The following is a 57,671-nucleotide window of genomic DNA, read 5'->3' on the forward strand; positions in this document are numbered from 1 at the left end:
TTAAATGAAAATGATTATAAAAATTTCTTTTCTAAAGGTGCTTCTTTTTCTCCTGTGTTTAAACCAAATGGTGGTAATGTAGTAAACATGGGGACTATTAATGCTAAAAACATTACTTTACAAGGTAATAAAGTAATGTTAAGTGCTGATACTAGTTGGGATGATAAAAATAATAAAATAAAACTCAATCAAATCACAGCATATAATATAGATTTAAAAGGCAATGAAGTTTATGTTGATATTTCTACTATAAATTCTAACAACCTAACTACAGAAGCAAAAAATAAAGGAATTGCTTATTTAAGTGCTACGGGTTATTATTATAATCCTACAAGAAAATACAATGATAGTATATTTACTAACAAAGGTGTAATGGATAAAACATATAATCAATATATTAGCATAGGATCTGATTTAGATTGGTGGCACTTTGCTAAAGGATGGAATGAAAATGAAGATTTTAGAAACACAGCTAGTGGGTATAGACTGATTAACAATATAGATTTTAAAGCAAGTAATGGTCAAAACTATGCTAATTATTGGGTAGATTTAAATGGTGATGGTAAAAAAGATGCTAATGAATTTACTAATATGATAGTAGGATATAAATATGATAGTGTTTTTACTAAAACATTTGATGGTCAAGGATTTACTTTAAAGAATATTAATATAGATACGACAATATTAGATAATAAGCCAATATCTGTAGGTATTTTTGGTTCTGCAGAAAATGCAACTTTTAAAAATATCAATGTAGATTATATGGGTGGTGGCTTAAAATTATCCAATGCAGTGCATTCTGGTGGATTTGTTGCATATTCTCGAGATTCCTTATTTTCAAATATATCTTTAAATAATATAAATCATATTAACCATGAAAATAATGCACATACTATGATAGGAGGATTTGTTGGTATAACTTATGATTCCTCATTTTCAAATATATCTTTAAATAATATAGGAAATATTAATAATATTGGTATTGATGGAGTTGCTATTGGAGGTTTTGTCGGAGTAGGGATATCTTCCTCATTTTCAAATATATCTTTAAGTAATATAGAAAGTATTAAAAATATCAATGGCGATGGTGTTAACATTGGTGGTTTTGTTGGAATAGGACAATCATCTTTGTTTTCAAATATATCTTTAAGTAATATAGGAGATATTAGTGGTATTGGAGATTTTGTTAGTGTAGGTGGATTTGCTGGGCATGGTACTTTCGGTGGAAAATATTCTAAAATTTATATAAGTGATATTAAAAATATATCTTCAGAGGGTGCTGATAATAGTATATTTGCTGGTGGATTTATCGGATCCTTGAATTCTTTTAACATTGAACAAATAAAATTCTCAGATATCACAGTTAAAAACATAGGAAATATTGTAAGTGCTAATAATTTTGAGGATGCTTATGCTTATTCTGGTGGATTTGCAGGAATTTTACAGGAAGGATACTTTGAAAGAATTTCACTTGAGAATATTAATAATATCAGTAGTATAGCAAGCTCAAATAATAGTGATAGCAGAGCTTACTCCGGTGGGTTTGTTGGAAGTAATAATGGAGTTAATAAATCTACTTTTAATATAAACAATATTTCCTTAAAAGGAATAAAAAATATTACAAGTGAGGCTAAAAATGCTTATGCAGGAGGATTTGCAGGGCAATTAACTAATAATTATAGCGGAGATAGTTCTAGCATCAATTTTCTTAAAAATATTTCTATTGAAGGAATTGATCGTATAGAAGCAGATGGTAGAGTGGATGCTCAAGCAGGTGGATTTGCAGGGAGTTTAGATTATGTAGATATAGATAATGTAGAGTTAAATAATATTAAAGAAATTAATGCAGAAGCATTTGACAAAAAAGCTTTTTCGACATTTGCTGGCGGCTTTGTAGGGATTGCTAATAGATATTTAAATTTTGAAAATATTGTTTTAAATAATTTTGGAAGCATTAGTGCTAATGGTTCCTATCCGGCTAACAATGATGCAGGTGGATTTGTTGGATTTGCATTTAGTTCAGATCCAGAAATTCCAATCATATTTAATAATATTTCTTTAAATAATTTTAAAAGTATTGTAGCTAAAAACTCTGCAGGTGGATTTTCTGGATCTGATTTTAGAGTAAAAATGAGTAATATTTCTTTAAATGATATTAATTACATCCAAGGATCTTCTGCTGGTGGATTTGCTGGTAACGCTGGTAGTAGTTATGAGAACATAGTTTTAAATAATATTAAACATATCAAAGGAACTTATGCTGGAGGTTTTACAGGATTTGGTACAGGAGGAAAAAATATCTATATATATTTTGATAAAGGAGTTATTATAGAAGGCTCAGAAAGTAGCGGTAAATTTTTTGGCCATTTAAATGAGCATTTTATTCCAGATACTGAAAACACTTATATTTATTACCATAAAGATGACTTAACTAATGCTAATACAGATCAAAAATACTGGGAGCTTTATAAATGGATTGAACTACATCCTTATGATGATAATAGCCAAGGTTATATAGATTTTAAAACAGCAGCTTTGGCGGCTTTAAATGGCTTAAAGGAAATAGATTGTGGTGCTGGTAAGAAATGTTTAGTTTTTACAAAAGATTTTGAGATTGAAAAACCATCTAATCCAAATATATCCAAGCCAAACTATCCAAATAATGTTATAGTATCCAAACCATCACAAAATACAGATTATATCCCTAGCACAGAAGACATCATCAATGAAACAGCCACTTTAGATGAAAATGATCTTTATAAAGATATTATCATCAATGAAATCATATCCGATTTGAAAAATAAATATTACACCATTGATATAGCTGATTTGAAAGATATTTTAGAAGCTTATAAAAATTTAGATAAAAATAGTGCCGAAGCTAGAACTAAGTTTATTATGGATTATTTCTTTGATAAAAATAATAAAGATAATCCATCAATAGAAATAGCTCAAAAAGAAATTTTTCAAAGCTTAGATTTTTTACTAGCTTATCAAGACAATGGCTTAAGTAAGGCTAGTGATGATAAATTTGCAGATAATGAAGCTATACAGGCTAAAGATAATATTTTAGCTGAAGTTTCAAATGCTCTTGAGAATAAAACAATTGCAAGTAATTTAGAAAATCTAAGTAATTTAAATGATAAAATCAACTCAGCCAACAATGACTTCAAAGAAGAAAACTATTACAAACAACTCAACGATTTAGCTTCAGCTTATAATAAGTATGTAGAATTAATTAATAAAGGCTTAGCAAGTAAAGATGATCAAGCTTTTAAAGATATTAGCAATGAGTTATTTGATTTAATAGCAAAAGTAGGAGATGAAACTGAAGCTATAGAGCGTTTGATTAAAGACTTTGAAGATTTAAAAATATCAGTAAGTGATGAATCTAGCGGACACTTTGTTGTTAAAGGAGAATTATCAACCATTAAAATACCTTATCCTATTTTAGCTTCTATTAAAGATGATAATGGTGGTGGTGAAATAGAAATACCTGATAAACCTATTGACCCAGTAGAACCACCAATTGATAATAAACCTGATGATTCTTTAGCATTTGAACAAAGTTCTACTTTTAATTCTATAGGTAATGAAACTTTAAATGAAGAAGAAGAAACTGAAGAAATAGATGAAACTTCTTTAATTCAAAAAAGTAAAACTTGCATAGTCAGTGATAATTATAAAACTATGAATCCTTGTATAGTTGGGGGATTATAATCTACAGCTTTGATACATAAGAAATTAAACACTAAACACTAGGATTTATCCTAGTGTATATAATGAGTATATTAATGAATATACTCATATTAAAAATATTTTAATTAATCAATATAAATATTGAAAAACAAAAACTTAAAATTAAAATACATCATTAAAAGGAAAAAATAAGTATGAAAAAACTTTTACTTAGCACTATAGCAATTAGCTCTTTAGTCTATGCTAATAATGGAAGTATTATCATAGCTAAAAATGATATAGAAAAGGTTATAGAACTATCCCCTGATAGAAATCTCCCTCAAAACAAAGCTATCAAAGAAAATCTAAAAACCAAAGATGATTATAAAAAAACTCAAGAAGCTAAAAAAGACTTTGAAGAAAAAAAGAAAGCCTTAAAAGAAAAATTTAATCAAGAAGATAAAACTAATGAGGAAACTAACAATCAAACTAATAATAACACTACCAACCTAAATAACCAAATTAACACTAACACAAACAATGACAAAGCTAACACTAACTCTAGTATAAATAATCAAACAAACAATAATTCTAATTCAACTAATAATAGCTTTAATACCAATAATGCTTCAAACAATCATAGTTTTAATAACAACACTACCAAATTAAACAATCAAACCAATACCAACAATAATACAAGTAACCCAAATAATCAAACAAACAATAGTTCTAATAATAACTCTACTAACTCAAGTAATCAAACTAATACTACCACTACTAAAGAAGTAATAACCAAATACAAATTTATTATCACTAATGAAAACACTAGCTTTGAAAAGCTAGGTATTAAAGAAGAAGATTTACAAATACTCATTAGTGAGTTTAGCACTAGAAAATTTAGCTTGCAAGATTTACAAGATATATCTAATATTATTGCTTATTATTTCCAAGTTAATGGCTATCCTGCTGCAACAGCTTATGTGCCCCAACAAGAATTTGAAGATAGTGTGCAAATAAACATAGCCTTAGGAACATTAGGTAAGTATATAATAAAGAATAAAACTACTATAAAAGATTATTTCATAGAAAGTAAGCTTAATGAAAGAATCAAAGGTAAAATCATCTCTACTAAATTAATAGAAGATAGTGTATATAAAGTCAATGAAATGTATGGCATTCAAACCCTAGCAGGTTTACAAGCAGGAGAGAATGTAGGTGAAACTGATATAGTTATAGAAGTAGTTCCTGATACTAAGGCTAATGTATTATTATATGCTGATAATTATGGTATTAAAAGTGCAGGGGATATTAGAGCTGGTATTAGTATGGGATTTAATTCTATATTTAATATGGGAGATTATTATAATTTTTACTTACAATCAAGCAATGAAAAACAAATTAACTATGGGGCTAGTTATACTTTCTTTTTAGGAAATTTAAAAATTACTCCAAGTGTATCAAAAGGAAATTATTCTTTAGGTGGAGATTATCAAGAAGTTGGCTTTAGTGGAATTTCAAAAAGTATAGGTATAGACTTTTCTTATCCTGTATGGATTAATACTAATTCATCTTTATACTTTACTTCAAGTATTTATCATAAAACTTTAAATGATAAAGCTTTCGCTTATACACCATTTTCATATATAGCAAATAAAAATTCTAATGTAGGTAGTATAGGTTTAGAAGGTTTATTTAGAGGATTTGAGAATAATACCTTAAGTTATAGTGCTAAGATAAGCATAGGTAAGGTTAATGATGATGGACTTTTTATAGAAGATAATTATTTTAAAAATGAAAGCAAAGGCTTTGGTTGGTTTAGAAAACTCAATGCTAGTTTGAATAATTATTATAGTATTAATGAGTATATTACTCATACTTTAAATATAAACTATCAAAAGGTATTAGGGAATTTTGAATTAGATTCTTCTGAAAGTTCATCTTTAGGTGGAGCTTATGGGGTAAGAGCTTATGATAATGGAGAAGGTGATGGAGATAATACCATAGTAGCTAACTTTGGTATAAGAATAAATATACCAAATACTAATTTTTATTTTACTCCTTTTTATGATGTAGGTTATGCTTGGTATGAAAAAGCTTCAGGGGATAGATTAACAGATGAGCATTTTTTAGATGCTGTAGGCTTACAAATACTTTATAATAAAGCTAATGAGTATTATATAAAACTTGATGCAGCTAGAGCATTACATCAATATAAATACGATGATGAACATAGAATGAAATTATATTTAAGTGGTGGGGTGTATTTTTGAGATTGCAAGCTGTTTTAGCTTGCAATTGAAATTAAACATTGAATCTAAAATGTATTACATCGCCATCTTGTACGATATAATCTTTCCCTTCAAGGCGTAGTTTTCCTGCTTCTTTAGCACCACTTTCGCCTTTGCAAGCGATATAATCCTCATAAGAAATTACTTCAGCTTTGATAAAACCTTTTTCAAAGTCATTATGGATCACGCTTGCCGCTTTTGGTGCTTTCCAACCTCTTTGTATAGTCCATGATCTAACTTCTACTTGACCTGCTGTAAAATAGCTAATCAAGTTTAGCTTTGAAAATGCTGTGCGTATAACTACTTCAAGCCCGCTACTTTCTATACCTAAAGATTTTAAAAATTCATAATTTTCTTCATCGCTTAAAGCTATCATTTCTTCTTCTATTTTAGAGCAAAGTTTGATTACTTCATGGCCTGATTTTGCTGCAAATTCTTTAAGATCTTTTACAAATTCATTATCTTCTAAAAGTGAATTCTCATCTACATTTGCTCCATATATCACTTCTTTAGCTGAAAGCAATCTTAGTTCTTTTATAAGAGCATGATAGACTTCATTTTTATTAGCAAAAGAACTTGCGCTATTATTTTGATTTAAATGCTCTAAAAGTTCATTAGCTAATGCCAAGGTTTCTTTTGCACCTTTTTCATTGGCCTTTGCACCCTTGGTGAGTTTTTCTATTTTTTTGCTAAGTTGTTCTATATCTGCTAGTATAAGTTCTGTTTCTATGATTTGTACATCACGCACGGGATCAACACTGCCCGCAACATGGGTGATATTTTCATCATCAAAACAACGCACAATATGTAAAATCATCTCTGTTTCGCGTATATTAGATAAAAATTTATTACCCAAACCCTCACCTTTGCTAGCTCCTGCTACTAAGCCTGCTATATCAACAAATTCTATATTTGAGCGTATAATTTTTTGTGGATTAACAATTTTTGCTAGTTCTTTTAAGCGATGATCAGGCACAGGTACCACTGCTTTGTTTGGTTCTATGGTGCAAAATGGATAGTTTGCACTTTCAGCATTTTGTGCTCTTGTTAGAGCGTTAAAAGTAGTAGATTTTCCAACATTTGGAAGTCCTACTATACCAACTGATAAACTCATTTTTGTTTCCTTGAAAGATAAAGTAAATATGAAAGGCACATTCTAACACCTGCTCCGGTTGCACCAAAATTATGATAACCCCAAGTCTTTTCTAAATAAGCTGGTCCTGCAATGTCTAAATGTAGCCATTTGTCTTTGTATTCTTCTCTAATGAAAGAATTTAAAAATAATCCCGCAGTAATGGCTCCACCATAACGACTTGAAGAGGTATTACTAACATCTGCTATGTTTGATTTTATAAGCTCTTTTAAGTGCGGATTAAAATGTAAAATAGTAGCTAAATCTCCACTTTTTTTACTTATTTTATAAAATTCATTTTGCAAATCTTCATTATTTCCCATGATGGCACTTGTGTATTCTCCAAGTCCTACTACGCAAGCTCCAGTTAAAGTAGCAAGATCTATTAATAAATCAGGTTTTAGATCTTGAGCAAGCGAAAGACAATCTGCTAAAACTAATCTTCCTTCTGCGTCGGTATTTCTAACCTCTATACTCACACCTTCTCTTGAAATAAGCACATCATCAGGCTTGTAAGCATTTCCACCTATCATGTTTTCAGTTGCGCCGATGATAGAATGAACTTCTATATCAAGGTTTAACTCGCTTGCACCTTTAATAATAGCCATTGCAGCCGCACCACCGCTTTTATCTGATTTCATCGTTAGCATGTAATCAGCAGGTTTTAAACTAAGTCCACCACTATCATAAGTTAGCCCTTTACCTACAAACACTACTTTCATTTTTGGATTTTGTGGTTTATAAGAAAGATGAATGAGTTTTGGGGGATGAATTGAAGCACGATTTACTGCTAAAAATGCTTGCATTTTTTCTTGCTCTAAGAAATCGCTTTCATAAATTTTACATGAAATATTAGAATTATTTTGGCTCAGTTCAAGCGCATCTTCGGCCATTTTGGCAGGAGTGTAAATTTGTGGGATTTCATTAACGATATTTTTTGCAAAATCACAAGCATTTGAAAAAATTTGACCATAGTTTATACCTATGCAAGCTTCTTCTAGGTTGTATGTTTTGTCATTGATTTCATCTTTTGAGATGAAAATATTCTCTAACTTGCTTGGTGCTTTTTCTTTTTTGTATTTATTAAATTCATAAGCACCAAAAGTAAATCCTTGAATCATAGCATTAAAGCTATTTACTACACATTTTCCTATGACACTTTTTGTTTTTACGCTTTGAATTTCAAGTTTTTTTAAAGCTTTGTATGCATTTGCAAAAGCAAGCCTTATATCTTCATATTCTAAGCTTTTAAGTTCACTATAAAGAATTTTATTTTGCATATCTATGCAAATTCCTTCACCTTTATAGCTTGAAAGCTTGAAAAGTTCTTGACTTTGAGTGTATTGTTCTATTTTTTTATCTTGTATTAAAATGATTTCAAAATCAGCATTTACAGAGCCGATATTTTCTTCTATAAAATTAAAAGTCATTTGCGAGTCCTTCTTGTAAGTATTGATTTTTCTATTTGTTTCATTCCTAAAAATAAAGCTAATAAAAAGCCAGCAATAATTGGCACTGCAAAATACCAATGATTTCCAGCCCATTCTACTGCAAGCCAAATTTCTTTTCCAAAAAACCATGCAAGTAAAATAGTTATAGCAGCCCAAGCCCACGCACTAATAAGATTAATAAACGCAAATTTTTTAGCACTATAGCGAGTTAATCCTATACTCATAGGTATAATAGTTCTAAAACCATACATATATCTTTGTATGAAGATAATAGGCCAACCAAAACGCTGTAAAAGTAAATGTGCTATGGCAAATTTACGCCTTTGGGTGCGAAGTTTTTTCTGAATGTATTTTTTGTTATATCTTCCTATATAAAAGTATATTTGATCGCCTACAAAGCCACCTAAGCCTGCTATAAAGATAATAAGTCCTAAATTTACATGGCCTTCATGTGCAAAAATACCTGCTAAAATAAGTGCAAGTTCTCCTTCAAGTATGCACCATAAAAACACAATAATATAAGCCCAATTTTTATAATCATACAAAAGTTGTTTTAAAAATTCTTCCATTTTATACCTCTAAAACACTATAAATAGAAGTTAATTTAGCTAATTCTTTAGCACCATCTAGATCTTTTAACTCTAGTAAAAAACAAGCTTCAACACATTTTGCATTGAGTTTTTCTATAAGTTTCACAGCAGCGATAGCTGTGCCACCTGTAGCGATAAGATCATCTATAAGTAAAACATTTGCTTTTTGATTATTAAAAGCATCGATATGAATTTCTATAGTATCACTGCCATATTCTAAACTATAAGATTCTTGTAAGCATTTTGAAGGTAGCTTTCCAGGTTTTCTTATGGGTACAAAAGGAAGTCTTAATCTAGCGCTCAAGGCAGCTCCAAAAATAAAACCTCTACTTTCTATACCAACGATATAATCAAGCTTTGCGTTTTGATATTTTTCAACTAAATGATCCATTAAAAACGCAAATGCTTCTTTGTTGTTTAATAAAGTAGTAATATCTCTAAAAACAATCCCTTCTTTTGGAAAGTCCTTAATAGCTCTAATGCTATCTAGTAAATATTTTTTATCTTGCTCTTTTATCATAATAATGCCTCTATTTTTGCTTCTAATTCTTTGATTCTTTGTCTTAGTTTTTCATTTTCAATACGATATTGTGAATTTCTTGTTCTAAGAGAGGTTAAGTCTGCTTTACTTTTGTTTAATTCTTCAGTTAAAATATCAATATTACCCAAACTTCTTTGAAGTTGTACTTGTAGTTTTCTAATAACAATTTCAGTATCATCAAGGTTGTTTTTTATAAATTCTTTTGCTACTTTTTCTTTATGAAGCAGGGTTTTATAATAAAGTAGCATAATAGTCATATAAATACTAATACAAATTAATACAGTTAATACAAGCCAACTTAAGATCATAATCTTTCCTCTATTTTGCTAATTCTTGCGCAATGTCTTCCGCCGCTAAAAGAAGTGTTGATAAAATTTGAGATAATTTCAAAAGCCATATCAACCCCTATTAATCTAGCTCCTAGTGCTAAAACATTTGCATCATTATGTTCTCTTGAAAGTTTAGCGCTTAAAGATTCATTACACAAAGCACAGCGTATATTTTTATGACGATTTGCTGCTATACTCATACCAATTCCTGATCCGCACACTAAAATTCCAAAACTTTTTTCGTTTATTTTAGAGCTTAATAAATGTGCATAATCAGGATAATCACAACGATCCTCACTAAAAGGACCTAAGTCTTCAAAAGTAATATTTTTTTCTTGTAAAAATTTAGTAATTTCTTGCTTTAAAATAAAACCAGCATGATCACTTGCAATATAAATTTTTTCTCTTAACATTTAACATTCACTTTATCATTTTTGAAATTTAAAGTATTAATTTTATCATATTTAATTAAAATTTTTCTTTCTTATATATAATTATTTTTTTTATGTTTTCAAATATTTATTTGATATAATAACAATAATTATTTAAGGTAAAAAATGAAGCTTATACTAATTGGTTCTTCAACAGGTGGCCCAAGCCAACTAAAGTTTTTACTAAATGATGTAGAATTGAAAGATTGTGCAGTAGTGATTGCTCAGCATATGAATCCTGCGTTTATTCCTTCTTTTGTAAATCAATTTAACAAAGAAGCATTAAGCGAGGTGATTATACCAAGTGATAAGGAAGTTTTGAAAAATAAAATTTATATTTGTCAAAGAAATATGATTTTAAGTGGCAACAATACCTTAACATTAAATACTACAGACGAAACTAGTAGTTTTAATCCAGGGATTGATGTGTTATTTAATTCTGCTGTTAATCTTTGCAAATATCATAAAATTTTAGCTTTGATTATGACAGGAATGGGCGATGATGGTGCTAAGTCTTTGTTTGAACTTTATAAAGCAGGAGTAAGGTGTTTGTGCGAAAATGAGGCTGATTCTATAGTATATGGTATGCCAAAAAAAGCTAGAGATACTAATCCAAATTTAAAACCTATGAGTTTAATAGAACTCAAAAAAGAAATAACAAATTTCATCAAATCGTAGGACAAAAAAAGATGATAAAGATTACAGAAAATGAAATGAATGATTTTGTAAAAATCGTAGAGCAAATAAGTGGAAATAACTTAAATGCGAAAAAGGATATATTATCTATTAAACTTCCTAAATTTTTACAAGAATTAGGCTTGAGCAGTCTTAGTGAATTAAATGAAAAAGTGCAGTTTCAAAGAAATTTAAAACAAGAAACTATGGATTTTATTACAGTTTGTGAGACTTATTTTTTTAGAGAATTAGAGCAATTAAAAGATGTGATTTTTTATATAAAATCTCTTGATCGCCCTGTAAATGTGCTTTGTGCTCCATGTTCAAGCGGCGAAGAAGTGTATTCTTTAGCTATTTTAGCAAGTGAGAATTTTGTTAAAGGTATGAATATAGTTGGTATAGATATTAATAAAAAAATGATAGATAAATGCAATGAAATGATTTATTCAGAGCGTTCAGTATCTAGATTAAACACTATGCAAAAAACGCGTTATTTTGATGTAAAAGATAGAATGTATCATCTTAAAAAAGAAACCCTAGCTTGCAGATGCCGTTTTGATCTTTGTAATGTCTTTGATGATTCTTTATTTAAATTTGGAAAATTTGATGTGATTTTTTCAAGAAATATGATGATATATTTTGATCAAGATTTTAAAATAAGACTTATGGAGCGTTTTTATAGGATATTGAATAAAGAAGGTAGAATTTACCCAGGAAAGTCAGATCTTGTGCCTGAAACAGCTTATTTTGAAAAAAACTTTTCAGCAGGTGGAGTTTATTATTCTAAGGTGGATTAATTATATTTTTTATTAAACCACCACCAATAAATTGCTGCAAAGATAAAACATACTCCCAAGCCAAAAGTAAAATGATTTAGTTTTATTCCATAAAATTCAAATAAATATCCTGTTGAAAAAGCAATGATTGCACTAAAGGTTAAATATACCATATCATTATAGGCAATCACTCTGCCATAGTATCTTTTGTCGCAATCATTTTGCAAAAGTGTATAGGTATAGCTCCATAAAGACGAAGTGCAAAAACCAGCCATTACCAAGCCTACAAAAGCAAGATAAAAGTTAAATTGCAAGCAAGCCCAAAGCATTATACCCACACCTTGCGCTAAGTATAAATATACCAAAGTGTTTTTATTAATATAAGGACTAAGCACATAAGGGCCTATAAGTAAAGATATGGCTCTTATAGCATTAGAAAGCCCTATGGCTAGAGGTATAGAAATAACTTTTGCGTATTCATATTCTGCTAAAAGAGTGATTAAAACATCATAAGCAGTTATCCCTACAACCCCATGAAGTAAAATCAAATGAATGATTTTTTTATTATTAAATACATAAACTAAGCCTTCTTTGATTAATATAAAAAGATTATTTTGTGTGGTATTTTTTTCATTAGGTAAAATCAAAGTTTTGAGTATAAGCATAGCACAAAATAGCATTAAAGTATCAGCTATAAAGGCTGGCTTTACTCCAAAAAGATCTATAAAAAGCCCTGCTGCACCCATACCCAAAGCATATGATACAGCCCATATGATACTATGAAGCTCATTGCCTAGTTTTAATTCTTGTGGGGTTAAAATTTTAGGTAAAACTGACATTTCTGTTTGAAAATACATACTTGCAACCGCCATACGAACAAAGGTTAAAAAGTATAACAACCAAAGCATGGCTAAAGAATTTACAAAAATTAACATAAAAATAGAAATCATTTCAATACTAATCATTGTGAGTAATAAATTCTTAGGTTTAAATCTATCTACTATAACCCCATTTATAGGTGCAAGTATAATAGAAGGTAAAAAAACAAAAATAGCTGAAAAACCTATGATATTAGCAGGTGCACCGAGTTCTTTAGTTAAAAGGGTAAAAACACCTACTTGAGAAAACCACGCACCAAAATAACTTATAAATTGTACTATTGCTAAAAGGCGAAAAGTTTTATTATTTTTAAGTAAAGACCTATAAGTCATGAGTATCCTATGAATATATGAAATTAAAGGGCTTGATTATATCGTCTTTAAGATTATTTTACATTTAAATGTTATAATAATCCTTTTTTATAAAAAGGTTTAAGAATGAGTAGATTAAGTAAAAAAGAAGCATTAAATTTGCTCCAAAATGCACCTTTATATGAACTAGGTGCAATGGCTTATGAGAGAAAATTAGAGCTTCATCCTGAAAAAATAACTACTTTTGTGGTAGATAGAAATATAAATTATACAAATATTTGCTGTATTGATTGTGATTTTTGTGCTTTTTGTAGAAAAGAAAAAGATGATGATTCCTATATTTTAAGATATGAAGAAATAGGGCAAAAAATAGAAGAATTACAAGCCATAGGTGGAACGCAAATTTTATTTCAAGGCGGGGTACATCCAAAACTTAAAATAGAATGGTATGAAGATTTGCTTTCTTATATAAAAACTAATTATCCAACGATTACCGTACATGGTTTTTCAGCAGTAGAGATAGCTTATATAGCAAGAGTTTCTAAAATTTCTATAGAAGAGGTTTTAAAAAGATTACAAGTCAAAGGACTTTTTTCTATACCTGGAGCGGGTGCTGAAGTATTAAGCGATAGGGTAAGAGATATTATAGCACCACACAAATGTGACACAGCTACTTGGCTTAGGGTGCATGAGAGTGCGCATAATATAGGTATGAAAAGTACTGCTACAATGATGTTTGGTACGGTTGAAAATGATGAGGAAATCATCGAACATTTTGATCATTTAAGAAATTTACAAGATAAAACAAATGGCTTTAGAGCTTTTATTTTATGGTCGTTTCAAAGTGAAAATACTCCTTTGATCAAAAAACACCCTGAAATCATCAAGCAAAGCTCTAATAGATATTTAAGATTGCTAGCTTTGGCAAGATTATATTTGGATAATTTTAAAAATTTACAAAGTTCATGGGTAACGCAAGGCTCTTTAATAGGCCAACTTGCTTTAAAATTTGGTGCAAATGATTTAGGTTCAACTATGATGGAAGAAAATGTTGTAGCTGCAGCTGGTGCAAAATATAGAATGAATCAAGAACAAATGATAGAACTTATTAAAGATATAGGGGAATTACCTGCCAAACGCGATACAGCTTATAATATTTTAGAAAGGTTTTAATGCTAAATTTAGACTTTAATGAAACTAAAATAGACATAATATATGAGTATGAAAATGAGCTTCCTGTAGTATTTTTTAAGCTCATCTTTAAAAATAGTGGAAAAATAGCAGAAAAACACAATAGAGGTTGTGCAAGTATGCTTGCTAGGCTTTTAAATGAAGGAAGTAATGATGAGTTTTTTAAAAGCTTAGAATACCGTGCTATAGAGCTTTATGCTAAGGCTAGTTTTGAACATTTTCAAATTAGTATTAAATGCTTGAAAGAACATTTTGATTTTGCTTTAGAAAAATTACAAGAATTATTTTTAAATGTGCGTTTTGATGAAAAAATCTTACAAAGATTAAAAACTTTAGCTTTGGGTGAACTTGCAAGTTTAAATACTGATTATGATTATCAAGCAAAAAGACTTTTGAATAAGAATGTTTTTAAAGATGAAATTTTTGCTAGTGGTCTTGATGGGACTAAAGAAAGCATAGAAAAGATTAGTTTAAAAGAATTACAAGATTTTATGAGTGAAAATTTAGTACTTGATAATGCTTTATTTGTTTTTGGTGGAGATATTAAAGAAGATGAAGTAAAGATTAAAGTAGAAAAAATTTGCCAAATTCTAAAAAGAAATGCCCCAAATCAAAACAAAAGCTACAAGCTCGTTGATGAGAGTATAGAAGTAAGTGAGCAAAAAAGCACTGAGCAAGCTTATATATACTTTTGCTCTCCATTTAATATACAAATTAATGATGAGAAAATGTATTTAGCTAAACTTGCTTTGTTTATTTTAGGTCAAGGAGGTTTTGGTTCGCGTTTGATGGAAGAAGTGCGTGTAAAAAGAGGCTTGGCGTATTCAGCATATGCTATGCTTGATGTAAATTTAAATTATAGTAGAGTTTTTGGGTATTTGCAAACTAAAAATGAAAGTTCTAATGAGGCTAAAGCTTTAGTTAAGGAAGTTTTTGAAAACTTTGTCCAAAATGGAGTCAATGAAAAAGAATTTCAACTAGCTAAACAATTTTTAGTAGGATCTATGCCTTTAAGGTATGAAAACTTGGCTAAAAGACTAGATATAATGCTAAATGAATATTTGCATGGTTTAAAACTTGGAAATTTAAAAGAAGAAATGCAAAAGATTAAAAACACTAATCTAGATGAATTAAATGACTTCATCAAAGCACATAGTGAAATTACCAAAGTGAGTTTTGCAAGCATAGAAAATGAAAGTTGAAGAAAAGGACTTAAAACTACTTCATGCTTTAGGGGTTAAAAATTGTATCGATTTGGCTTTGATTTTACCTAAAAAATTTGATGATTTTAGAATTTCAAAGTTTCCAAAAGATACATTTTGCACTCAAAATGTAAAAATTATTAGCACACAAAATCATCACTCCCAGCTTTTTATACTTTGTGAATGTTTAGAATGGGGTATAAAAGCAAATATAGTAATTTTTCATCCTAATAGATGGCATTTTAAAATTTTTAAACATAATGCTTTGGTTTGTATCCATGCAAAGATGAATTTTTTTAATGGAATTTGGCAGTTTATAAACCCAAAAATAGTAAAAAACATAGGTCAAATAATCCCTAAATACCAAATTAGCTCTATTAAAGATGAAAGCATCAAAAAGCTTATTTTAAAATATGTCAATGAAGCTAACTTAAAAGCGCTAAATTTAGAACAAAAATATATCAATTTACTTTTGAATTTACACAATTATGATGATTTAATTCTTTATGAAAATTTTAATGCCATAGTTAAAGATTTAAAATATATAGAAATTTTTAATCATTTAAGGCGTTTAAAGGGTAAAAAAATATCACAAAATGCTTATGAAATAGAACTTTTTGATATAAGCTCTTGGCTTAAAGGTTTAGAATTTAGCCCTACAAATGATCAGCTTTTAGCAATAGAAGATATTAAAAAAGATTTGCAAAATAAAGTCGCTAAAAGGCGTGTGGTAATGGGTGATGTGGGTTGTGGTAAGACTTTGGTCATACTTGCTGCAAGTTTGCTAGTATATCCTAAAAAGGCTATTTTAATGGCTCCAACTAGTATATTAGCAGAGCAAATTTATCATGAAGCAAAAAGACTTTTGCCTGATTTTGTTAATGTATTGCTTTTAAAGGGTGGTAAAAAAGATAAAGATTTAGCAAAATTAAAAGAACAAGCCCATTTTATCATAGGTACACATGCGCTCATTCATCAAGAAGAATTTGAAGCAGTTTTAGTGATGATAGATGAGCAACATCGCTTTGGCTCTAATCAAAGACAAAAAATAAGTGAGCTTAGTAAAAACTCTCAATATGCTCCACATATCGTGCAATTTTCTGCTACACCTATACCAAGAACACTTTCTATGATACAAAGTGAGCTTGTAAATTTTAGTTTTATTAAACAAATGCCTTTTAAAAAAGACATTAAAACTTTTTGCATACAAGATAAAGATTTTAAATATTTGCTTAAAAAAATCGATAATGAACTAGCTAAAAATCATCAAGTGATCATCATTTATCCTTTGGTAAATGAAAGTGAAAATATAGATTATTTATCGCTAGAACAAGCACAAGGGTATTGGATAAACAAATACAAAAATGTTTATGTGACTCATGGAAAAGATAAAAATAAAGATCAAATTTTGCAAGAATTTAGAGAAAAAGGCACGATTTTACTTTCTACGACCGTGGTTGAAGTGGGAATTTCTTTACCAAGACTAAGCGTGATTGTAGTTGTTGGGGCTGAAAGACTTGGGCTTGCTACCTTACATCAGCTTCGAGGTAGGGTAGGTAGAGTAGGACTTGAGAGTTTTTGTTATTTATATACTAAGCAAAAAGAAATTCCAAGTCGTTTGCTTGAATTTGCTAAAACTTTAGATGGGTTTAAAATAGCTGAGCTTGATTTAAAAAACAGGTTAAGTGGGGATTTGCTAGATGGTAGAGTGCAACATGGAAATCACTTTAAATTTTTTGATTTTGCAGATGATGAAGAGCTGGTTTTAAAAGCAAAAGAAAGTATTAAAAATATGGAAGAAAAAAATGGATAAACATTTTGAAATTTTGATTTCAAAGGGCGAAAAGAAGTATTTTAAGAAAGGAAATATTTTATTTTTTCAAGGTGAAAAAGCAAATAAAATTTACATTTTACTAAATGGAAAAGTGCGTATATATAAGGTGAATACAAAAGGTTTTGAGCTAACACTACACACTCTAACTCCAGTAAATTTTATAGCTGAAATGCCTGTGTTTGAGGGTATTGTGATTACCCAGCCAATGCAATTTGTGAGCAAGATTGTGAAATTTGTGTTTTTGATTTTAATGAATTTAAAAAATTATGCTTAGAAAATGGAGAATTTAGTTTTTTACTTTTGACTTCTTTAATCGGTAAAATTCGAATTTTAGAAAATTTTATCAGACAAAAATCTTTGGATTTAAAGTCAAGATTAGTCAGCTTTTTACTAGAAAATGAAGAAAAGCTACAAAATTTAAAACAAAAAGAAATCGCTGTGATTTTAAATTTACCCCCAGAATCTTTGTCGCGTTTTTTAAAAGAATTAAAACAAAATGAGCTTATTTGCACAAATAAAGGTAAAATAGTAATTTTAAATAAAGAAAAAATGCAAAATTTAATTAAGTCTTTTTAAGTCTTATTTGTTACAATATTATATTTTAAAGTATGGATGGTTTCATGGATTTTGATTTTTTAGTCAAGTTTAGCCCTATGTTTATACAAGCTTCTTGGCTTACATTAAAACTTGCTATTTATGGGGTGTTTTTTTCATTTTTAGTAGGTTTATTTTGTGTGGGAGTGAGTTATTTTAAATTTTCCTTTTTAAACACAATTTGTAAAATTTATATAGAATTTTCAAGAAACACACCTTTGCTAATCCAACTTTTCTTTTTATATTATGCTTTACCTGAATTTGGAATTCAACTTAGCTCTTTTGCTTGTGCTGTGATAGGACTTAGTTTTTTAGGTGGTTCTTATATGGCTGAAAGTTTAAGAGCGGGTATGGAAGCGGTTAAAAAACAACAATATGAATCAGGACTTTCTTTGGGTTTGAGTAAATGGCAAAATTTCCGTTATATTATTATGCCTCAAGCTTTGGGTATAGCTATGCCAAGCATTAGTGCAAATATCATTTTTTTACTTAAAGAAACTTCAGTAGTAAGCATTATTGCTTTAGCAGATTTAGTATATGTGGCTAAAGATCTTATAGGGCTTTATTATAAAAGCAACGAAGCATTATTTGCTTTGGTGCTTTGTTATTTGATCTTGATTTTACCTTTATCTTTAGTGTTAAACCGTATAGAAAAAAGGTTAAATTATGTTTGAAATTTTAAATCAAGATACCTTTTTTAGACTAGCGCAAGGTTTAAAGGTTACTTTAGAGCTTTCATTGATTAGTGTTTTGATTTCACTCATAGGAGGAGTATTTTTTGGAATTTTAATGCATTCTAAAAACAAATTCCTTTATGTTTTTTGTCGTTTTATGCTTGAGTTTGTGCGTATTATGCCTTTGATTGTTTGGCTTTTTATAGTGCATTTTGGCTTGGCGAAATGGTTTGGATGGCATTTGAGTGCTTTGGGTTCAAGTATTATTGTTTTTAGTATTTGGGGTGTGTTTGAGATGATGGATTTGGTTAGATCATCTTTAGCAAGTATACCAAAACATCAGTATGAGTCAGGACTTTCACTAGGTTTTAATAAATTTGAAGTTTATCTTTTTATCATTATACCTTTATCTTTGAGAAGATTATTACCAATGAGTATTAATCTTTTTACAAGAATCATCAAAAGCACTTCAGTGATTTATCTAATCGGTGGTATAGAGCTTATTAAAGTAGGTCAACAAGTGATTGAGCTTAATTTATTTCAAAATTCTTATGCGGCTTTTGTGATTTATGGTTTGATTTTATTGATTTATTTTATACTTTGTTACCCTTTGTCAGTATATTCAAAGTTTTTAGAGAAAAAATGGAGCTAATATGAGCATTTTAAAAATACAAAATTTACAAAAATATTATGATGATCATCATGTTTTAAAAGATATTAATTTAGAAATAAATCAAAAAGAAGTAGTGGTTATACTAGGTCCAAGTGGTTGTGGGAAATCTACACTTTTAAGATGTATTAATGGCTTAGAAGAAATGGCTGATGGAGCTATTTTAGTAGATGATGAGAAAATTGATAAAAATTATAAAAAATGGACTCAAATTCGTCAAAAAATAGGTATGGTGTTTCAATCTTATGAGCTTTTTGATCATTTAAATGTTGAGCAAAATATACTTTTAGGACCTTTAAAGGTGCAAAAAAGAAAAAAAGAAGAGGTTTTAGAAGAAGCAAAATACTGGCTTGATAGAGTAGGACTTTTGCATAAAATAAAAGCTTATCCTAAAGAATTAAGCGGTGGACAAAAGCAACGCATAGCCATAGTTAGAAGTCTTTGTATGAACCCTGAAATCATGCTTTTTGATGAAGTTACAGCAGCACTTGATCCTGAAATCGTGCGTGAAGTTTTAGATGTGATTTTAAATTTGGCAAAAGATGGTATGACTATGCTTATAGTTACACATGAAATGGGTTTTGCAAGAGCAGTTGCTGATAAAATAGTTTTTATGGATGATGGTAAAATAGTAGAAATTTCAAATCCTGATGAATTTTTTGAAAATCCAAAGACAGATCGTGCGAAAAAATTTCTCAATTTGTTTGATTTTCATCGTTAATTTTATTTTTTTAAAATATTTATTTAAAAAAATAATATAAGGTTTAAAAATTTAAATTTTTAATCATAAGGATAAAACATGAAAAAAATTTTTCTTTTATCATTTTTGATGGCACTTTTTTTTAGTGCATGCTCAAATTCAAGCTCTAATGAAAATTCCATAGAGAAAATCAAACAGCAAGGTGTAATCCGTATAGGTGTATTTGGCGATAAACCTCCGTTTGGTTACCTAGACGCACAAGGGAAAAATCAAGGTTATGATGTATATTTTGCTAAACGCATAGCAAAAGAGCTTTTAGGAGATGAGTCTAAAGTGCAATTTGTACTTGTTGAAGCAGCAAATAGAGTAGAATTTTTAGAATCAAATAAAGTAGATTTAATCTTAGCAAATTTTACAAAAACCCCAGAAAGAGAAGCTGTGGTTGATTTTGCATTACCTTATATGAAAGTTGCTCTTGGGGTGGTGGCTCCTAAAGGATCAGATATTGAAACTTTAGATGATTTAAAAAATAAAACTTTAATTTTAAATAAAGGCACAACAGCTGATGCGTATTTTACAAAAAATATGCCAGATATTAAAACGATTAAATTTGATCAAAATACAGAAACTTTTGCAGCTTTAATTGGTAAAAGAGGTGATGCGTTAAGTCATGATAATGCATTGCTTTTTGCTTGGGCTAAAGAAAATCCAAATTTTGAAGTAGTGATTAAAGAACTTGGAAATCATGATGTTATAGCTCCTGCTGTAAAAAAAGGTGACGAAGCTATGTTAAATTTTATCAATGATTTGATTTTAAAATTACAAAATGAACAATTTTTCCACAAAGCTTATGATGAAACTTTAAAGCCGTTTTTTAGTGATGATATAAAAGCTGATGATGTAGTAATTGAAGGTGGCAAAATTTAATAATGCAAAAAGCTTTTAAAAATACCATCTATGCTTCCTTAGGTGGTATTTTAGAATTTTATGATTTTGTTTTATTTATCTTCTTTGCAAGTGTTTTTGCAAAAATTTTCTTTCCTCAAAATGATGATTTTTGGCCATTAATCTATACTTATGTAGCCTTTGGGGCAGGGTATTTAGCCAGACCTTTTGGTGCTGTTGTTTTAGCGCATTTTGCAGATATAAAAGGGCGTAAGAATGTTTTTTATATTAGCATGCTTTTAATGGTTGTACCAAGTTTTATTTTGGCCTTTTTACCTACTTATGAAAGCATAGGGCTTTTGGCTACTTTTATGCTTTTTGTTATTAGGATAGCCCAAGGATTAGCTATAGGAGCTGAAGTTAGCGGTGCTTGGATTTTTGTGAGTGAATTTGTGAGTAAAAAAAGACTTGGTTTGGCACTTGGTTTTATTTCAGCGACTTTGACTTTAGGTTTATTGCTTGGAAATTTAGCGACTTTGACTATATATGCGTATTTTGATAAAGAAGAAGTAGAAAGCTTTGCTTGGAGAATTCCTTTTTTTATAGGAGGATTTTTTGGTATATTGGCTTTATTTTTACGCACGAAATTGAATGAAACACCAGCTTTTAAAAATATAAAAGCAAAAGAAAAAATTTTAAATTTCCCACTTTTGCAGGCTTTAAAAACACATAAAAAAAGTATGTTAATATGCGCTTTACTTACTGTGGTTTTAACAAGTGGGGTGGCTACTTTAATGATACTGCCACAATATTTTGAAAGCTTATTAGGAGTTAGTAAAACTACTGCTTTGTTATATCAAAATTTGGCCATAGTGATGATCATACTAGGAAGTTTAGCGCAAGGATATTTAGCAGATTTTTTAGGATATTTTAAAATTTGTTTGATTTTCACTTTACTTTTTGGAATTTTTGGCATTAGTTTTAGCTTTTATAATGAGTGGTTTTTGTTATTTTATTTGCTTGCTTGTTTTGCACAAGGTATTATAGCTTTTGCTCCTATTTTTATGACTCAAATTTTTACCACAGAGTTAAGATCGAGTGGTCTTTCTTTTGCTTATAATATTTCTTATGCGATTTTGGGTTTTATAACCCCTTTTATTGTTAATTTTGTATATAAGGAGTATTTTTATATTTATATTATTTTTATAATTATTGCTAGTTTGCTAAGTTGTTTTTTAAATAAATTTTTTATTAAATAATTATATATATATTAATATTTATTTTATGGATAATACTATTATATATACTACAAAATAAGGAATATTATATATGAAAATATGGACTCAAAAATATACCGTTTGGAATAGTATTATTGATATACAACATAAAAGCTTATTTTATTTAGCTAAAGAAATTTATTTTATAAAAAATAATCATGCAAGTATTAATGAAGTTAGAATGCTTTCGATTGAATTTTTAAAATAACTTAAAGATCATGCAAAATATGAAGAAAAATATATGAAAAGGATTGCTTACCCATATACCGATATACATATAAAAGAGCATAAAAATTATGTCTTCATTAGCTTCTTTGGTTAAAAACACATCAAACATAAATGAATTTAAAACAAAATTTAGTGATTTTATAGATAATAATATCATTAAGTATATTTTAGAGGAAGATATAAAATATGCTAATTTTAAGAAAAAAAGAATACTTGTGGATGCTTAAATAAAAAATATAAAATTTCACATAATATGCATCTTAAAATTTTTAATGGTGCTAAGTATGATTGTAAAATTTGTCAGTAAAATATTCGATTGATTTAATCGGCGGGGGTATATGGTAAGTAATTTTCCCTCTTGGAGTGATGAATATTGTTTAGGCAATGAAAAAATAGATTTACAGCATCAGAGATTTTTTGCTTTAACTTTAGAAGTTTTTAGACTTTCAAATAGACATATTTATAAAACAGAATTAAAAAAAGTATTAATGGAGTTATTTTCATATATGAAAAATCATTTTGATGATGAAGAGGAATATATGAGAGAAATTAAATATCCATATTTAGATGAGCATATAATAATGCATAAAAATATTGTAAAATCTATGAAAAGTCTATTATATGAGTGTTGTAGTACTAATGAACTTAAAAATGAACTTTATAATATAGTATCATCATGGTTTTTTAATCATTTTAGTATACATGATATGAAAATAAGAGATTATGTTCAAAATTCATCTAATCAAAATTTATCAAAACAAAACGAGATGATAAAAAGCGAAGAAATATTTGAGTATACATGTGATTGTATTGGTATTATCCATAAAGTGAATTATGATTTACATATGAAAATAAATTATTTAAATATATCTTAATAAGTGCAGCAAATGCTCAAAAAAGTTGAAATTAAAATCAAATACATAGAAAGTTATCTAGTTGATTTTTAAGTTAAATAGTATATCTAACATAGTAGTTTATTAATTCATTATCTTTTTCCGAGGTATGTTGTAGTAGAATTTATAGTTTGAAGCAACATAAACTACCGTCCGCTAAACTATTTTTTGTTAAATTTATTAAAATTTATAAATAATAAATTTTTTATTGCAATTACTATTTGTATATCAATAGCATTATTTTACAAAAATTTCTCTCTTTTTGATATTTTTATTTCACTTAAATAGTTGATTCTTGTAAGTTTTATTTTTATTTTGTCTTTAAATATTGTTTTTTATAAAAATTGTTTTATTTAAATGATATAATTTTTATTTTTAAATCTTTAAAGTAGTTTTAGACAAAATGAACTTTTTCTTGTTGATATATTTTAGTTTTAAGATGTTAAATTATTTCTAAATTTGTGATAATTTTATCCAAAAAATATATTATACAGTTTTTTTAAGTAGATTTTAATTGACATGTGAGGAATATTTATTATATCTCTTTAACTTTAAAATCCTTTTATAAGCTAAATAAGTATCCATCATTAAGATTTTTACTGAATGAAAAATAATAATTTTTGTTAATTTAAAAGATATATTAAGTAGTGGAATATATTTTGAAAAAACAAAAACTTTAAAATATAAACTATAACTTTGCTATAATTATGCTTTATATTTTAGAGGTGTGAATGAATAAGATTTTATTACTAGCTGATGGACCTTTTGCGAAAGATTTTTTAAAGAAAATTTATAATAACAAAACCTTCAAAGAGTTTTTGAGTGTTGTGTACTATAATGATGATAGCGTAGACTTAGACTTAGAGAATGAACAAATTTCTTTTTTTAAATTTGATCCTACGAGTTTGATTAAGCTAGAAAATTTATTAAAAGAAAATTTTCATCAAGCTATTATTTATATGCAAGAAGAAGCAGATACATTAGCTTGCTATAAAAATTTAAGAAAATTACACCCAAGATTAAATATAGTTATTATGGATTTGTGGAATAGCCAAATTGATGATAATTTTTGTGAAGTAATTAATATTTATGATACTTTAAGTACAAGATTGACAGGTTGTTTGGATAATATGCCTTCAATGGCACAATTTATAGGGCTTGGACAAGGTGAGATTATGGAGGTTAAAATTCCTGCAGGGTCAAGCTTTGCTTATAGACACATAAGCTCTATTAGCCAAAAACGCTTTAAAATCGTAATGGTTTATAGAAATAATGAATTTATTCTGGCAAGACCTGGGCTTATTTTAATGCCAAATGATAGCATTTTAATCGTAGGTGATCCTAAAGTTTTGCAAAGTGTTTTTACTAATGTTAAAACAAGCTTAGGACGCTTTCCATCGCCTTTTGGAGATAATATACTTTGTATTATAGATATGAAAAAAATGAGTGAGTTTGCTATAGAAAAGCTTATTTTTGCAAGCTTGCTTTTGCATGTAAGAATCAATAGCAAAAAACTTTATTTTAAGGTGATTAATCCTACTTTAACTCCTATGTATTATAAACTTAAATCCTTGCATAAAAATAGCACTGAAGTGATATTTGACTTTGAAAGCACAAATATAAAAAACATTAAACCTTTTGTGGAAAATACTAGTATAGGTTTGCTAGTGGTGGAGGATTATCTTTTTGAAAAAGAAAAAAGTTTTCTTTTTACTTTAAAACTTCCTGTGTTAAAAGCAGGTAAAGGGGATTTTGCAGATTTAAAATCTTCTGTAGTTTTAAGTTCAAATTTTGAAGATGTAGAGGGTATTGCTTCTATTATGCTTGATTTTAACAAGCAAATTCAACTAGGCCTTGCCTTGTATTACTATGCTTTAAAATTAAATAAAGCCGAAATTTTTGAATATCATCAGTATTTTGAAAGCCTTTCAAAACTTCATGATGAAAAATTACTTTTGATAGAAGAAAAAGAACATAATCCTATCAATAAATTTTCTTACAAACAAAATATATTGCATTTTGTACCATTTAATGAAAAAATTTTAGGAAACAATTTCAATAAAATTTTAAAAACGGATTTAAATACGATATATTATAAGATGAATAAAAATTATCAATTGTTTATACCATCATTGTGAGAAAAGAATGCAAGTTAAGGTAAATTTAGATAAAAATACAAGTTATAATGTCTATATAAATGAGTTAGAAAAATTAAATTTTAATACTAAAGTAGTGATTTTAACTAATGAATTAGTTGCAAAACTACATTTGGATACACTTTTGAAAAAAATTCATGCTAAAGAACTTTTTGTTATAAAAATCAAAGATGGCGAAGAGTATAAAAATTTACAAACTATAGAATATATCTTAGATCAAATGTGTACTTATAAGCTAGATAGAAAAAGCTTACTCATAAGCTTTGGTGGTGGGGTGATCTCTGATATGGGTGGTTTTGTAGCAAGTATATATCAAAGAGGGATAGAATTTATCAATATCCCTACAACTTTACTAGCTTGCGTGGATGCAAGTGTGGGTGGTAAAACCGGAGTGAATAATAAATTTGGTAAAAACTTAATAGGCACTTTTTATCAGCCAAAAGCAGTGTATTGTGAGAGTGAGTTTTTAAAAACTTTACCTTCAAGAGAGCTAGCTGCAGGTATGGCTGAATTTATTAAAATGGCTGTGGTTTTTGATGAAGCAATTTTATCTTTTTTGGAAAATTTGGACGAGGATAAAATTTTTAATGTTAAATTAGATGATATTATTTTAGCTCAAATCATCCAAAAAAGTATAGAACTTAAAGCTAATGTGGTTTCACAAGATGAAAAAGAAAGTGGCTTAAGAATGCTTTTAAACTATGGGCATACTTTTGCTCATGTTATAGAAAATCAAACAGGATATAAAAAGTACTTACATGGTGAAGCCGTGGCTATAGGTATGAACATGGCAAATATTCTAGCTTTAAATTTGAGGTTATTAAGCGAGCAAGAATGCCAAAGAGTAGAAAAATTGCTTGTGAAATTTAAATTACCCATATCTTATAAAATTTCAAATATAGAAGAGTTTTATAATGCCTTTTTCTTAGATAAAAAAACACATTTTCAAAAGATTAATTTTGTTTTAGTTTGTGGTTTAGGAAAAGCTTGTATAAAAAATGATATATCTAAAGAAGATATTTTACACACTTTAGAGGTGTTTGCATGAAAAAAATTATATTGATTTTACTCTTACCCTTTACATTACTTTTAGCGCAAGATGATATAGAGCATTTAGAGCAAAAATTAAATGAATTGCATAATAATTTAGCATATAATACTTGGATAATTAAATATAATAATTTTAACATTTACAGAAAAACTCAAGATGAAATTTTGGCTTTAGAAAAAGAAAGTTTAAAAGCTAATGAACGCAATAAAAGCATTATAGAAAGACAAATTTTAATTTTAAAAGAAAGATTAGAGCTTTTAAGTGAGTATAAAAGTGCAAATTTTTCTAAGATGGTTTTGGCACCTGAAGAAGTTGATAAAATAGATAAGCTAACTAATCCTTTAGCTATTATTTCAGCATACTCACATATAAAAAAATTAAGACGCGACAAAGAAGAATATGTCAATCTTTTAAATAGTTTTAAGCAAACTTTAGATGAGCTTATAAAAGAAAATGTTTTAGTAGCTGAAATAGCTAAATTATCTTCTAATAAAGAGCATGATGAATATTTAAAAATATCCAATCAAATGGTTAGAGATTTTTCACAAACTCTGCGTTTTGGAGAAATTTCTTATTCTGTGTATGAGAAAAAAATTCAAGAAGAGATTGAAAAAACGACAGCTTCAATTAAAATTCAGGGTGTAAGAGCTTTCAATATAGTTTTGGCTATTGTTATAGTTGTAGCCATAGCATTTTTACTCAAATTTATAGCTAGAAAATATATAGGTGATAATGATCGCTTTTATACAGCAAATAAAATCATTAATTTTATTAATATCAATGTAATTGTTTTAATCTTGCTTTTTGGATATATTGAAAATATTAGCTATTTAGTTACTGTGCTTGGTTTTGCTTCTGCTGGTTTGGCTATTGCTATGAAAGATATGTTTATGTCTATGCTTGGTTGGTGTGTGATAGTTTTTGGTGGAAGTTTTAGAGTGGGCGATAGGGTGAGAGTTTTTCAAAACAATACACATTATATCGGCGATATAATTGATATTTCGTTTCTAAGAATAACTTTGTATGAAGATATATCTTTACTAACTTATACAGATAATCGAAGAAGTGGTAGGATAATTTTCATACCAAATAATTTTATTTTTACCAATCTTATATCAAATTATACTCATCATGGGATGAAAACAATTTGGGATGGACTTGATATTACTTTAACTTTTGATTCAAATCATCAAAAAGCCTTAGATATAGTAGAAGAAATCGTTATAAAAGCTTCCAAAGGCTATACAAAAATTGCAAAAGAATCCATGAATAAATTAAGAAATGAATACAGCATTAGAAATCCTAAAGTAGAACCTAGGTTTTTTACATTTTTAGAAGGTTATGGTATGAGAATTTCTGCTTGGTATATGACAAATTCTTATGCGGCCTTGGTTTTAAGAAGTAATATAAGTAAAGAAATTATCAATGAATTTAATAAACATGATGATATAAAAATAGCCTATCCATCGCAAAATTTATATATGGCAAAACATGAATTTATAGAAAATAAGGAAGATATTTGAAAAAAAAGGTATATTTTAAAACTTTTGGTTGTAGAACTAATATTTATGATACGCAATTATTAAAAACTTATATTAAAGATCATATTGTCACACAAAATGAACAAGAAGCTGATGTGATAGTGATAAATTCTTGCACGGTTACAAATGGTGCTGATAGTGGGCTTAGAAGTTATATTAATAGTGTAAAAAAAAATGGAGTTAAGGTTATACTTACAGGCTGTGGTGCTGTAAGCAAGGGAAAGGATTTTTTTAATAAAAAAGAAATTTTTGGAGTTTTAGGAGCTTCTAATAAAGATAAAATTAACGAGTTAATCTCACAGGATAAAGCCTTTTATGAGCTTGGAAATTTACGCTTTATCGATACAAAAATCGTAAGTAATTATGAAAATCACACTAAAGCTTTTGTAAAAATTCAAGAAGGATGTGACTTTGCTTGTAGTTATTGCATAATCCCAAGTGTTAGAGGTAAATCAAGAAGCATGCCAAGCGAGGAAATAATAAAACAAATCAAACTTTTGGCTCAAAATGGTTATAGTGAAGTAGTTTTAACGGGTACTAATATAGGAAGTTATGGTTTAAAAGATAAAACTACACTTGGAAAATTACTGCAAGAAATAGGCAAGATTAATGGTATAAAAAGAGTAAGACTTGGGAGTTTAGAGCCTGCTCAAATTGATGAGAGTTTTAAGGAAATTTTAGATGAACCTTGGCTTGAAAAGCATTTACATATTGCCCTACAGCACACTCATGAAAAAATGCTACGCATTATGCGTAGAAGATCACATACGCAAAATGATTTAGCATTGTTTAATGAGTTAAATCAAAAAGGTTTTGCTTTAGGAACAGACTTTATCGTAGCACATCCTGGAGAAAGTGAGTTGATATGGCAAGAAGCTTTAGAAAATTTCAAACAATTTAAACTCACACATATTCATGCTTTTATTTTCTCGCCACGCGATGGAACGCATTCTGCTTCTATGAGTGAGCGAATTAATGGTGATATAGCCAAAGAAAGATTAAATATTTTAAAAGATATAGTCGCACAAAATAATTATGAGTTTAGAAAAAACCAAAAAAATATTTTAGAAATTTTAGTCGAGAGTAAAAAAGATGGTTTTTATGAAGGCTATGATCAATTTTTTAATAAAATCAAAATTACAAGCAAAGAAGATATTGCTAAACAATGGATAAGTATTGAAAAATATGAATGCAAAGAAGATTGTAACTATGTAAGGTTAGAGGATGAAAAATAAAAAGATTATCTTAGCTTCATTTTTATTGCTTTGTGTTTTTATATTGATTGCATTTTTAAAAAATCAACCAGATTATATTAGCAAGGCTGCTTATGAAGAGCTTTTAGAGCAAAATTTAATCCAAAAAGCCATAGTAGAAAATAATGAAATATTATTAAAAAGCAAAGAAGGAAATTTTTTAATCGCTAAAGATGTAGTGGATTTAAATGCTTTGTGGCAAAAAATTCCTTTAGAATATGCTAAAGATTATGATTTGAGTGAGTTTTTTTTGATATTTATTTTACTTGCTTTTCTCATAAGCTTTTTACTCTTTCTTAATAAAAAAAACAAAGATAGGCAAAATTTACTTTCTTTAGAAAAAAATATTTTAGAAAAAAATGAACAAAATAACACCATACAAGATGTAGTAAGTGAAGTTAAATTTAAAGATGTAGCAGGGGTTGATGAGGCTAAGGTGGAGCTTTTGGAAATCGTTGATTTTTTAAAAAATCCTCAAAAATATAAAGATTTTGGCGTGAAAATGCCAAAAGGCGTTTTACTAGTAGGCCCTCCTGGAGTAGGTAAAACCTTGATAGCAAAAGCAGTAGCAGGTGAAGCTGGGGTGCCATTTTTTTATCAAAGTGGGGCTAGTTTTGTAGAAATTTATGTAGGTATGGGTGCAAAAAGAGTTAGAGAGCTTTTTTTAAAAGCTAAATCAAAAGCTCCAAGTATTATTTTTATAGATGAAATTGACGCAGTTGGTAAAAGTAGAGGGGATTTTTCCAATGTAGAAAGAGATAATACGCTAAATCAACTTTTAACTCAAATGGATGGATTTGAAGATAATAGTGGTGTTATAGTGATGGCTGCTACAAATAAAATCGATCTTATGGATAATGCGTTATTAAGATCAGGGCGTTTTGATAGAAGAATTTTTATATCTTTGCCTGATTTTAAAGATAGAATGCATATTTTGCAAAATTATATGAAAGAAAAAAAATCTAGCGTAGATTTAGAAAAAATTGCAAAAGCTAGTGTGGGTTTTAGCGGAGCAGCTTTAGAGACTTTAGTTAATGAAGCGGCTATTAATGCTATAAGAAGAAAATCAGATTTAATAGAAGAAAATGATTTTTTTGCAGTGCTTAATAAAGTTTTAATGGGTAAAAAAAAGATTTTTTCTCTAAGCGACAAGGAAAGAAAAATTCAAGCCACATATCAAGCAGCTAAAGCCTTGTGTGCTTTTTATTTTGATGTTAAATTTGAAAAAATTACTCTAATTGAAGATAGGTTTAAAGAATATGAAAATACTATCAAATCAAAATCAGAATTATTAAATAAAATAAAAGTTTTTTTAGCAGGTTCAGTTGCTATGGAGCTTATTTTTAATGAAAGTTACACTAATGCACAAAGTGATCTTTTAAAGGTTAAAGAATTGCTCGTTTTTATGGAAACTTTCGCTATGGCAAATGAGGGTTTATTACAAGAGCAAAAGCAAGAAGTGAAAGAATTTTTAGAATTAATGAAAGAAAAAGTAGTGAGATTAGCTAGCATTCTTTTAGAAAATGAAAAAATAGAAAAACAAGATATAGAAAAAATCATAATGGAGTGAAAATGGTAAAAATAGGAATTTTAGTACTTTCAGATAGAGCAAGTAGCGGAGTTTATGAGGATAAATCCGGAGTAGAGATAGAAAAAATTTTAGATTCTTATATAAAAAATGAAAAAAGCTTTTATTATGAGCTAATTCCTGATGAGTATGATTTAATCATAGAAAAATTAGCTTATTTGGCAGATGAAGTAAAATGTGATTTGATTTTTACCACAGGGGGTACAGGACCTGCTTTGCGTGATGTGACACCAGAGGCAACGCAAGCAGTGTGTGATAAAATGCTTCCAGGTTTTGGGGAGTTAATGCGTGCAAAAAGCTTAGAATATGTACCAACGGCTATACTTTCAAGACAAAGTGCAGGTATAAAAGGAAAATCATTAATTATTAACTTACCGGGTAATCCAAAAGCTATAAGAGAATGTATTGAACCTATATTTCCTGCTATTCCTTATTGCGTAGATTTGATAGGTGGAGCTTATATTGAAAATAATGAAGAAGTAATTTCTGTGTTTAGACCAAAGAAAAAATAAGTCTGGTTAGACTTATTTTGAGGTTTCATAACCTTGCGATAAAAGTGCATTCATACCACCTTTTAAATTAGCAACTTCTATGCCATTTTGATCTAGTAAAGCAGAAGCCTTAGCACTTCTTGCTCCACTTCTGCAAACTATAGCGATAGGTTTTTTACTTGAAATCTTTTTAATTTCCTCGACGAAATTTTTATTTATACTGCCATCTTCATTGTAAAAGCTAATTTTAATGGCATTTTTTATAGTACCAGTTTGTACCCATTCACTAGGTTTTCTAACATCAATTACTTGATAATTTTCTAAAATTCCTGCGTTAATATCGATATTTTTAACTTCTGCTAAAACAAAACTAGTACAAAGCATTAAAGATAAAAATATTTTTTTCATAATCAACCTTCTTTTGTTGCTTCATAACCTTGTGATAAAAGCGCTACCATGCCACCATCTAAATTAGTACATTCTATACCTAGAGCATCTTCTATCATCACAGCAGTATGTTTGCTTCTTGAGCCTGTAGCACATACAAAGGCTATGTTTTTATTTTGATAATCTACTTTTTCTTTAAACTCTTGGATGAAATTTTCATTCATAAAGCCATTATCATCGCAAAGTGCGATGAGTACAGCTTCTTTTATAACCCCGCTTTTCCATTCGCTAGGAGTTCTTACATCTATAATGCAAAATTCATGCAAAATATCTTTAGAAATAGCTATATTTTTCATTTTTCTAAAGCCTTAGAAACGATTTTGCTTAAGGCATTGTTAAATTCACTAGGGTTATCTATACCCATACCTTCGCTAAGTTTAGCCATATTTAAAAGAATATGTGCCATTTCATTAGCTAAAGTATCATTTTCTTTTAAGGCTTTTAAAATTTCATGATTAGGATTGATTTCAAGTATAGGTTTAACTTGCTGTTCTTGCCCCATTTGTTTAAGAATTTGTTGCATAGCAAAATCAGGTTTATTTTGATCATAAACAATACAACTTGGACTATTTGAAAGTCTTTGGCTAAGTTTTACCTCTTCAACTTCATCTTTTAAAACTTCTTTTATTTTGATGAGTAAGCTTGCAAATTCAGCCTTTTGTTCTTCGCTTGTTTCTTCGCTAGCTAGATGGTTAATAGCGCTAAATTTTAAACCTTCAAATTCATTCATCATAGGCATAACTATGGTGTCAATTTCCTCATCAAGTAATAAAACATTGATATTTTTTTGTTTATAGCTTTCAAGAAGCGGAGAATTTCTTAAAAGTTTTTCATTTTTTCCACTGATATAAAAAATTTCATTTTGACCTTCAGCTAGGTTTTGTTTATACTCTTCAAGATCAATTAATTCTTCTTTGTTTGAGTTTTTAAAGTATAAAAGCTTAGCTATAGCGTCTTTATTTTCGCCAAAACCATATAAACCTTCTTTTAAAACTTTTCCAAAATTTTCATGGAATTTAAGATAATTTTCTTTATCTTTCTCTTTGAATTTTTTAAGTTCAGCTAGGATTTTTTTAACACTTGCTTCTTGAACGCTTTTTAAGATTTTATTTTCTTGTAAGATTTCACGACTAACATTAAGCGGTAAATCTTCTACATCAATAATCCCACGCACAAATCTTAGATAAGTTGGTAATAATTCTTTATCATCATCACTTATAAAAACTCTTTTAACATAAAGTTTTAAACCACTTTTATAATCTACTCTATAAAGATCAAATGGAGCTTGCGCAGGTATAAAGAATAAAGAATTGTACTCTATAGAACCTTCGGCTTTTGTGTGGATATAAAGCATAGGTTTGTTTGAATCATGGAAGTTTTGTTCATAAAATCTTTCATAATCCTCAGCTTTTAAACTTGCTTTATTTTGTCTCCATAAGGCACTTGCTGTATTAATTTGAGTGTTTTTTAATTCTTTTTTAGGTTCTTTTTCGCCTTCTTCTAGTGGTAAATATTCTTCTTTTTCCATGAAAATAGGAAATTGTATATGATTTGAATATTTTTCTACTATGCTTTCAATGCGGTATGAGTTTAAAAACTCTTCATCTTTTAAATGCAAGGTTATGCAAGTGCCTTGTTCATCTTTATTTGCATCTTCTATTTCATAGCCACTAGCATCAGAAGTCCAAAGATAAGCTTTATCATCTAATGCTTTTTTGCTTAAAACTTCTATTTTAGAAGCTACCATAAAAGCAGAGTAAAAGCCTACACCAAATTGTCCTATAAGTTGAGAGTCTTTTTTGGCATCACCACTTAAGTTTTCTAAAAAGCTTTTTGTACCACTTTTAGCAATGGTTCCAAGATGATTGATTAAATCGTCTTTATTCATACCTATACCATTATCACTTATAGTTAAGGTTTTTGCTTCTTGATTGAAATTAATTTGAATTTTTGGCTCAAATTTTAAATTTTTATAAGCATCATCACTCACGCTTAAATAACTAAGTTTATCAAGTGCATCACTTGCATTAGAAATAAGCTCTCTTAAAAAAATTTCTTTGTTAGAATACAAAGAATGAATCATAAGTTGTAAAAGTTGATTAACTTCAGTTTGAAATTGCATTTATATCTCCTTTATTTAAAAATTAAAAAACCAATCCATACTGCCAAAAGACAAAGGATAACATTTAAAATAATATTTATAAAAAAGTGAAAATAATCACCATTTTACAAAAATAACAAATTTTCATAAGAAAAAGTTGAAAAAGTTGTAAAGGCACCCAAAAAACCAGTGCTAATTAAATTTTTAGTAAAAATATGCACACCTTTAGAATTTGCATAAGAAAAAAATAAACCTATTAAAAATGATCCTATTATATTGACCATTAATGTCCCATAAGGAAAGTTATGAGGAATGATTTTATTAAAAAAGTTGCTAGTAAGCATTCTGGATATGGCCCCTAAAAAGCCTCCAAAACCTACGGCTAAGATCATACCAATCAAGCTTGTGACCTTTCGCTATCTAAGATTATTTGCATTTTTTCTCTAGTTTGCTCAAGCCAATCATCTTTACTTGTATCAACAAGATCTAGAAATACCACTTTTAAAACACCACTATTTGCGCTAAAATTTTGGGTGTCTAAAATTTTAGCTGAATCAACAATTACCACAGGCTGGACTTTTAACTTAAGTTTTTCACTTAAAATTTTAGCTCCGACTTTAAATTTTAAAAGTTTTTGTGTTTTAGATCTTGTGCCTTCTGGAAAAATGGCTAAAATTCTATCCTCATTTAATCTTTCTTTGGCTTCTTTTAAAAGCTTTACTAGGCCTTTTGGACTTCTATCTATACAAATAATTTTTGGTTTTTTAATCAAAGTTTTAAAAACAGGGAGTTCGCCTAGTTCTTTTTTAGCTATCCAAGATATATTTTTTGGGCATAAATCTTCCAAAACAACTATATCTAGCAAGCTTTGATGATTGATTAAAAGCAAATTAGCTTGAGGGTGTATAGAACCTTGGGTTTGAATTTTATAGTTTATTACATATTTTTGCAGTTTTGACCATACTTTTCTGATTTTCCAAATTTTTTCTTGTGATTGCAATAATAAAAAGGCAATACATAAAAATATAATAGATAAAATAAATTCTACCCAAAATATTAAAGCTTTAAATCTTTGATAAATCTTCACTTTTCACCCAGCCTATTTTTCCATTATTAAATAAAATTTTTCTGTATTCATCTCTTGAATCTAACACTTCTACTTCTTGTTTATATTTCCCAGAATAAAAATGAGTTGAGTTTAGAGTTGGTAAAATTTGCACTTTACTTTCAGCTTTTAATATAGCTTTATATATGTTATTTTGAGCTAAAAAACTTGCTATTAGAGCCAAAATTGCCAAACCTAAAGCTGTGTAGCTTTTTTTAAATACAAACCATAAAGCGAAAATACCGCACAAGCTCCATAAAAAAACTTGTTTGTAAAAATTAAAATCATTAGTTTTTGGATTTAAATCACTTTGTGTACTTATACTATCTTCTTTAAGTTCTATTTTTAAGGAAAAATCTTTTAATTCTTTAGAATTTAAATTAAAGTAAGAAAAATCAAAACGCGTTTTACTTTTATCTAAAATAGCATAATAAAATCCACTTTGTTTTTCAAAATTGCCTTTAATAGCCTCTACACCTTGTTTTTGGATATCTTTTATGTTAAAACTTGCTAGATTTGTGTTTTCTCCTGCAAGTTCTATAAATAAAATTATATTATCATTATCAAAACTACTCGCTTTTACTTGTTTAACTTCCAAATTGCTTGCAACTATATGTGAGTATTTATTAGAAGGAGCATCGATTTTTTTAAGTTTAATGGGCTTTATAATTAATGATGAGCTTTGAAAAATATGATCATTTCTGCTTAATGAAACGATGATTTTGTTTAAACTAGCATTTAAACTTTTAGCTTCAAACCATAATTTTGTATGATATGAATTAGCCTTTTGTTCCCAAATAGGATTAGGATTGATCCAAAGCATATCATCACTTTTTTCAAAACTCACATTTAAATCAAAACTCACATTAGTTGTGGTAATAACCTCAAGATCTATAGCAAAAGCTTCATCTATGAAAGCTTCATCAGTGTATTCTTTTGCGTTTAATACTAAAGAACCTTGAGGGATGAAATTTTCATCATCGATTTTACTTTCATAATTACTCTCATCACTTGGAGCGATGGTTTGATAAATTTGCTTAGCTTGATCATCTAATTGATTGTAATTTTTTTCTAAAGTGTTATAATCTTCAAAAACACTATTTTCTTGAGCATATAAGTTAAAAGTTAGTAAAAAAAGACAAAAAAATTTGAAGGTTTTTAGCAATTTAAAAATCCTTCAAACATTTTAAGTCCTACTTTTGATCCAAGAATATCATCGCACATTCTTTCAGGATGTGGCATTAATCCAAAGACTTTTTTATTTTCATCGCAAATTCCTGCTATATCACTTAAAGACCCATTTGGATTGTTGATATATCTTAGTAAGATCATATCTTTATCTTCTAGCATTTTAATACCATCTTCGCTATTAAAATAATTTCCTTCTCCATGGGCAATAGGTAATTCTATGATATCATTTTTTTGAAAATTTTTCAAAAAAGCATTATTATTTGATACTACTTGCAATGCTTGCATCTTAGAAATAAAACTTAAACTATTGTTATGTTTCATAGCTCCTTTTAAAAGTCCAAGTTCTAATAAAATTTGAAAGCCGTTGCATATACCTAGAACATATCCACCTTTTTGAACATGCTCTTTAAGTGTTTTTATAGCAGGAGCAAGTTTTGCAATAGCAGCACATCTTAAATAATCTCCATAAGAAAAACCTCCAGGTAATACGATTAAATCTGCACTAAAATCTTGTCTTTCATGCCAAATGATTTCAGTTTTTACCCCTAATTTTTCAAAGGCATAAGCTGTATCAAACTCACAATTAGTTCCAGGAAAACGAATAATAGCTACTTTCATAATATTATCTCATAATCTTCTATCACAGTATTTGCAAGTAATTCTTTACACATTAAATCAACTTGTTTAAAAGCTTCTTCTTCATCATCACAAGCTATATCAAAACTAATTTGTTTTGAGGTTTTAACATTTGCAATATTATTAAAATCCAAAGAATGCAAAGCCTTTTCTATGGCTTTGCCTTGAGGATCTAAAACCCCATTTTTGAGTGTGATATTTATAGTTACTTTCATTATTTTTCCTAACTTAAAATTCTTTTTAAGACTTCTTCGTAAGCCATTTTTACATTACCTAAGTCTTGTCTAAAGCGATCTTTGTCTAATTTTTCATTAGTTTTGCTATCCCAAAATCTACAGCTATCAGGACTAATTTCATCAGCTAAGATCATATTTCCTTCATTATCAATACCAAATTCTAATTTAAAGTCAATCAATCTTAAGCCTTTAGATTCAAAGAATTTTACTAGAATAGAATTGATATGTCTTGCGGTATTTTTGATTAATTCTAAATCTTTTTCACTTTTTACTAGATTTAAAATCAAACAATGCTCATCATTGATGATAGGATCACCTAAATCATCATTTTTATAACAAAACTCAACTACAGCAAAAGGTAAAATCGTGCCTTCTTTAATGCCTAATCTTTTTGTTAAAGATCCTGTAGCTACATTTCTAGTAATAACTTCAATGGGTATAATATTACATTTTTTAACAATTTGTTCTTTTTCGCTGATGGTTTCTACTAGATGGGTTTTAATGCCTTCTTTTTCTAAGAGATGAAAAATTTCAGTACTAATTTTACAATTTAATGCACCTTTTCCTGCTTCATTACCCTTTTTTTCTGCATTAAAAGCTGTTAAATCATCTTTAAATTCTGTGATGAGTAAATTCTCATCATCAGTTTTAAACATTTTTTTACCTTTTCCTTCATATAAAAGATCTAATTTCATAGCCATTTTACTCTCCTTTTGTAATGTTTAAAATTTTAATTGCATCTATTGCGGTTTTTAGTTGTATGTCATTATTAATTTGTTCTTTGGTAATGATATTTTTATCTTCTTTGTTGTCTTTTTTCTTTTCTTGATGTCCGATTTTATCTAGTTCAGCTTGTAAGTGTTTTTTAAGATCACTTTCTTTGATTTCAAAGCCGTGATTTTCTTCTTTACTTACTTTTCCTGGAAATACTTCTATATCAGGATTAACTCCAACAGCTTGTATAGTTCTACCACTTGGTAAATAATATTTTGCTATAGTAAGTCTCAAGCCTTCTTTACCTTTTTCATCCATAGGTAATATAAGTTGCACACTACCTTTTCCAAAGGTTTTTTCTCCTATGATAATAGCGCGTTTAAAATCCTGCAAAGCCCCACTTACAATCTCGCTCGCACTTGCACTGCCACCATTTACAAGCACTACTAAAGGTGCATTGGTGATTTTTTTACTAGGATTTGCTTTAAATTCTACATTCTCGCTTTCAATTTTACCTTTTTGTGAAACGATTACTCCTTTATCTACAAAAAGATTTACTAAACCAACTGCTTGATTTAAAATACCGCCTGGATTGGTTCTAAGATCTAGTATAATTCCTTTTGTATTAGAATGTTTTTTGATTGCTTTACTAGCTTCATCTACAACATTTTTATCAAAATTAGTCACTCTTAAATAAAGTAAATTTTCATTTTCAATTAATTTTGTATAAACACTATCTACTTTTATGATATCTCTTTTTAAATTTACATCAAATGGCTTTGCATCGCCTTTTCTATAAATAGTTAGAGTAACCTTTGTTTTAGGCTCTCCACGCATTTTAGAAACAGCTTCATTTAAAGTCATACCTAAAGTTGATTCGTTATTAATTCTTAAGATAATATCATCAGTTTTAATACCTGCTTTATCCGCTGGACTTCCTTCTATAGGAGCTACAACACTAATTGCTCCATCTTTTTGGGTAATAGTAAAGCCAAGTCCACCAAATTCCCCATTAGTTTGTTCTTTAAGTTCTTTATAACCTTTTTCATCTAAGAAGGAAGAGTGGGCATCTAAATTTGTAAGCAAACCTGCTATGGATTTATCAACCAAATCTGTATAATTAACATCATCAACATAATATTGTTCTATGATAGACATAGTTCTTGTAAGTTTAGATAAAGCTTCTATTTTCTTTTCTGCTTCGCTAGGAGCGGGATTTTTAGCTTGCAAGTTAGTAAAAATAAAAGAAGCGGTTATTAAACTACAAATGCTAGCTGCGATAATAAGATTTCTTTTTGTCTTCAAAGGAAAAACTCCAAAATAAATATGAATTCATAAAATAATTATCTAATTTTAGTTATTTTTGCTTAAAAAATCGTAAATAAAGTAAATATTTTTATGATATTAGTGTGTATATATAAAAAATTATTTATAAATATAACTAAATAAACTTGACAATAATAGACTAAAGTTATATAATACACTTCATATAAAAGTAAAAAGGAGTAAAAATGGCAAATATACAAGATTTTTTAACAGATTCTATGCTTTCAAATATAGAAAGTGCAATTTCTTTGGCCATTCATTCTAAGAATAGTGAAATAAAACCTTTGCATTTATTATGGGCTTTAAGTGTTGATAGCTCTAGTTTGCTTAATCAAGTTTTTAATAAATTAAATGTTTCTAAAGAGGCATTTGAGTTAGAAGTAAAAAGTAAAATTTCATCTTTTCCTACTAGCTCAAATGTAAATAAAGACAATATTAAATTTTCAAATGAATTTATTAATTCTTTAGAAAAAGCAAAAGGCTTGGCTTTAGAAAATAAAGATAGTTATTTAGCTGTGGATATGTGGCTTGTTTCAGAAAGTGCTAGCGGGGTTATTAAAGAACTTTTGTCTAAATTTGTAGATTTAAATGAGTTTAAAAAAGAATTGGAATTTATTAGAGCAGGAGCTAAAATAGAAACCAAAACAAGTGATGAAACACTTGATTCTTTGTCTAAATTTGGTATTGATTTGACTATGAAAGCTAAAAACAATGAGCTTGATCCTGTTATAGGTAGGGAAGAAGAAATTCAAAGATTAATGCAAATTTTAATCAGAAAAACTAAAAATAATCCTATTTTATTAGGTGAGCCAGGGGTAGGAAAAACTGCTGTGGTGGAAGCTTTAGCACAAAGGATAGTAAAAAAAGATGTTCCTACTTCGTTGCAAAATAAAAAAGTTATAGCTTTAGATATGAGTGCTTTAATAGCAGGAGCAAAATATAGAGGTGAATTTGAAGATAGATTAAAAGCTGTTGTAAATGAAGTAATAAAACATAAGAATGTAATTTTATTTATAGATGAAATTCACACCATTGTAGGTGCAGGTGCAAATGAAGGGAGCATGGATGCAGCAAATATTTTAAAACCTGCTTTAGCAAGAGGTGAGCTTCATACTATAGGTGCTACAACCTTAAAAGAATATAGAAAATATTTTGAAAAAGATGCAGCTTTACAAAGAAGATTTCAGCCTGTAAATGTAGCTGAACCTAGTGTAAATGAAGCTTTGGCTATGCTTAGAGGTATAAAAGAAAAATTAGAAATTCATCATAATGTAACTATCAATGATAGTGCTTTAGTGGCAGCTGCAAAGCTATCTAAGCGTTATATAGCTAATAGATTTTTACCTGATAAAGCGATTGATTTAATTGATGAGGCTGCAGCGGAATTAAAAATGCAAATAGAAAGTGAGCCAAATTCTTTAAGAAAGGTTAGAAAGCAAATTGAAAGTTTGGAAGTAGAAAATGAAGCTTTAAAAATGGAAGAAAATGAAGCTAATGAAAAAAGATTAGAAGAGATTAAAAAAGAATTAGCAAATTTAAAAGAAGAGCAAATCAAACTTAATGCTAAATTTGAAAATGAAAAAGCAGTATTTAATGGCATAAGTGCAAAGAAAAAAGAAATCGATACTTTAAAAAATGAAGCTATTTTGGCTAAAAATAAAGGAGATTTCCAAAAGGCTGCTGAAATAGAATATGGCAAAATTTTAGAGTGTGAAAAAGAGGTTTTAAATTTAGAAGAAAAATGGAAACAAATGACCCAAGAAGGAGTTTTGCTTAAAAATCAAGTAGATGAGGATTTAGTAGCTGGTATTTTAAGTAAATGGACAGGCATTAGTGTGCAAAAAATGCTCACTTCTGAAAAACAAAAATATTTACATATTCAAGAGTATTTACAAGAAAGCGTCATAGGGCAAGATGAGGCTTTGAGTGCTTTAGCTAAAGCTATTAAGCGTAACAAAGCAGGGTTAAATCAAGCAACTAAGCCTATAGGAAGCTTTTTATTTTTAGGGCCAACTGGAGTAGGTAAAACAGAAAGTGCGAAGGCTTTGGCTAAATTTTTATTTGATGATGAAAAAGCTATGGTGCGTTTTGATATGAGTGAATTTATGGAAAAACACAGTGTATCAAGACTTTTAGGTGCACCTCCAGGATATATAGGGCATGAAGAAGGTGGGGAATTAACTGAAGCTGTTAGAAGAAAGCCTTATAGTGTGATTTTATTTGATGAAGTAGAAAAAGCCCATAAAGATGTATTTAATATACTTTTGGGAATTTTAGATGATGGTAGGGCTACAGATAGTAAAGGCGTAACGGTCGATTTTACTAATACTATCATTATCTTAACTTCTAATATAGGTGCAAATTTTATTATGGAGTTAAAGGGCGAAGAAAAAGAAAAAGCTATTAAAGAAGCTCTTAGAAACTTTTTTAGACCGGAGTTTTTAAATCGTTTAGATGATATTATCACTTTTAACCCTTTGGGAGAAAGTGAAGCTAAAAAAATAGTTAAATTACTTTTTAATACCTTGCAAAAAAGTCTTGAAAATAGGGGTATTAAAGCAAGCTTGAGTGATAATGCTGCTAGTTTAATAGCAAAAGTTGGTTTTGATGTGGATTTTGGCGCAAGACCATTAAAAAGAGCTTTGTATGATATGGTAGAAGATAAATTAAGTGATATGATATTATCTGATCAATTACATGAAAACGATGAGATTATTATAGATTCTAAAGATGATGAAATCATCATTGTTAAACAATAAGCAAGTGTAATACTTGCTTATTTAGAGTAAAATTATCTTAATAATACTAAATTGTAAATACTTCGTATATTTGATTAAAAAATTATCATTTTTTATCTATTCTTAACAATAAATATTTTAAAATCTTTAATGATATTTCTATAATTTAAGGAACAACAAATGAGTGATTTAGATATTTTTAATCGCCGTTTAGACGCATTAGAAAAACTTCCTCTTTTGAAAAATGAGATTTCTATCTCTAAAGCCTTAGAGCAATCAGGTTTTTCAAGAAGAGATTTTATGAAATGGGCTAGTGCTATGACTGCATTTTTAGCATTACCTGCTAGCTTTACTCCAGTAGTTGCAAGAGCTGCTGAGCTCAGTGATAGACTTCCAGTGATTTGGCTTCATATGGCTGAATGTACAGGATGTTCTGAAAGTTTGTTAAGAAGTGATGCTCCTACCATTGATAGTTTGATTTTTGATCATATTTCTTTAGAATATCATGAAACTATAATGGGTGCTGCAGGTTGGCAAGCTGAACATAATCTTGAAGCTGCTATGGAAAAATACAAAGGTAGATATATCTTAATGGTAGAAGGTGGTATACCAACAGGTGCTACAGAAAACTTTTTAACTATAGGACCACATGGAAAAACAGGAAGACAATTAGCAGAACAAGCCTGTAATGATGCTTTAGCTATTTTTGCTATAGGTACTTGTTCGGCTTTTGGTGGTATCCAAGCTGCTAGACCTAATCCAAGCAATGCTGTAAGCTTAAGTAAAGTAACAAATAAAACAGTTATTAATGTACCAGGTTGTCCTCCAAGTGAAAAAAATATTATAGGTAATGTGATTCATTACATATTGTATCAAACATTGCCAGCACTTGATGCCTACAATAGGCCAAAATGGGCTTATGGGTTAAGAATTCATGATCTTTGTGAAAGAAGAGGACGCTTTGATGCGGGTGAATTTGTGCAACAATTTGGTGATGAGGGAGCAAAAAAAGGATATTGTCTTTATAAAGTAGGTTGTAAAGGCCCTTATACTTTTAATAATTGCTCAAGAGAGAGATTTAATCAACATACTTCATGGCCAATCCAAGCAGGACATGGTTGTATAGGCTGTTCTGAACCTGATTTTTGGGATACTATGGGACCTTTTGAAGAAGTGATGGCAGGAAGATTATTTGATACTGTTTATGGCTTGGGTGCTGATAGTATTTCAGATAAAATTGGTATAGGTGTGCTTTGTGTAACAGGCGTAGCTGTTGCTGCGCATGCTGTAATTGCTTCATTAGAAAAAAATAAGGATTAAAAATGTCAAAAAGAATTATTATAGATCCACTTACTAGAATAGAAGGACATTTAAGAGTTGAAGTAGTGGTTGATGAAAATAATGTCATTAAAGAAGCATATTCAGGATCGACTTTATGGAGAGGGATTGAAACTATTGTAAAAGGTCGTGATCCAAGAGATGCAGGCTTTTTAACTCAAAGAATTTGTGGTGTTTGTACTTTTTCACATTATAGAGCAGGGATTATCGCAGTAGAAAATGCTTTAGGTATTACTCCGCCACTAAATGCAGTTTTAACTAGAACTTTAATGAATGCAGCTTTATACATGCATGATCATCCTGTACATTTTTATCAACTTCATGGTCTTGATTTTGTTGATGTTGTAAGTGCTTTAAGTGCTGATGTAAAAAAAGCAAGTGATGAAGCATTTAAATATACTGATATGCCTTATGCAACAGGTGCAGATAAGCTTTTAGAAGTTCAGCAAAGACTAAAAACCTTTGTAGATAAAGGAAATCTTGGACCATTTGCAAATGCTTATTATGGACACGCAACTTATCGCTTTACTCCTGAGCAAAACCTTATTGCACTTTCGCATTATTTAGAATGTTTAAGAATTCAAAGAACAATAGCTCAAGCTATGGCGATTTTTGGTGCTAAAAATCCTCATCCACAAAGTTTAACAGTAGGTGGTGTAACTTGTGTTATGGATCTTTTAAACCCATCAAGAATGGCTGAATATATGACTAAATTCCAAGAAGTAGCTGATTTTATTAATCGTGCTTATTATCCGGATTTAATCATGGCAGCTAAAGCTTACTCTAAAGAAGCAAGTGTATTAAATGATGTAGGGGTAAATAACTTCTATACTGAGAGAGAATTCCAAATTTCAAGTGATGAATGGTTGTTTGAAGGTGGTATTATTAGAAATGGTGATTTGAGTAAGGTTGAAGAAGTAGATGAAGCTAAAATCACTGAAGAGGCTACAAGATCATGGTATGCAGACAATGAAGCTTTACATCCTTATGATGGTAAAACTAATCCAAACTATACAGGCTTAATTGATGGTGAAAGCATTGATGATAAAGGCAATATGGTTCATAGTAAGGTATTTGATATTAAAGGCAAATACAGCTGGATTAAAGCTCCAAGATATGAAAATTCGCCTATGCAAGTTGGACCATTAGCAAATATTTTAGTAAATTATGCTAAGGGTAATAAAATTGTAGTAGAAGCGGTTGATTCTTTCTTAAAAGCTACGAATTTACCAGTTCAAGCACTTATGAGCACTTTAGGAAGAACAGGCGCTAGAGCAATTGAAGCTAAAATTATTGCTGATCATGGTTTAAAAGCATTTAATTCTTTGATTGAAAATTTAAAAACAGATGAAAGTACTTGTGCTACTTATGTAATTGATAAAAACAAAGAATACAAAGGTAGATTTATGGGAAGTGCACCTCGTGGTGCATTGAGCCATTGGTGTAGGATTAAAAATGGTGTAATTGAAAATTGGCAAGCAGTAGTTCCTTCTACTTGGAATGCAAGTCCAAAAGATGTAAATGGAGTAGGTGGTAGCTATGAACAATGTCTTATTGGTATGAAACTAGCTGATGTTAAACAGCCTTTAGAAGTAATAAGAGCTATTCACTCTTATGATCCTTGTATAGCATGTGCAGTACATGTAATGGATACTAAAGGTAATAATCTTAGCGAGTATAAAGTTAATGTAAATTTATAAGGAAAGGACTTTAGTATGGATTCTAAACATTCCTTAAAATCAAACAGAAAGGCTGAATACGAATTTAGTATCGGTCTTCGTTTTACACATTGGTTAAGAGCGGTTGCAATCGTGATTTTAGTGGGGACTGGGTATTATATTTCTTATGTATTTCAAGCTCCTTCTATTTCATCTGAACCGACTTTATTTATGCAGGCAAAATACCGCATGGTGCACCAAATTTTTGGTTTTATCTTAATAGCTTGTGTAATTTTTAAAACATATTTGTTCTTTTTTGATTCAAAAAGTGATGGTGAGAGAAAGAGTATAAAAGATATTTTTAATGTAAAATTATGGATAGAGCAAATTAAATTTTACATTTTCCTAGGAAAACACCCGCATTTACAAGGTGTATACAATCCTTTGCAATTTGTAACTTACCTTTTCTTTTATCTTGTTATGTTTGGGCTTATTTTGACAGGATTAATCCTTTATATGCATGTATATCATGAAGGCTTGGGTGGATTTTTATATAATATTTTAAGACCTATTGAGGTAATGTTAGGTGGATTGGCTGATGTTAGAACCTATCATAGAATTTTAATGTGGGTTGTGTTGATTTTTGTTCCAGTGCATATTTATATGGCTGTATTTAACTCAGTTAAAGGTAAAGATGGTGCTTTAGATGCTATCTTTAGCGGTTATAAATTTGTAAGAGAAAATCGTTGAAACTTCTAGTTTTAGGTATTGGTAATATTATGTTTGCAGATGAGGGCTTAGGCGTTCATCTTTGCAAACTTTTAGAAAAAAATTATAAGTTTTATCATGAAAAAGACTCAGTGAGTTTTGTAGATGGTGGAACTTTGGCTTTACAACTTAGCTATATTATAGCCGAATATGATGAAATGATTGTGATTGATTGTATTGCAGCAGATGATGCTAAGATTGGAGATATTTTTTTCTTTCCTTATGATGCAATGCCAAAAAAAGTTAATTGGAGTGGTAGTGCGCATGAGGTTGAAATGCTTCAAACTTTACAATACATGGAACTTATGGGAGATTTACCTAAAACTCAAATTTTAGCTTGCGTGCCAAAGCGTATAGAGCCATTGAGTTTTGAACTTTCAAAAGAAGTCTTAAATGCTTTAGAAAAAATGGAGAAAATTTTACTTGATTTTTTAGAGAAAAAAGGCTTTACTTACAAGAGAATTGCTAATTATAATATACAAGAGCTTGCTCTAAATTCTTATAAAAGCTAAGCAAAAAAGCTTAGCTTAAATTCTAATCATCAAATTTTTGTCCTAAGAAATTTCCATTTACATCAGTATAAATTTCCATCATATTATTAAGTTTAAATTTATAACCTTGAATTTCTTTTTCAACTTTAATTATGCTTGCATTTGGGTGCATTTTTTTAATTGTTGCTAAAACATTTGGACTTAAAAAAGAAGTATCAATTGGTCTGTATTTTGCATCGATTTCTTTCCAATCTCCATTGATAAAAAACTCAAGCTCAGTTCCATTGTCTAAATAAACATCAAAGCTATCAATATCTTGTTTAACTAAAGCAATGTTTGAACCTGTAAAATGTTTTTGTATGAAATTTTTAGAATTTGCTGGTAAAGCATTAACTCCTACAATCATATCTTGTGCAAAAACAAAACCTGCAGTAACTAATGTTGCTAAAGCTATTTTTAATTTCATTTTTTATCCTTTATGTTGAATTATTTATGAAATCATATTGCTATTGAGTGAATTTTGTGTGAACTTAAAAGAAATAGCAAGTATTTAATTGTATAATGATAAAAAAGTTTTTTAAAAGGATAAATAATGTATAGGTTTGCACCATCGCCTACTGGAGATATGCATATTGGAAATTTAAGAGCAGCTTTATTTAATTATATTAAAGCAAGACAAGAAAATTCTGATTTTATTTTGCGTATTGAAGATACGGATAATGCTAGAAATATAGCTGGAAAAGAAGAAGAAATAAAAGCTATTTTAAAAGAATTTGGTATAACTTGGCAGCATTATTATGTACAAAGTGAGAATTTGAAATTTCATCGTCAAATGGCTTTAAAGCTAGTAAGTGAAAAAAAAGCTTTTGCTTGTTTTTGTACCGAGGATGAATTAGCTCATAAAAAAGAACTAGCTAAAAGTAAAAATCAAGCATATAGATACGATGGTACTTGTGAAAAACTTGCAGATATTGATGTATTAAATTGTGAAAAACCTTTCGTAATCCGTCTTAAAAAACCTCAATCGCAAATGAAATTTATAGACTATATTAAAGGTGAGATTGGTTTTAATCCCGAAGATATTGATAGTTTTGTGATTATGAGGGCTGATAAAACCCCAACTTATAATTTTGCTTGTGCGGTTGATGATATGCTAGAAGGTGTTACTTGTATTATAAGGGGCGAAGATCATGTTTCAAATACTCCTAAGCAAGAACATATTAGAGCAAGTTTGGGTTATGATAAAAGCATGACTTATGTACATTTGCCTATCATTTTAAATGAAGAAGGTGTTAAAATGAGCAAAAGAGAGGCTCATTCTAGTGTAAAATGGATGCTTGATAATGGATATTTAGCAAGTGCTATTGCAAATTATTTAATCCTTCTAGGTAATAAAACTCCAAAAGAGATTTTTACTTTAGAAGAAGCCATAGAATGGTTTGATTTGAAAAAAGTTTCAAAATCTCCTGCAAGATTTGATACTAAGCGTTTAATGCAAATTAACCGTGAGCATATAAAAATGCTTGATAATGATAAATTAAATTCTTTATTAAATTTAGGCAAAGATGTAGCTGAGCTTGCAAAATTTTATACTCAAGAAGCTAGCACGCTAAATGAGATAAGAGAAAAAATACAAGCAATTTTTGCAGTTAAAAATTATAATGAATTTGAAAAAGAATGTAAGTTGATTAAAGAAGTTTTAAAAGATTTAGATCTACCTCAAGAATATGATGAGTTTAAAAAGATTTTGATGGAAAAAACAAATTTAAAAGGTAAAAATTTCTTTATGCCTTTGCGTTTGGTATTAACAGGAGTTACTCACGGACCTGAAATGAGTGAAATTTATACTCTAATCAAGCCTTTTGTTAAAGAAATTATAAAGGAGTAAAATGGGAGTTGGAACAAGTTTGATTGTATCTTTGGTGCAAATTTTTTCTTTAGTTATTGAAATTTATGTATGGATTATAATCATTGCAGCATTGATTTCTTGGGTAAGGCCTGATCCATATAATCCTATAGTGCAAATTTTATATCGTTTAACTAATCCTGCTTATGCTTTTGTAAGAAGGTTTATTCCTACTACTATAGGGAGTATTGATTTAGCACCTTTGATTATTATTTTAGGATTAAAATTTATCCAAATATTTTTATCAAATTTAATTTTAGGAAGTTTATAAGTGTTGAAAAAAAGTGTAGTGTTACTTTTAGCTGGAGTTGTTTTTGCAAATAGTGCAATGTATTCTTATAAAGAATTAGAGCAAAGACCAAATTCTTTAGCTAAGGATTATTATTTATATCGTTTATTAGAAAAAAATGAATTTAAAAAAGAAGAAGTTGAAGGTTTAAAAGAACATATTTATCGTTATGCAGGGCGTATTAAAAATGCCATTGAAGCCATTATTCCGCCTTTGGGGTATAATAAAGAATATGAAGCTTGTTATAAATTTAATACGCAAAATATCTTAGATGCTAATGCTACTTGTCAGCTTATAAGATTAAATAGTTTAACTTTTATACAAGATCTTAATGCTTCAGTGCGTAATGAGATGAAAAAAAATATCCCACAGGATAATCCAAATTTAACAAAACTTTTAGAAGCTTTTGATGCTAAAGATCCTCTAAGTTATGCGGTTTTAAATTATGATAGTGCTAATTTTTATAAAATCTATAATTTCTTAAAAGATAAAAAAGATTTTTTCTTAGAAAAAGATTTTGTAAATGAATTAGCTAAAGAAAAAGAATTTACAAATTTTGTAAAAGAAATTATCATTAAGAAAAAAAGTCCATTGATAAGAAAATCTCTAGTCAATGTAGATGCAAATTTAACTTTTCAAGATAATGCTTTTTATCTAGGTGTAAATGCTATTTTAGAAAATGACGATAAAAAAGCATTGGAATTTTTTCAAGTAGCAAAAGATACTTTTAAAAGCAAACCTTTAGTAGATAATGCAAATTTTTGGCTATATTTGATCACTCAAGATAAAAAGTACATTGATGAGCTTGCTCAAAGTGATTCTTTAAATATTTATAGTCTTTATGCAAGAGAGTTAAAAGGCTTGCCTTTACCTAAAATAGAAGAATTAAAGCCAAAAAAACAAAAAAATGATTTTGATATGAAAGATCCTTTTGCTTGGCAAAAGCTCGCAAAAGAAATTGCAAAAGGCACTCCTAATGAGCTAGAAAAGCTCGCAAAAGATTTTTATACCAAGGAAAATATCGCTATTTATGCCTATATTAAAGAAAGGGCTGAAGGTTTTAAAAAACATTATTTTATTATGCCTTATTTTGAATATTTAAAAGATTATTCTACGCAAAGAAAAGCTATGATTTTAGCTTTAGCTAGACAAGAAAGTCGTTTTATACCAACAGCCATTTCAACTTCTTATGCTTTGGGTATTATGCAATTTATTCCATTTTTAGCTAATCATATAGGCAATAAAGAACTGCAAATTCCAAATTTTGATCAAGATATGCTTTTTGAACCAAAAACAGCTTATACTTTTGCAAATCATCATTTAGATTATTTAGAATCTAAACTTAATTCCCCGGTTTTTGTGGCTTATGCTTATAATGGAGGTATAGGATTTACCACTAGAATGCTCAAAAGAGAAGATATGTTTAGAGCGGGAAAATATGAGCCATTTTTATCAATGGAGCTTGTTCCTTATGCAGAAAGCAGGGTATATGCTAAGAAAGTTTTAGCTAATTATGTTGTTTATTTGCATCTTCTGAACGATAATACACCGATTTCGAAATTTTTTGAAACTTTAGCTCAAAACACTGATTCTCAAAACACAAATCAAGTTTTAAAATAGGTTTTTGCACTAATTCATTAAGAGTGATTTTATAATAACTTGCATAATCACTCTTAATGATATATTTAAATAATTCATCATTTTGATCTAAGGTTTTTATGTTAGTTTTTTCTCCATCTATGAGTATTGAAATTTGCTCTTGTTTGATGTTGATATTTGGCAAAAAACTAAGTACAAAAACTTCTTTTTGACTTTTTTCATCTAATACAGGGTTTAAATAGCTCAATAAAGCAACTACTCTATTATCTTTATAATTAAAATTAATTTTTTGTGCATACATTAGAGTTTGGCTTTTTAAATTAATTTCACTTTGCTCTTGGGTTTTATTAGAGCATGCGGTAAAAATAAGTGTTAAAAAAATAATCATATAAACTTTTTTCATATTTTTGTTCCTAATTTTTTTATAATTATAAGCTTTTAACTTTTAAAAAGATATAATTTCATTTATTTTATTTGATTTAAGGAAGTTATGAAAAGATTAGCAATGGCTTTTAGCGGGCCTTCCAATTCAGGTAAAACGACTTTGATTACTCAAGTTGCTAAGTATTTTATGGAGCAAAATTATAAAGTATGTATTATAAAACATGATCCAAAAGATAAAGCAAGCTTTGATATAGCAAAAAAAGATAGTTTTAAATTTTTTCAAAGTGGTGCTGATGTAATGGTTTTAAGTCCCACAAGGACAACTTTATTTGCACATTCTCCAAGTACTTTAGATGAAGCTATTTCTAAACTAGGAGAATTTGATTTTTTATTTATAGAGGGCTTAAAAACCTTAGATATGCCAAGAATTAGCGTTTTTTGTAAAGAAGTAGATGAGAGCTATTTTGCTTATTCTAAGGCTATTGCAAGCTATGATAAAATTGAAAATAAAAATTTAACTTGGCTTTATTTGGATGATTTGGAAAGTATTTGTGATTTTATATTAAAAAATTCAAAAAAAGTATAGAGGTAAAATATGCAAGAATTAATTGACGATATACAAAAAGCAGTGATTGAAATTTCAAAAGAACTTAGATATTTAAAAGATTTTGATTATACCACTTCTCAAAATGCCACAGGAGATAATCAATTAAAACTTGATGTGAAAAGCGATGAGATTATCACTAGAATTTTAAAGCAAAGCAAAGGTTTAAAAAGCTTAATTAGCGAGGAAAAACAAGAGCAATTGCTAATCAATGAAAATGAAAAATATGTTGTTGCTTATGATCCTTTAGATGGTTCTTCTTTAGTAGATGTGAATTTTGCTATAGGTTCTATTTTTGCTATTTATGAGCAAAAGGCTAGTGCAAAAAATCTAAAAGCAGCAGTTTATGCTATTTATGGCGTGCGTTTAGAGCTTATAGTGTGTATAGACACTCCTAAGCTTTATAGATTAAACGAAAAAGATGAATTTGTTTTTGTTAAGGATTTAAAATTAAATGAACAAGGCAAATTAAATGCAAGCGGTGGGACACAAAAAAATTGGTCAAATACTCATAGAGCCTTTATAAAAGCTTTATTTGATGAGGGTTATCGCTTGAGATATTCTGGTGCTATGGTGAGTGATTTGCACCAAATTTTACTCAAAGGTGGAGGGTTGTTTTCATATCCTGCAACAAGCGATGCACCAAATGGAAAATTAAGAGCATATTTCGAGGTGTTTCCTTTTGCTTTTATTTTTGAAAAAGCAGGAGGATTTTCTACCAATGGAGAAAATAATTCTTTACTTGATTTAGAATTTGAAAAAATTCATGCAAGTACGCCATGCTTTTTGGGTTCTAAATATGAAATTGAAAAACTAAAACAAGCTTATAAAGGTTTTTAATGGCTGAAGTTAAAGATGAATTTGAGTTGGCTTTAGAAGTTAAAAAAAATGAACTTCAAGCTTGTCAAAACGAAAAAAAAATAAAATCTTGTTTACCTTGCTCTATGATTTTTGAGTGCTCTTTAAGAAAAGAGTATATAGAAGCAGTTTATAAGAGTATGTCTAAAGGTAAAGAAGGTGGATTTGATTTTTAATAAAGGTTGAAAATGCGTTATATTACTACCCCGATATATTATGTAAATGATGTGGCTCATATTGGTCATGCTTACACTACGATTATAGCAGATACTTTGGCTAGATTTTATCGCTTACAAGGAGAAAAAACATTCTTTTTAACAGGCACAGATGAACATGGTCAAAAAATAGAGCAAGCTGCTAGCGTTAGAAATTTTACTCCTAAAGAATATGCAGATGAAATTAGTGCTAAGTTTAAAAAACTTTGGGATGAGTTTGAGATTTCTTATGATTATTTCATTAGAACTACGGATGAAAATCACAAATTAAGCGTTCAAAAAGCATTTAAAAAAATGTATGATAAAGGTGATATTTACAAAGGCACTTATGAAGGCTTTTATTGTGTTTCTTGTGAGAGTTATTTTACTCAAACTCAACTTATAAATGAGTGTCATTGTCCAGATTGTGGTAAGAAAACACAGCTTTTAAAAGAAGAAAGTTATTTTTTCAAGCTTTCTAAATATCAAGATCAAATTCTTAAATGGTACAAAGAAAAAGAGCCGATTTTACCTAAAAATAAGGCTAATGAGTTGATTTATTTTGTAGAAGGTGGCTTAAAAGATCTTTCCATTACAAGAACGAGTTTTGAATGGGGTATAAAGCTTCCAAAAGAACTAAATGATGAAAAACATGTGGTGTATGTTTGGCTTGATGCTTTGATGAATTATGTGAGTGCTTTGGGCTATGGACTTGATGATGAAAATATGGATCTTTGGCCTGCTCATATACACTTTGTAGGCAAAGATATTTTGCGTTTTCATGCAGTGTATTGGCCTGCGTTTTTGATGAGTTTAGAACTTCCTTTACCTAAATTTATAGCAGCACATGGTTGGTGGACTAAAGATGGTGAAAAAATGAGCAAATCTAAAGGCAATGTAGTAGCGCCTAAAGAAGTAGCAGATACTTTTGGTTTAGAAGCTTTTAGATATTTTTTACTCAGAGAAGTTCCTTTTGGTAATGATGGGGATTTTTCGCAAAAAGCATTAATCATTAGAATCAATGCAGAATTGAGCAATGAGCTTGGAAATTTATTAAATAGAATTATCGGTATGAGTGCTAAGTATTCTCAAAATATTATTGAGTGTAAAGATGTGAATTTGTATTTTAATCAAGAATTAAATGAATGCAAAGAGTATTTAGATAATGCAATCAATGCTTTGGAAAATATCCAGCCAAATCGCTATTTAGAGGAACTTTTCAAGGCTTTATCTTTAGCAAATTTAAGTATTAGTAAATATGAGCCTTGGAATTTGATTAAAAATAATCAAACGCAAAAAGCTAATGCTTTAGTGGCTTTATGTGCTAATATTTTAACAAAAGCAACTATTTTACTTTCAGCTGCTATGCCAAAGACAGCATTAAAAATTGCAAAGGCTTTAAATTTTGAAATATCAAACGAAAATTATCAAAAACTAATTTTAAATAATCAATTATGTGATTTAAAATCAAGTGCATGTGAAGCTTTGTTTCCAAAAGTTGAATTAACCCAAGAAAACAAAAAAGAAGAAAAATTAGAAGAGAAGCCAAATTTAGCTCAAATTAAAATAGATGATTTTAAAAAAATCGAAATCAAAGTAGCATTAGTAAAAGATTGTCAGAATATAGAAGGCAGTGAAAAGCTTTTAAAATTTCAACTTGAACTTGAAAATGGCGAACTAAGACAAGTGCTTTCAGGTATTGCTAAATTTTATAAAGCTAGTGAGTTAATAGGCAAGCAAGTTTGCGTAATTACAAATCTAAAAAAAGCTAAAATTTTTGGTCATGAAAGCCAAGGTATGATTTTAAGTGCTCAAAAAGATGAAAAATTAGTTTTGATAAGCCCGCAAGGCTTTATCGAAAATGGAGCTTTAATAGGCTAGATGAATATTTCTAACTTTATCGAACTTATTAATGCTCGAGTTTTAAATTATGGAGCAACTTCTAGTGTTTATGATTTTAGTATAGATTTAAACAAAGTCAAACAAGCAAGTGTTTTTTTTGCTAAAAATAATGAACAAGCAAGCTTTGCTATAAAACTTGGTGCTTATGTTATAGTAAGTGAGGAAAGATTAAAACTTGAAGATAAAGATGTGTTTTATCTTCAAGTTGATGATTTAGAAGCAACTATTTTTAGACTTTTTAGATTTTTAAGTGAAGAAAAATCTTATGAATTTATATATTGCAATCATGTAGAATTAAAATTTGCAAAGGCATTTAATTTTAAAGTCTTAAACTCAAATATTTTATTAGATTTTGATCTTTTGAAAAATTCAAAAGAAAAAACTTTCTTTTGCTCTGATGATGAAAAATTTATTTTAAAACTTAAATCAAATTTTCATACTTTAAAAGCATGTAAATACGAAATTTTAGGCTCTAAATCTTTATTTCAAACAAGTTTGCTTTGTAAAAATTTGTATTTTAAAGATTTAAAATTTGCATTTTTTTATGCAGATATTTTTGCTAGATTTATTGATTTTGCTGAAAAGCAAAATCTATCTTTTAATTTTAATGAAAAAAAGTTAGATCTTTTTAAGGCATATTTTTTAAACTCAAAAAATGAAATTTGTGCTTTTGGTGGAAGTTCTAGAGTAATTTTACTTGTGGAAAACGAAAAAGATTTTGAATTTATATGCCAAAAGCTCCAAGGCGTTAAAGATTTCAAAATAGCATTAAAAAATTCATTATTTTGTGATTTTTCTTATATAAATTTGAGTGAATTAAAGAATTTTTTTGATTTTAAATATTGCCTAATCAAAGAAAGCGAAGAAGAGTTTTTGGAGTATTTTTTAGCACGAGAGAAAAAAATTAGTTTATTTGATTAAAAAAATATCAACTTTAAAAAGATATATTTACGATTTTATTTTATTAATTTAAGGAAAAAATATGAAAAAATTTTTATTTTTAAGTTTATTTGCTGCAGCTGCATTAAATGCTGAAATTTTAGTTTATGGTCCAGGTGGTCCTGCTCCTGTTTTGAAAGAGCTTGCTAAGCAATTTGAAGAAAAACATGGAGAAAAAGTTATTATTAATGCAGGACCAACACCTAAATGGATAAAAAAAGCAAAAACAGATGCTGATATTATTTATTCAGGTAATACTTCTATGATGGATGGTTTTGTTAAAGCAATGCCAAAACAAATCAAAATACAAGATGTTCAGGTTTTAAATGCTAGAGGCTCGGGTATGATTGTGAGAGCAAATAATCCAAAAAAAATTAAAAAATTTGAAGATCTTTTAAAAGATGGTGTTAATGTTATGGTGGTTGATGGAGCAGGGCAGGTTGGCTTATATGAGGATATGGCTTTAAAAACAGGAAAAATTGAAAACCTAGAAAAATTAAGAAAAAACATTAAAGTATATGCTAAAAATTCAAAAGCAGCGGTTGATGAGTGGAAAAATAATCAAAATATCGATGCTTTAATCATTTGGACACATTGGATTAAAGCAGTTGGAGAGAAAGAAAATAAATTTATTTTAGCGGATAAAAATTCAATCATTTACAGAGCGGCTGAAATAGTTCCAACGCAAAAAGGTTTAAAAAATCCAAAAGTAGCTGAATTCATCAAATTTACACAAAGTAAAGAAGCTCAAAAAATTTGGAAAAAAGAAGGTTGGGTAGCTAAATAAAAATCAAAGCATTTTACAAAAAGTAAAATGCTTTTATAATATTATTTTTCGTTGATTTCTGCTTCGATGCTAATTTGTACTTCATCGCTAAGTGTTAAGCTAGAAGTATCAGGAGCAAATTTGAAATCACTTCTTTTAATTTGTCCTTGTAGAGTAAAACCTGCTTTTTCTTTACCACTATCTGTTTTAATAACACCGCCAATTTCAGTATCTAAAACAACATCTTTGCTTATTCCAGCAATGCTTAATGAGCCATACATTTTACCTTTTTCATTAGAGATTTTTTCATATTTACTCATAGTAAAAGTAATGTTTGGATGAGTTTTTGCTTTAAAAAAATCATCTTGTTGTAAATGTGCATCTCTTGCTTTATTTTCTGTGTTTATAGAAGCAACTTTTATATTTGCTTGAAGTTTGTTAAATTCAAATTTAGCACTATCAAAATCAATTACTGCATCATAATCTTTAAAATTTCCATTTACATTGCTAATTTGTAAATGTTTGATTTTAAAAGCTACATTTGTGTGTGCTTTATCTAAGCTAAATTCTTTACTCAAAGCACTACTTGCCAAAATCGAAGCAGCTAAAAATGAACCAAATAATATTTTTTTCATGTTTTCTCCTTAATGTTTAAAAAAGCAAATTATACAAACTAAAATAAAATGAAAGTAAATTTTTAAACATATTCTATAAAATCTTTTACATTAGCCTCTTTAAAGCCTTTTAGTCTTAATAAACAACTATCACATTTACCACAAGCTTTATCTTCTCTTTCATAGCAAGACCAAGTGTATTCTAAGGCTACCTTTTCTTTTAGGGCTAATTCAACTATTTGTCCTTTACTTAGATGAACTAATGGGGTTTTTATTTGTACTTTGCAAGTTTTTGTTGTTCCTTCATTGATAAATTCATTGGCTTTTTGTATAAATTTCGCACTGCAATCAGGATAACCACTGCTATCTTCTTGTACCACTCCTATAAAAATACTTTCACAATTTTCCTTTTCAGCTATAGCACCTGCGATAGATAAAAAAATACCATTTCTAAAAGGAACATAGGTGTTTGGGACTTCTTTTTCATGTAGTTTTTCTTTGGGAATTTCTAAATTTAAATCTGTTAATGAGTTTCCTCCAATATTTGCTATAAATGACACATCTAAAATATATTTTGTTTTTATGTTAAGTTTTTCACAAATTTTATTAAAACATTCCCTTTCTTTAAGCATGGTGCGTTGGTTATAGTCAAAATGTAAAGCAATGATCTCATATCCTTCTTTTTTAGCTAAATATGCACATAAAGTACTATCCATACCACCACTTATAATACAAAGAGCTTTTTTCATGCTTTTCCTTAATTTTGATATAATTTTGAAATTATAAAATCAAAAGGATAATAATGATTTTTTGTGAAGAAGAAATGGATATTTCTTTTCTTGAAAAAATAGCACAGAAAATGAGCGATCAAAATATAGAGCTTGTTTTGGTAGATGAAAGAGTTATGCGTGAGATTAATTTTAGTCAAAGAGGTATAGATAAAACTACAGATGTGTTATCTTTTCCTTTGATACAAAATTGTGAAAATTTACTTGGCAGTATTGTGATAAATTTAGATGAAGTAAGTAAAAAAGCAATGGAGTATAAACACAGTAATGAAGAAGAGATGGCATTACTTTTTATACATGCTATGCTTCATTTACAAGGATATGATCATGAGGTAGATCAAGGACAAATGAGACAAAAAGAACAAGAATGGATTGAATATTTTAAGCTACCAAAAAGCCTGATAGTAAGAGTGCAAGAGGAGTAAATATTTAAAAAATTTTAGCTTATGTGTGAGTTATATACCTATAATGAAAATACATTTATACTAAATATTTTAGGAAAAATTTGATATTTGTTTATCTAGTTTGACAAAGAGTAGTACTAATTATGATTTTGTCCAAACAAAGTAAAATCAATATTTAAGGTGAGAAAATCAATACGGAGCCTATGATAAAGCTCCTTATTCTGCCGGAGCAATTGAAATTTTTATAAGTTTTGATAAGGGTTAAAGCCTTTTTAGAAGAAAATTTAAAACTTGCTTATTTGATCTTAAACAATTTTAATCGTCAAATTTTTGTCTTAAAATAGTCCCATTATCATCAATATAAAG

General features: G+C 28.8%; 58 protein-coding genes and 2 pseudogenes (1 of these 60 running past the window's edge). 38 read left to right on the plus strand and 22 right to left on the minus strand.

Going from position 1 to position 57,671, the window contains the following annotated elements; genetic code table 11:
* Positions 1-3,720 (plus strand): annotated as a pseudogene (locus tag L8U37_RS04290) (hypothetical protein); the annotation flags it as partial.
* A 173-nt stretch (positions 3,721-3,893) separates the two neighbouring features.
* Complete coding sequence (locus L8U37_RS04295; protein ID WP_263728683.1) at positions 3,894-5,948, plus strand: ShlB/FhaC/HecB family hemolysin secretion/activation protein; 2,055 nt, start codon at positions 3,894-3,896, stop codon at positions 5,946-5,948.
* A gap of 31 nt (positions 5,949-5,979) precedes the next feature.
* On the opposite strand, the gene ychF is transcribed toward L8U37_RS04295, so the two are convergent.
* Genes ychF through rpiB form a run of 6 tightly spaced genes read right to left on the minus strand, consistent with a single transcriptional unit; the run spans position 5,980 to position 10,422 of the window.
* The gene (ychF, locus tag L8U37_RS04300) at positions 5,980-7,080 is read right to left on the minus strand and encodes a redox-regulated ATPase YchF (protein WP_263728685.1); all 1,101 of its coding nucleotides are present in this window, start codon (positions 7,078-7,080) and stop codon (positions 5,980-5,982) included.
* The gene (locus L8U37_RS04305; RefSeq protein WP_263728686.1) at positions 7,077-8,528 is read right to left on the minus strand and encodes a leucyl aminopeptidase; all 1,452 of its coding nucleotides are present in this window, start codon (positions 8,526-8,528) and stop codon (positions 7,077-7,079) included. The genes ychF and L8U37_RS04305 overlap by 4 nt, the downstream gene beginning before the upstream one ends.
* Positions 8,525-9,118, minus strand: coding sequence for a DedA family protein (locus tag L8U37_RS04310; RefSeq protein WP_133318967.1), 594 nt, complete (start codon positions 9,116-9,118; stop codon positions 8,525-8,527). The genes L8U37_RS04305 and L8U37_RS04310 overlap by 4 nt, the downstream gene beginning before the upstream one ends.
* A gap of 1 nt (position 9,119) precedes the next feature.
* A complete protein-coding gene (gene apt / locus L8U37_RS04315) occupies positions 9,120-9,659 on the minus strand; it encodes an adenine phosphoribosyltransferase (RefSeq protein WP_412174901.1) in 540 nt (179 codons plus the stop codon).
* Positions 9,656-9,988: a hypothetical protein gene (locus L8U37_RS04320; RefSeq protein WP_133318965.1), complete on the minus strand. Its 333-nt coding sequence runs from the start codon at positions 9,986-9,988 to the stop codon at positions 9,656-9,658. Before L8U37_RS04320 ends, apt begins: the two co-directional genes overlap by 4 nt.
* A complete protein-coding gene (rpiB, locus tag L8U37_RS04325) occupies positions 9,985-10,422 on the minus strand; it encodes a ribose 5-phosphate isomerase B (RefSeq protein ID WP_133318964.1) in 438 nt (145 codons plus the stop codon). Before rpiB ends, L8U37_RS04320 begins: the two co-directional genes overlap by 4 nt.
* Positions 10,423-10,566: 144 nt before the next feature.
* Between rpiB and L8U37_RS04330 the strand changes: the two genes are divergently transcribed.
* A complete protein-coding gene (locus L8U37_RS04330) occupies positions 10,567-11,118 on the plus strand; it encodes a CheB methylesterase domain-containing protein (RefSeq protein ID WP_133318963.1) in 552 nt (183 codons plus the stop codon).
* Between the two features lie 11 nt (positions 11,119-11,129).
* On the plus strand, positions 11,130-11,912 hold the full coding sequence (locus L8U37_RS04335) for a CheR family methyltransferase (RefSeq protein WP_133318962.1): 783 nt from the start codon (positions 11,130-11,132) through the stop codon (positions 11,910-11,912).
* Here the strand turns inward: L8U37_RS04335 and L8U37_RS04340 are convergent.
* The gene (locus L8U37_RS04340) at positions 11,909-13,102 is read right to left on the minus strand and encodes an MFS transporter (protein ID WP_263726225.1); all 1,194 of its coding nucleotides are present in this window, start codon (positions 13,100-13,102) and stop codon (positions 11,909-11,911) included. The two genes, L8U37_RS04335 and L8U37_RS04340, sit on opposite strands and share 4 nt — an antisense overlap.
* Before the next feature lie 105 nt (positions 13,103-13,207).
* On the opposite strand from L8U37_RS04340, the gene L8U37_RS04345 reads away from it, so the two are divergent.
* The 19 genes from L8U37_RS04345 (at position 13,208) to mog (ending at position 31,330) form a co-directional block, all read left to right on the plus strand.
* The gene (locus L8U37_RS04345; RefSeq protein WP_263728687.1) at positions 13,208-14,254 is read left to right on the plus strand and encodes a dehypoxanthine futalosine cyclase; all 1,047 of its coding nucleotides are present in this window, start codon (positions 13,208-13,210) and stop codon (positions 14,252-14,254) included.
* Positions 14,254-15,474 (plus strand): M16 family metallopeptidase, encoded by a 1,221-nt coding sequence (locus tag L8U37_RS04350; protein WP_263670412.1) that lies wholly within the window; start codon positions 14,254-14,256, stop codon positions 15,472-15,474. The genes L8U37_RS04345 and L8U37_RS04350 overlap by 1 nt, the downstream gene beginning before the upstream one ends.
* Positions 15,464-17,287, plus strand: a complete 1,824-nt coding sequence (recG, locus tag L8U37_RS04355; RefSeq protein ID WP_263728688.1) for an ATP-dependent DNA helicase RecG — start codon at positions 15,464-15,466, stop codon at positions 17,285-17,287. Before L8U37_RS04350 ends, recG begins: the two co-directional genes overlap by 11 nt.
* A complete protein-coding gene (locus L8U37_RS08135) occupies positions 17,280-17,582 on the plus strand; it encodes a cyclic nucleotide-binding domain-containing protein (RefSeq protein WP_318529651.1) in 303 nt (100 codons plus the stop codon). Before recG ends, L8U37_RS08135 begins: the two co-directional genes overlap by 8 nt.
* A gap of 26 nt (positions 17,583-17,608) precedes the next feature.
* Complete coding sequence (locus tag L8U37_RS08140) at positions 17,609-17,884, plus strand: helix-turn-helix domain-containing protein (RefSeq protein WP_318529652.1); 276 nt, start codon at positions 17,609-17,611, stop codon at positions 17,882-17,884.
* A 44-nt stretch (positions 17,885-17,928) separates the two neighbouring features.
* Positions 17,929-18,576, plus strand: coding sequence for an amino acid ABC transporter permease (locus L8U37_RS04365; RefSeq protein ID WP_133318956.1), 648 nt, complete (start codon positions 17,929-17,931; stop codon positions 18,574-18,576).
* Positions 18,569-19,228, plus strand: coding sequence for an amino acid ABC transporter permease (locus L8U37_RS04370; RefSeq protein ID WP_133318955.1), 660 nt, complete (start codon positions 18,569-18,571; stop codon positions 19,226-19,228). Before L8U37_RS04365 ends, L8U37_RS04370 begins: the two co-directional genes overlap by 8 nt.
* 1 nt (position 19,229) lies before the next feature.
* Entirely contained in the window at positions 19,230-19,967 is a 738-nt protein-coding gene (locus L8U37_RS04375) for an amino acid ABC transporter ATP-binding protein (RefSeq protein WP_263728689.1), read from the plus strand.
* 108 nt (positions 19,968-20,075) lie between these two features.
* A complete protein-coding gene (locus tag L8U37_RS04380; RefSeq protein WP_375154872.1) occupies positions 20,076-20,873 on the plus strand; it encodes a cysteine ABC transporter substrate-binding protein in 798 nt (265 codons plus the stop codon).
* Between the two features lie 2 nt (positions 20,874-20,875).
* Positions 20,876-22,090 carry an MFS transporter gene (locus L8U37_RS04385; RefSeq protein WP_263728690.1) on the plus strand — a complete coding sequence of 405 codons (1,215 nt, stop codon included), beginning with the start codon at positions 20,876-20,878 and terminating at the stop codon, positions 22,088-22,090.
* Positions 22,091-22,160: 70 nt separating this feature from the next.
* Complete coding sequence (locus L8U37_RS04390) at positions 22,161-22,316, plus strand: hypothetical protein (RefSeq protein WP_263659625.1); 156 nt, start codon at positions 22,161-22,163, stop codon at positions 22,314-22,316.
* Positions 22,317-22,404: 88 nt separating this feature from the next.
* Complete coding sequence (locus L8U37_RS04395; protein WP_263728691.1) at positions 22,405-22,563, plus strand: hypothetical protein; 159 nt, start codon at positions 22,405-22,407, stop codon at positions 22,561-22,563.
* A 111-nt stretch (positions 22,564-22,674) separates the two neighbouring features.
* Complete coding sequence (locus L8U37_RS04400) at positions 22,675-23,211, plus strand: bacteriohemerythrin (RefSeq protein ID WP_263728692.1); 537 nt, start codon at positions 22,675-22,677, stop codon at positions 23,209-23,211.
* 749 nt (positions 23,212-23,960) lie between these two features.
* Positions 23,961-25,367, plus strand: a complete 1,407-nt coding sequence (locus L8U37_RS04405; RefSeq protein ID WP_263728693.1) for a COG3400 family protein — start codon at positions 23,961-23,963, stop codon at positions 25,365-25,367.
* A 7-nt stretch (positions 25,368-25,374) separates the two neighbouring features.
* Positions 25,375-26,433: a 3-dehydroquinate synthase gene (aroB, locus tag L8U37_RS04410; RefSeq protein ID WP_263728694.1), complete on the plus strand. Its 1,059-nt coding sequence runs from the start codon at positions 25,375-25,377 to the stop codon at positions 26,431-26,433.
* Complete coding sequence (locus L8U37_RS04415; RefSeq protein ID WP_263659670.1) at positions 26,430-27,959, plus strand: mechanosensitive ion channel family protein; 1,530 nt, start codon at positions 26,430-26,432, stop codon at positions 27,957-27,959. The genes aroB and L8U37_RS04415 overlap by 4 nt, the downstream gene beginning before the upstream one ends.
* Positions 27,956-29,212 carry a tRNA (N(6)-L-threonylcarbamoyladenosine(37)-C(2))-methylthiotransferase MtaB gene (mtaB, locus tag L8U37_RS04420; protein WP_263661332.1) on the plus strand — a complete coding sequence of 419 codons (1,257 nt, stop codon included), beginning with the start codon at positions 27,956-27,958 and terminating at the stop codon, positions 29,210-29,212. Before L8U37_RS04415 ends, mtaB begins: the two co-directional genes overlap by 4 nt.
* Complete coding sequence (locus L8U37_RS04425; RefSeq protein ID WP_220566232.1) at positions 29,202-30,800, plus strand: AAA family ATPase; 1,599 nt, start codon at positions 29,202-29,204, stop codon at positions 30,798-30,800. Before mtaB ends, L8U37_RS04425 begins: the two co-directional genes overlap by 11 nt.
* Before the next feature lie 2 nt (positions 30,801-30,802).
* Positions 30,803-31,330: a molybdopterin adenylyltransferase gene (gene mog / locus L8U37_RS04430; RefSeq protein ID WP_039618174.1), complete on the plus strand. Its 528-nt coding sequence runs from the start codon at positions 30,803-30,805 to the stop codon at positions 31,328-31,330.
* A 12-nt stretch (positions 31,331-31,342) separates the two neighbouring features.
* On the opposite strand, the gene L8U37_RS04435 is transcribed toward mog, so the two are convergent.
* The 10 genes and pseudogenes from L8U37_RS04435 to L8U37_RS04480 form a co-directional block, all read right to left on the minus strand.
* Complete coding sequence (locus tag L8U37_RS04435) at positions 31,343-31,717, minus strand: rhodanese-like domain-containing protein (protein WP_263728695.1); 375 nt, start codon at positions 31,715-31,717, stop codon at positions 31,343-31,345.
* Positions 31,718-31,719: 2 nt separating this feature from the next.
* Positions 31,720-32,052 (minus strand): rhodanese-like domain-containing protein, encoded by a 333-nt coding sequence (locus L8U37_RS04440; RefSeq protein WP_263666565.1) that lies wholly within the window; start codon positions 32,050-32,052, stop codon positions 31,720-31,722.
* Positions 32,049-33,878, minus strand: a complete 1,830-nt coding sequence (gene htpG / locus L8U37_RS04445) for a molecular chaperone HtpG (protein ID WP_263665743.1) — start codon at positions 33,876-33,878, stop codon at positions 32,049-32,051. Before htpG ends, L8U37_RS04440 begins: the two co-directional genes overlap by 4 nt.
* A gap of 11 nt (positions 33,879-33,889) precedes the next feature.
* Positions 33,890-34,249: pseudogene (crcB, locus tag L8U37_RS04450) on the minus strand (fluoride efflux transporter CrcB).
* A gap of 5 nt (positions 34,250-34,254) precedes the next feature.
* Positions 34,255-34,944 (minus strand): lysophospholipid acyltransferase family protein, encoded by a 690-nt coding sequence (locus L8U37_RS04455; RefSeq protein WP_263728696.1) that lies wholly within the window; start codon positions 34,942-34,944, stop codon positions 34,255-34,257.
* Positions 34,922-36,127: a hypothetical protein gene (locus tag L8U37_RS04460; RefSeq protein ID WP_263728697.1), complete on the minus strand. Its 1,206-nt coding sequence runs from the start codon at positions 36,125-36,127 to the stop codon at positions 34,922-34,924. The genes L8U37_RS04455 and L8U37_RS04460 overlap by 23 nt, the downstream gene beginning before the upstream one ends.
* Positions 36,121-36,771 (minus strand): phosphoribosylformylglycinamidine synthase subunit PurQ, encoded by a 651-nt coding sequence (gene purQ, locus L8U37_RS04465; protein WP_263660311.1) that lies wholly within the window; start codon positions 36,769-36,771, stop codon positions 36,121-36,123. Before purQ ends, L8U37_RS04460 begins: the two co-directional genes overlap by 7 nt.
* Entirely contained in the window at positions 36,768-37,004 is a 237-nt protein-coding gene (gene purS, locus L8U37_RS04470) for a phosphoribosylformylglycinamidine synthase subunit PurS (protein ID WP_263660312.1), read from the minus strand. The genes purQ and purS overlap by 4 nt, the downstream gene beginning before the upstream one ends.
* Before the next feature lie 8 nt (positions 37,005-37,012).
* Positions 37,013-37,720 carry a phosphoribosylaminoimidazolesuccinocarboxamide synthase gene (gene purC / locus L8U37_RS04475; protein ID WP_133318981.1) on the minus strand — a complete coding sequence of 236 codons (708 nt, stop codon included), beginning with the start codon at positions 37,718-37,720 and terminating at the stop codon, positions 37,013-37,015.
* A 7-nt stretch (positions 37,721-37,727) separates the two neighbouring features.
* Positions 37,728-39,044: a S41 family peptidase gene (locus tag L8U37_RS04480; RefSeq protein ID WP_318529479.1), complete on the minus strand. Its 1,317-nt coding sequence runs from the start codon at positions 39,042-39,044 to the stop codon at positions 37,728-37,730.
* Between the two features lie 206 nt (positions 39,045-39,250).
* Between L8U37_RS04480 and L8U37_RS04485 the strand changes: the two genes are divergently transcribed.
* The 5 genes from L8U37_RS04485 (at position 39,251) to L8U37_RS04505 (ending at position 46,079) form a co-directional block, all read left to right on the plus strand.
* Positions 39,251-41,824 carry an ATP-dependent Clp protease ATP-binding subunit gene (locus L8U37_RS04485; protein WP_263728698.1) on the plus strand — a complete coding sequence of 858 codons (2,574 nt, stop codon included), beginning with the start codon at positions 39,251-39,253 and terminating at the stop codon, positions 41,822-41,824.
* A 159-nt stretch (positions 41,825-41,983) separates the two neighbouring features.
* Positions 41,984-43,123, plus strand: coding sequence for a hydrogenase small subunit (locus tag L8U37_RS04490; RefSeq protein WP_133318935.1), 1,140 nt, complete (start codon positions 41,984-41,986; stop codon positions 43,121-43,123).
* A gap of 2 nt (positions 43,124-43,125) precedes the next feature.
* On the plus strand, positions 43,126-44,841 hold the full coding sequence (locus tag L8U37_RS04495) for a nickel-dependent hydrogenase large subunit (RefSeq protein WP_263728699.1): 1,716 nt from the start codon (positions 43,126-43,128) through the stop codon (positions 44,839-44,841).
* 15 nt (positions 44,842-44,856) lie between these two features.
* The gene (cybH, locus tag L8U37_RS04500) at positions 44,857-45,549 is read left to right on the plus strand and encodes a Ni/Fe-hydrogenase, b-type cytochrome subunit (RefSeq protein ID WP_133318933.1); all 693 of its coding nucleotides are present in this window, start codon (positions 44,857-44,859) and stop codon (positions 45,547-45,549) included.
* Positions 45,546-46,079 (plus strand): HyaD/HybD family hydrogenase maturation endopeptidase, encoded by a 534-nt coding sequence (locus L8U37_RS04505; RefSeq protein ID WP_133318932.1) that lies wholly within the window; start codon positions 45,546-45,548, stop codon positions 46,077-46,079. Before cybH ends, L8U37_RS04505 begins: the two co-directional genes overlap by 4 nt.
* A 22-nt stretch (positions 46,080-46,101) precedes the next feature.
* Here L8U37_RS04505 and L8U37_RS04510 read toward each other — a convergent pair whose 3' ends face one another.
* The gene (locus L8U37_RS04510; protein ID WP_133318931.1) at positions 46,102-46,524 is read right to left on the minus strand and encodes a PepSY-like domain-containing protein; all 423 of its coding nucleotides are present in this window, start codon (positions 46,522-46,524) and stop codon (positions 46,102-46,104) included.
* A 126-nt stretch (positions 46,525-46,650) separates the two neighbouring features.
* On the opposite strand from L8U37_RS04510, the gene gltX reads away from it, so the two are divergent.
* Genes gltX through L8U37_RS04525 form a run of 3 tightly spaced genes read left to right on the plus strand, consistent with a single transcriptional unit; the run spans position 46,651 to position 49,873 of the window.
* Positions 46,651-47,946, plus strand: coding sequence for a glutamate--tRNA ligase (gene gltX, locus L8U37_RS04515; RefSeq protein ID WP_263728700.1), 1,296 nt, complete (start codon positions 46,651-46,653; stop codon positions 47,944-47,946).
* A 1-nt stretch (position 47,947) separates the two neighbouring features.
* Positions 47,948-48,235, plus strand: coding sequence for a YggT family protein (locus L8U37_RS04520; protein ID WP_012661430.1), 288 nt, complete (start codon positions 47,948-47,950; stop codon positions 48,233-48,235).
* Positions 48,236-49,873, plus strand: coding sequence for a lytic transglycosylase domain-containing protein (locus L8U37_RS04525; RefSeq protein ID WP_133318929.1), 1,638 nt, complete (start codon positions 48,236-48,238; stop codon positions 49,871-49,873). It begins immediately after the preceding gene.
* On the opposite strand, the gene L8U37_RS04530 is transcribed toward L8U37_RS04525, so the two are convergent.
* Positions 49,761-50,255, minus strand: coding sequence for a hypothetical protein (locus tag L8U37_RS04530; protein WP_263661337.1), 495 nt, complete (start codon positions 50,253-50,255; stop codon positions 49,761-49,763). The genes L8U37_RS04525 and L8U37_RS04530 overlap by 113 nt on opposite strands.
* Before the next feature lie 87 nt (positions 50,256-50,342).
* On the opposite strand from L8U37_RS04530, the gene mobB reads away from it, so the two are divergent.
* From mobB to L8U37_RS04560, 6 genes are all read left to right on the plus strand, one after another.
* Entirely contained in the window at positions 50,343-50,822 is a 480-nt protein-coding gene (gene mobB, locus L8U37_RS04535; RefSeq protein ID WP_263728701.1) for a molybdopterin-guanine dinucleotide biosynthesis protein B, read from the plus strand.
* A 9-nt stretch (positions 50,823-50,831) separates the two neighbouring features.
* Complete coding sequence (locus tag L8U37_RS04540; protein WP_263728702.1) at positions 50,832-51,680, plus strand: class 1 fructose-bisphosphatase; 849 nt, start codon at positions 50,832-50,834, stop codon at positions 51,678-51,680.
* Positions 51,680-51,874, plus strand: coding sequence for a hypothetical protein (locus L8U37_RS04545; protein ID WP_133318925.1), 195 nt, complete (start codon positions 51,680-51,682; stop codon positions 51,872-51,874). Before L8U37_RS04540 ends, L8U37_RS04545 begins: the two co-directional genes overlap by 1 nt.
* 12 nt (positions 51,875-51,886) lie before the next feature.
* Positions 51,887-53,773: a methionine--tRNA ligase gene (gene metG / locus L8U37_RS04550; protein WP_263728704.1), complete on the plus strand. Its 1,887-nt coding sequence runs from the start codon at positions 51,887-51,889 to the stop codon at positions 53,771-53,773.
* Entirely contained in the window at positions 53,774-54,715 is a 942-nt protein-coding gene (locus L8U37_RS04555; RefSeq protein ID WP_263659685.1) for a hypothetical protein, read from the plus strand. It abuts the gene before it with no gap.
* Between the two features lie 61 nt (positions 54,716-54,776).
* Positions 54,777-55,520, plus strand: a complete 744-nt coding sequence (locus tag L8U37_RS04560) for a substrate-binding domain-containing protein (RefSeq protein WP_263660322.1) — start codon at positions 54,777-54,779, stop codon at positions 55,518-55,520.
* A gap of 41 nt (positions 55,521-55,561) precedes the next feature.
* On the opposite strand, the gene L8U37_RS04565 is transcribed toward L8U37_RS04560, so the two are convergent.
* Complete coding sequence (locus L8U37_RS04565) at positions 55,562-56,134, minus strand: YceI family protein (RefSeq protein ID WP_263666556.1); 573 nt, start codon at positions 56,132-56,134, stop codon at positions 55,562-55,564.
* A gap of 62 nt (positions 56,135-56,196) precedes the next feature.
* On the minus strand, positions 56,197-56,862 hold the full coding sequence (queC, locus tag L8U37_RS04570) for a 7-cyano-7-deazaguanine synthase QueC (RefSeq protein ID WP_263659687.1): 666 nt from the start codon (positions 56,860-56,862) through the stop codon (positions 56,197-56,199).
* 53 nt (positions 56,863-56,915) lie between these two features.
* On the opposite strand from queC, the gene ybeY reads away from it, so the two are divergent.
* The gene (gene ybeY, locus L8U37_RS04575; protein WP_220566256.1) at positions 56,916-57,326 is read left to right on the plus strand and encodes an rRNA maturation RNase YbeY; all 411 of its coding nucleotides are present in this window, start codon (positions 56,916-56,918) and stop codon (positions 57,324-57,326) included.
* A 294-nt stretch (positions 57,327-57,620) separates the two neighbouring features.
* Here the strand turns inward: ybeY and L8U37_RS04580 are convergent, their stop codons facing one another.
* Positions 57,621-57,671: the 3' portion of a PepSY-like domain-containing protein gene (locus L8U37_RS04580; RefSeq protein ID WP_133318918.1), read on the minus strand. 360 nt of this gene lie beyond the right edge of the window; the window shows 51 of its 411 coding nt (coding positions 361-411); its start codon lies beyond the right edge, outside the window; the stop codon is at positions 57,621-57,623.

This window comes from Campylobacter sp. RKI_CA19_01122 (assembly GCF_025771325.1).
In the GTDB taxonomy this organism is placed as follows: Bacteria; Campylobacterota; Campylobacteria; order Campylobacterales; family Campylobacteraceae; genus Campylobacter_D; species Campylobacter_D lari_D.

Excerpts from the sequence above, each read along its gene's own strand:
- L8U37_RS04405 (WP_263728693.1), top strand. The coding sequence starts at position 23,961 with ATGAATAAGATTTTATTACTAGCTGATGGACCTTTTGCGAAAGATTTT.
- mobB (WP_263728701.1), top strand. The coding sequence starts at position 50,343 with ATGAAAAGATTAGCAATGGCTTTTAGCGGGCCTTCCAATTCAGGTAAA.
- L8U37_RS04305 (WP_263728686.1), bottom strand. The coding sequence starts at position 8,528 with ATGACTTTTAATTTTATAGAAGAAAATATCGGCTCTGTAAATGCTGAT.
- recG (WP_263728688.1), top strand. The coding sequence starts at position 15,464 with ATGAAAGTTGAAGAAAAGGACTTAAAACTACTTCATGCTTTAGGGGTT.
- L8U37_RS04555 (WP_263659685.1), top strand. The coding sequence starts at position 53,774 with ATGAATATTTCTAACTTTATCGAACTTATTAATGCTCGAGTTTTAAAT.
- apt (WP_412174901.1), bottom strand. The coding sequence starts at position 9,659 with ATGATAAAAGAGCAAGATAAAAAATATTTACTAGATAGCATTAGAGCT.
- L8U37_RS04560 (WP_263660322.1), top strand. The coding sequence starts at position 54,777 with ATGAAAAAATTTTTATTTTTAAGTTTATTTGCTGCAGCTGCATTAAAT.
- L8U37_RS04385 (WP_263728690.1), top strand. The coding sequence starts at position 20,876 with ATGCAAAAAGCTTTTAAAAATACCATCTATGCTTCCTTAGGTGGTATT.
- gltX (WP_263728700.1), top strand. The coding sequence starts at position 46,651 with ATGTATAGGTTTGCACCATCGCCTACTGGAGATATGCATATTGGAAAT.
- L8U37_RS04390 (WP_263659625.1), top strand. The coding sequence starts at position 22,161 with ATGAAAATATGGACTCAAAAATATACCGTTTGGAATAGTATTATTGAT.
- L8U37_RS04400 (WP_263728692.1), top strand. The coding sequence starts at position 22,675 with ATGGTAAGTAATTTTCCCTCTTGGAGTGATGAATATTGTTTAGGCAAT.
- L8U37_RS04340 (WP_263726225.1), bottom strand. The coding sequence starts at position 13,102 with ATGACTTATAGGTCTTTACTTAAAAATAATAAAACTTTTCGCCTTTTA.
- L8U37_RS04440 (WP_263666565.1), bottom strand. The coding sequence starts at position 32,052 with ATGAAAAATATAGCTATTTCTAAAGATATTTTGCATGAATTTTGCATT.
- htpG (WP_263665743.1), bottom strand. The coding sequence starts at position 33,878 with ATGCAATTTCAAACTGAAGTTAATCAACTTTTACAACTTATGATTCAT.
- mog (WP_039618174.1), top strand. The coding sequence starts at position 30,803 with ATGGTAAAAATAGGAATTTTAGTACTTTCAGATAGAGCAAGTAGCGGA.
- L8U37_RS04335 (WP_133318962.1), top strand. The coding sequence starts at position 11,130 with ATGATAAAGATTACAGAAAATGAAATGAATGATTTTGTAAAAATCGTA.
- L8U37_RS04310 (WP_133318967.1), bottom strand. The coding sequence starts at position 9,118 with ATGGAAGAATTTTTAAAACAACTTTTGTATGATTATAAAAATTGGGCT.
- L8U37_RS04510 (WP_133318931.1), bottom strand. The coding sequence starts at position 46,524 with ATGAAATTAAAAATAGCTTTAGCAACATTAGTTACTGCAGGTTTTGTT.
- purC (WP_133318981.1), bottom strand. The coding sequence starts at position 37,720 with ATGAAATTAGATCTTTTATATGAAGGAAAAGGTAAAAAAATGTTTAAA.
- L8U37_RS04425 (WP_220566232.1), top strand. The coding sequence starts at position 29,202 with ATGAAAAATAAAAAGATTATCTTAGCTTCATTTTTATTGCTTTGTGTT.
- L8U37_RS04540 (WP_263728702.1), top strand. The coding sequence starts at position 50,832 with ATGCAAGAATTAATTGACGATATACAAAAAGCAGTGATTGAAATTTCA.
- L8U37_RS04375 (WP_263728689.1), top strand. The coding sequence starts at position 19,230 with ATGAGCATTTTAAAAATACAAAATTTACAAAAATATTATGATGATCAT.
- L8U37_RS04435 (WP_263728695.1), bottom strand. The coding sequence starts at position 31,717 with ATGAAAAAAATATTTTTATCTTTAATGCTTTGTACTAGTTTTGTTTTA.
- L8U37_RS04350 (WP_263670412.1), top strand. The coding sequence starts at position 14,254 with ATGCTAAATTTAGACTTTAATGAAACTAAAATAGACATAATATATGAG.
- rpiB (WP_133318964.1), bottom strand. The coding sequence starts at position 10,422 with ATGTTAAGAGAAAAAATTTATATTGCAAGTGATCATGCTGGTTTTATT.
- L8U37_RS04380 (WP_375154872.1), top strand. The coding sequence starts at position 20,076 with ATGGCACTTTTTTTTAGTGCATGCTCAAATTCAAGCTCTAATGAAAAT.
- aroB (WP_263728694.1), top strand. The coding sequence starts at position 25,375 with ATGCAAGTTAAGGTAAATTTAGATAAAAATACAAGTTATAATGTCTAT.
- ybeY (WP_220566256.1), top strand. The coding sequence starts at position 56,916 with ATGATTTTTTGTGAAGAAGAAATGGATATTTCTTTTCTTGAAAAAATA.
- cybH (WP_133318933.1), top strand. The coding sequence starts at position 44,857 with ATGGATTCTAAACATTCCTTAAAATCAAACAGAAAGGCTGAATACGAA.
- L8U37_RS04365 (WP_133318956.1), top strand. The coding sequence starts at position 17,929 with ATGGATTTTGATTTTTTAGTCAAGTTTAGCCCTATGTTTATACAAGCT.
- L8U37_RS04370 (WP_133318955.1), top strand. The coding sequence starts at position 18,569 with ATGTTTGAAATTTTAAATCAAGATACCTTTTTTAGACTAGCGCAAGGT.
- purS (WP_263660312.1), bottom strand. The coding sequence starts at position 37,004 with ATGAAAGTAACTATAAATATCACACTCAAAAATGGGGTTTTAGATCCT.
- L8U37_RS04345 (WP_263728687.1), top strand. The coding sequence starts at position 13,208 with ATGAGTAGATTAAGTAAAAAAGAAGCATTAAATTTGCTCCAAAATGCA.
- queC (WP_263659687.1), bottom strand. The coding sequence starts at position 56,862 with ATGAAAAAAGCTCTTTGTATTATAAGTGGTGGTATGGATAGTACTTTA.
- L8U37_RS04330 (WP_133318963.1), top strand. The coding sequence starts at position 10,567 with ATGAAGCTTATACTAATTGGTTCTTCAACAGGTGGCCCAAGCCAACTA.
- L8U37_RS04395 (WP_263728691.1), top strand. The coding sequence starts at position 22,405 with ATGTCTTCATTAGCTTCTTTGGTTAAAAACACATCAAACATAAATGAA.
- L8U37_RS04490 (WP_133318935.1), top strand. The coding sequence starts at position 41,984 with ATGAGTGATTTAGATATTTTTAATCGCCGTTTAGACGCATTAGAAAAA.
- L8U37_RS04320 (WP_133318965.1), bottom strand. The coding sequence starts at position 9,988 with ATGATCTTAAGTTGGCTTGTATTAACTGTATTAATTTGTATTAGTATT.
- purQ (WP_263660311.1), bottom strand. The coding sequence starts at position 36,771 with ATGAAAGTAGCTATTATTCGTTTTCCTGGAACTAATTGTGAGTTTGAT.
- L8U37_RS04495 (WP_263728699.1), top strand. The coding sequence starts at position 43,126 with ATGTCAAAAAGAATTATTATAGATCCACTTACTAGAATAGAAGGACAT.
- L8U37_RS04415 (WP_263659670.1), top strand. The coding sequence starts at position 26,430 with ATGAAAAAAATTATATTGATTTTACTCTTACCCTTTACATTACTTTTA.
- L8U37_RS08135 (WP_318529651.1), top strand. The coding sequence starts at position 17,280 with ATGGATAAACATTTTGAAATTTTGATTTCAAAGGGCGAAAAGAAGTAT.
- L8U37_RS04565 (WP_263666556.1), bottom strand. The coding sequence starts at position 56,134 with ATGAAAAAAATATTATTTGGTTCATTTTTAGCTGCTTCGATTTTGGCA.
- L8U37_RS04530 (WP_263661337.1), bottom strand. The coding sequence starts at position 50,255 with ATGAAAAAAGTTTATATGATTATTTTTTTAACACTTATTTTTACCGCA.
- L8U37_RS04520 (WP_012661430.1), top strand. The coding sequence starts at position 47,948 with ATGGGAGTTGGAACAAGTTTGATTGTATCTTTGGTGCAAATTTTTTCT.
- L8U37_RS04295 (WP_263728683.1), top strand. The coding sequence starts at position 3,894 with ATGAAAAAACTTTTACTTAGCACTATAGCAATTAGCTCTTTAGTCTAT.
- ychF (WP_263728685.1), bottom strand. The coding sequence starts at position 7,080 with ATGAGTTTATCAGTTGGTATAGTAGGACTTCCAAATGTTGGAAAATCT.
- L8U37_RS04545 (WP_133318925.1), top strand. The coding sequence starts at position 51,680 with ATGGCTGAAGTTAAAGATGAATTTGAGTTGGCTTTAGAAGTTAAAAAA.
- L8U37_RS04485 (WP_263728698.1), top strand. The coding sequence starts at position 39,251 with ATGGCAAATATACAAGATTTTTTAACAGATTCTATGCTTTCAAATATA.
- metG (WP_263728704.1), top strand. The coding sequence starts at position 51,887 with ATGCGTTATATTACTACCCCGATATATTATGTAAATGATGTGGCTCAT.